The sequence below is a fragment of the Streptomyces sp. NPDC040405 genome (assembly GCF_055595765.1).
Window position 1 is genome coordinate 115,344 of the sequence record NZ_JBVIVI010000016.1, and the last position, 54,562, is coordinate 169,905.

Below are 54,562 nucleotides of genomic sequence, written 5' to 3' on the forward strand. Positions count from 1 at the left end.
GGCGAATTCGCTGATCAGCGCGCGCTGGTACGGACTGCCGGTGGTGGCGGGGGTGGCCCAGATCGCGATGGGCCCGCCACCGGCCGCCGCGGGCTTGATCGCGGGCACGGTTCCGATGACCGGCAGTCCGGGCTCCAGCTCGGCCCGCAGCGCGGGCAGGGCGTGCACGGAGGCGGTGTTGCAGGCGACGATCAGCGCGTCGGGCCGGTGCGCGGCGGCGGCGCGGGCGCAGGCCAGGGCGCGTTCGACGATGCCCTCGGACGTACGCGGCCCCCACGGCATGCCGTCGGGGTCGGAGGAGAGGATGAGATCGGCGTCGGGCCGAAGGCGGTGCATCGCGGCCGCGGTGGGCAGCAGGCCGAATCCGGAGTCCATTAGCGCGATCTTCACCCCGTCACTTTAGAGGATCGGCCCCGAGTCCCCGGCACCCGGGCGCCGGTTCGGGCAGACTGCGGCGGGTGAGCGCGCTGACGTGGATCGCGGGCGGGGCCCTGGTGGCATGGCTGTGGCTGCTGCTGGGCCAGGGGTTCTTCTGGCGTACGGACGTCCGGCTGCCCCGGGCCCCATCCGGTGGGCCCGGGACCGAGGCGGGTGGGCCCGGGACCGAGGCCGGTGGGCCCGGGACCCCGGCCGACGAGCAGCCCGGCGACTGGCCATCGGTGGCCATCGTGGTGCCCGCCCGGGACGAGGCCGCCGTCCTCCCGGCGAGCCTGCCGTCGCTGCTCGCCCAGGACTACCCGGGACCGGCCGAGGTCTTCCTGATCGACGACGGCAGCTCCGACGGCACCGGAAAGCTGGCCCGCGAACTCGCCGACACCTGCGGCGGGCTGCCGCTGACCGTCGGCTCGCCGGGCGAACCGGAGCCCGGCTGGACCGGGAAGCTGTGGGCCGTACGGCACGGGATGGCGCTCGCCAAGAGCACCGACGAGGCGGACTTCCTGCTGCTCACGGACGCCGACATCGCTCATGAACCGGACTCGCTGCGGGAGTTGGTACGGGCCGCCCGGGCCCACGGCCTGGACCTGGTGTCGCAGATGGCGCGGCTGCGGGTGGCGACGGGCTGGGAGCGGCTGATCGTCCCGGCGTTCGTGTACTTCTTCGCCCAGCTGTACCCGTTCCGCTGGGTCAACCGGCGCCGGGGGCGCTGGGCGGCCGCCGCGGGCGGCTGCGTGCTGCTGCGCCGGGAGGCGGCGGAGCGGGCCGGGGTTCCGGAGGCCGTCCGGCAGGCGGTCATCGACGATGTGGCGCTCGCCCGGGCGGTCAAGCGCTCCGGCGGGGCGATCTGGCTGGGCCTCGCCGACCGGGTGGACAGCGTACGGCCGTATCCGGGGCTCGGGGAGCTGTGGCGGATGGTCTCGCGCAGCGCGTACGCCCAACTGCGGCACAATCCGCTGCTGCTGGTGGCGACGGTCGCGGGGATCGCGGTGGTGTATCTCACGCCGCCGGTCGCGCTGTGCGCCGGCGCACTCACCGGGCGCCCGGCGCTGCTCGCGGCGGGCGGCACCGCGTGGGCGCTGATGGCCGCTACGTACGTCCCGATGCTGCGCTACTACCGGCAGACCCTGTGGCTGGCGCCGCTGCTGCCGCTGACGGCCCTTCTCTATCTGCTGATGACCGTCGACTCGGCGGTGCGGCACTGGCTGGGGCAGGGCGCGGCCTGGAAGGGGCGCACCTACGCCCGCCCCAGCGCCGCGCCCGGCGAATGAGCCTCACTTGCGGCCGGGTGTCCAGTTCATGCCCCAGCCGTAGGCGTGGTCGAGGGTGCGCTGCGGGCTGACGCCGCGGTCCGGCACCAGGTAGCGGGCCTCGCGCTGGACGACGAGGTCGCCGCCGTTGTTGGTGATGAGCGCGAGCGCGCAGACCGTGGACGGGACGGTGCACTCGTCGAGGGAGAAGTCGACCGGCGCGCCGAACTGTGGCTGAAGAGTGACGGTGGCGTGCAGGTTCGCGAAGCTGCGGGCACCTTCGTAGATGGTGACGAAGACGAGGATGCGGCGGAACGCGTCCTTGTGGTCGAGGCTGATGGTGAGGTTTTCGCCGGACGACCGGGCACCGGTGCGGTCGTCGGCGTCGAGGTGGATGAACGGCGGCTGGTGCAGCGAGCCGAACGAGTTGCCGAGCGCCTGCACCACGCCCTTGCTGCCGTCGGCGAGTTCGAACAGGCAGCCCAGGTCGAGGTCGAGGTCGCCGTGCATGGCCAGGGCCCTGCCGAGCTTCTGGCCCCACCCCTGGAACTGCTTGTGCACCTGCCAGTTGAGGTTGACCCGCAGGGAGCCGGAGGTGCCGCCCTGCTTGGTGAGCGAGACGGCGGGCGCCTCCTTGGTCAGCGTGACCTTGCTGAGGCTCACCGGAGCGCCCGCCCCCGAGGGCGGGGCAGCCGGGGCCGCGGGCGGCGGCGGGAAGGCGGCGGCCGGAGGCCCCGACGGCGGGGCCGGGGGCGCGGCGGGCGGTGCGGGAGGCGCGGCCGGGGGCGCGGGGACGGAGGCCGGGGCGGGCGCCTGCTGCGGTTCGTCGACGCTGATGCCGAAGTCCGTGGCCAGGCCCGCGAGCCCGCTGTCGTACCCCTGGCCGACCGCGCGGAACTTCCATCCGCCCTGCCTGCGGTACAGCTCACCGAGGACGAACGCGGTCTCCGCGGAGGCGTCCTCGCTGTCGAAGCGGGCGATCTCGGCGCCGCCGGACGCGTCGAGGACCCGGATGTGCAGACCGGGCACCCGGCCAAACGTTCCGCCATCCGAGGAGGCGGCGAGCACCACGGTCTCGATCTCGGGCTCCACGCGGCCCAGATCGACCGCGAGGGTGTCGGTCACGGTGTCACCGGCGGTCCGCTTGCCCTCGTGCCGTACGGCGCCCGAGGCGTGCACGGCCTGGTTGTAGAACACGAAGTCCGCGTCGGAGCGAACCTTTCCGGACATCAGCAGCAGCGCGGAAGCGTCCACGTCCGGCGCTCCGGGGCTGGAGCGCCAGCCGAGTTCGACTCGCACCGCCCCTGCCGTGACCTGGATGTTGCTGCCTTTGCGCATCGCCATGCGGTCCCCCTGTCTTTCTGTTCGCTTCATCTTCTGGACGGGCATGTGACCCTCTGAAAACGCGCCCTTTACAGGATCTCAACGTACCCTGACGACCGTTTTTCCCGGGTTCGGTCCGATTGGGGGTCCGCGACCGCTCCGAACACTGAAAACAACCCACCTACCGGGCTCCCCAATCAGCACATGGTGGGCTTAACTTATGGTCTATGACCTCCCCCCGCAGCACCTACGGCGGCGGCTACTACCCCTCGCCGTCCTTCCCGGACACTCCGATCTACGACAGCCTCGTCGCCGAGCGGGGAACGCCTCAGATCGCACCCATCCGGGTGCCTTCCGCGTATGACAGCGGAAGTCACCTCCCGGCACTGCCTTCGGCGCTTCCCGCGCTCCCGGCCGCCCCCTCTCAGCAGCAGGCCCCGCAGCAGGGCTATCAGCAGCAGGCGCCGCAGCAGGGCGGAATGCAGCCCGGCGGCATGCAGCCCGGAATGCAGCCGGGCGGGCTCCAGCAGGCGCCCTCCCCGTACATCCCGCCGCAGGGTGGCCCGCGCGGCTACCCGGGGGCGCAGCAGCCGCGTCAGGCGGCGCCGAACGGGTACGAGGCGATGCGCCCGGCGATGCCGCGTCCCCAGGCGCCCCGCCCGGCGGCTCCGGCCCAGTCCCCGTACGACGACCCGTACGGCCGTCAGCAGCAGTACCCCGGGCGTCCCCAGCAGCCGGGGGGCGGCTACTGACCCCGGCGCACGCTCCGCGCAGCCTTTCGCGGCACGGCCGGGGCCCGGTGTTCCGACGTTCGGACCTCCGGGACTCGGTTCGTGTTCACTCTGTGGCCCTCCGGCCTGTCGGACCCTGCTGGCAGGATGTTCGGCATGGTCAACCCAGTGCTGAGCGACCTCCACGTCTACCCCGTCAAGTCCGTCGCGGGGTTGGCGCCCGGAGCCGCGGTCGTGGAGCCGTGGGGGCTGGCCGGTGACCGCAGATGGATGGTCGTCGAGCCGGACGGGCGCTATGTGACCCAGCGCCAGCAGCCGAGGATGGCGCTCGCCTCGGCCGAGCTGCTGCCGGACGGTGGTGTCCGGCTCAGCGCCGAGGGCCATAAGCCGCTGCGTGTGACGGCACCCGGGCCGGGGGACCCGTCGGTGCCGTCACCCGCCGCCTTCCCCGTGAAGCTGGCGCGGACGGAGGTCGAGGTGGTGTCGGCGGGAGCCGACGCCGATGCCTGGTTCAGCGACTTCCTGGGAACCGAGGCGCGGCTGGTCCATCTCGACGACCCCGCGCGGCGGCCCCTGACCCCGGAGTACGCGCGCGGCGGGGAGACCGTGAGCCTCGCCGACGAGTTTCCACTGCTGCTCACCACCACCGCGTCGCTGCACGCGCTCAACTCGCTCATCGCACAGGGTGACCACCCCGATGAGGGCCCCTTGCCGATGAACCGCTTCCGGCCGAACGCCGTCATCGATGGCACCGCGCCATGGGCCGAGGACGGCTGGCGGCGGATAAGGATCGGCGAGGTCGTCTTCCGGGTGCCCAAGCCGTGCTCCCGCTGCGTCATCACCACGACCGACCAGAGCACCGGCGAGCGCGGCAAGGAGCCGCTGCGGACGCTGGCGCGGCACCGGCGGGTGGGGGACACCCTGCTCTTCGGGCAGAACATGGTGCCGGAGGGCACGGGCACGCTGCGGCTGGGCGACCCGGTGGAGATCCTGGAATAGCCGAGCAGCCGAGTAGCCGAGCAGCCCCACGGCGGCACGGCACGGGCGCCCGGCGCCACGGAGGCCCATGCGGCCCCGGGGCAGGGGCCGTTCGGCTCCCCGGCGGTGCGGGAAGCTCACCGCCTCACTGCCCCGTCTCGCGCTCCCTGATCCGCTCGGCGATCACCGCGGCCTGGATCCGGCGTCCGACGCCCAGCTTGGCGAGGATCGCGGAGATCCGGTTCTTGACGGTCTTCTCCGCGAGGAACAGCCGCTCCGCGATCTGCCGGTTGGTCAGCCCGTCCCCGATCAGCTCCAGGATCTCCCGTTCACGCGGCGACAGCCGCTCCAGCTCGTCGGGCGCGCTGGGCTGGGGTCCGCGGAGCCGGGCCATGACGCGGGCGGTCGCGCCCGGGTCGAGCATGGACCGGCCGCCCGCCACGGTGCGTACGGCGGACACCAGGTCGGAGCCGTTGATCTGCTTGAGCACATAGCCCGCGGCCCCCGCCATGATGGCGTCGAAGAGCGCCTCGTCGTCGTCGAACGACGTGAGCATCAGACAGGCCACCCCCGGCAGCCGGGCCCGCAACTCACGGCAGACCGCGATCCCTTCGTGGTCGGCGTTCTCCCCCGCCCCGCCCAGCCGTACGTCGAGCACCGCCACCCGGGGCCGTACGGCGGGGGCGCGGGCGATGGCCTCGCGGGCGGTCGCCGCCTCGCCGACGACCGTGAGATCGGGCTCCGCGTCCAGCAGGTCGCGCAGGCCCCGTCGCACCACCTCGTGGTCGTCGAGCAGGAAGACCCCGATGGGCTCGGCGGGAGGGTCGACTCCCGCGGCATCGGCGGTGTCGGCTTTCTCGGGCACTGCCCTCTCCTCCGTAGCGCATGGGGCGCCGGTCGTGATCCGGCTGCCCACTCTTACGTCCTGCCGCGGGAAGGGGTAAGGGGCCATTCGGCCCTCCGGCGCCGCCCCTCCGCGATCAGCGGTGTGGCCGACCCTACGCAGTCAGGGGGACATACCGCCCGCGTACGGCCCGTACAGATCCAGCAGCCGACCGCGGGCGGCCTGCAGCCGGCGACCGATCACCTGTGCGCAGGCCAGCGCGAGCGCGTAGCCCAGCTCCGCGTCCTCGTCGCACAGCTGGCGCACCGCCTCCGCGTCGAACTCGTACGCGCGCACCGGGCTGAGCGCCTCCGCGCCGAGGTGCCAGGTGTCCGGCGGGAACAGCCATGACCAGCCGATCAGCTCGCCGGGGCCCAGGGTCTCGATCACCGCGGCCCGGCGGCCCGGGACCCGCAGGTCGAGGGTGATCGCGCCGGTGCGGATGATCCAGAAGTGGTCGGCTTTCCGGCCCTCCTCGAAGATGCGGCCGCCCGAGGGGAAGGACACATCGCTGGCGAGCGCCATCAGCCGCTCGCGGTGCTCGGTCTTCAGTGCGCCCAGGAGTCCCTTCATGGCCTCACTCTGCCGTCTCCTCCCCCGCCCCGCCCCTCGGCGGTGACCGTGCGTGCGAGCGGCCACCGGTCCGAAGCGATACACCGATGAGCGCGTACCGACTCTCCTTCAGTCATTTCCAGTCGAGTTGCCGATATGACACGTCATTTATGGTCACGCCTCCCAATGGCACCCCACACCCCATACCCTCGGCTCCTTCATCGACCCTGATGTCGCTCGCCCTCGTCACACGGGAGGCCCTGGTGCCAGCCGACTCTCTCCGTCGGTCCGCCAACCGAGCCGGAGCACACCTGGAACATCTTCTGCACCGCCGCTTCACCGCCGGGGAGCTGCCGCGGCTGCGCGTACTCGTCGAGGAGTGCGCCGCCTGGGCTGGGCTCAGCGAGGCCCGCCGCGGTGACTTCGTCCTCGCCGTCGACGAGATCGCCAGCAACGCGATCGAACACGCGGGCGGGAAGGGCTCACTGCTGCTGCGCCGGGTGGGCGACGAGCTGGAGTGCCGGATCAGCGATTCCGGCCCCGGCTTCTCCGAGGACGTCATCCCGCAGATCCTGCCCGGGCTGGACGGCGCGACCAGCGGCCGCGGGCTGTGGCTGACCCGCCTGGTCACCGACCGGCTGGCGATCAGCGCCGGGGCCATGGGCGCCGTCGTGACGCTCGCCATGCGGCTGCGCTAGCCCGCGGGTACCCCCGCCCCGGCCCATGGGTCCCCCCGGTGCCCCGATACCGCGTCATGGCCGCCGCTTCGGCGGGACAATGAGCGGGAATACAGCCAGGTGCCGACAGGAGAGGCGGTGGGCCCGGTGGAACTTCCCGTGGTCGTCGGGGTCGACGGTTCGGACGCCGCCTCGGACGCGCTGGACTGGGCCGCCGAAATGGCGGCCCGGCGGCGGCTCCCGCTGCGCATCGTGCACGCCTCCCTGTGGGAGCGGTACGAGGGCTACGTCCCCGCCCCGGCCGCCGACCGCCCCACCGAGCGGCTGCACAGCGAGACCGTGCTCGCCACCGCGGCCGAGCGGGCCGGGCGGCGCGCACCGGCGCTGAAGGTGATGACCGACCTGGCGGCCGACGACGCGGTGACCGCCCTGCTGCGCGCCGGGCAGAGCGCGGAGGCGGTGGTCGTCGGGTCGCGCGGGCGCGGCGAGTTCGCGTCCCTGCTGCTGGGCTCCGTCGGGCTGGGCATCGCGGCCCGCGCGTCCTGCCCGGTGATCGTCGTCCGCGGCCGCCAGGAGGGCGTGCAGGGCCGGATGGGCCGCGTCGCGGTGGGCATCGCCGAGCGCGAGCGCCCGGGCGAGCACGACGGCACCCCGCCCTCCCCCGCCGTCGCCTTCGCGCTCCGGGAGGCCCGGCTGCGCGGCTGCGAGCTGGCGGCGGTGCACGCCTGGCGCTGCGCGGGAGCGGACGACCACGGGCCGCACGAGGACCACGCCCGGCACGCCGCCGAGCTGCTGGACGAGGCGCTGGGCGGGGTGACGGAGATGGCGCGGCCGCCGGTGCCGGTGGCGTACCGCGCGGTCGAGGGCCCGGCCCGCAAGACGCTGCTGGAGGCGTCGGAGCGGGCCGACCTGCTGGTGGTGGGCGCCCGGCGGCGGCAGGGGCACTTCGGGATGCAGCTGGGTCTGGTCAACCACGCCGTACTGCACCACGCCCGCTGCCCGGTGGCGGTGATCCCGCAGCCCTGACCGTCCCCTCGGCACCCTGGCCGTCCCGCCGCCTCGATACCCTGTGTTCCGGGGCGGCAACAAGGGGGGACCACGTGTCGGGCACTGCGGATCAGGGACGTCATCCCGCGCTGCCCCAACTCCGGCTGGATCAGCTTCTCGACGAGCTGCAGGCGCGGCTGGACGCCGCCCGGTCCACCCAGGGGCGGATGCACAGCCTGCTGGAGGCCGTGCTCAGCGTGGGCCGCGAGCTGGATCTGGAGCAGGTGCTGCGGCGGATCGTGGAGGCCGCGGTGGTGCTGGCGGACGCGCAGTACGGGGCGCTGGGCGTGGTCGACCGGAACCGGCTGTCGCAGTTCCTGCCGGTGGGCATATCGGAGGATCTCGCCCAACGGATCGGCCCGCTGCCGAGCGGCCACGGACTGCTGGGCGAGCTGATCCGCCATCCGCAGCCGCTGCGGCTGACCGATCTGTCCGAGCATCCGGCGAGCCATGGCTTCCCGGAAGACCATCCGCCGATGAACTCCTTCCTGGGGGTGCCGATCCGGGTCCGGGATCAGGTGTTCGGCAACCTGTACCTCACGGAGAAGCGCGGCGGCGCGCAGTTCGACCCCGATGACGAGGCGGTGCTGACCACCCTGTCGGTCGCCGCCGGGGTGGCCATCGACAACGCCCGGCTGTACCACGAGAGCCGCCGCCGCGAGCAGTGGCTGGAGGCGCTGGGTGTGATCACCCGCACGCTGCTGGCGGGCACTCCGGCGGCCGAGGTGCTGAGCCTGATCGCCCGGCTGGCCCTGCAGGTCTCGCTGGCCGATTCGGCGGCCATCCTGCTGCCCGCTCCGGGCACCGACAGCCTGATGGTGGAGGTCGCGGAGGGGCACGACGCGGAGCGCATCGGCGGTCTGGTGGTGCCCTCCGACGGCTCGCTGGCCGGTCTCGCGGTGCGCACCGGGCGGCCCGCGGTGGCGAGCGACGTACGGACCGACGCCCGGGCGCGGGCCTGGCCGCTGCCGGATCAGGAGAGCGAGTTCGGCCCGCTGGTGGCCGTACCGCTGGTCGCCCATGAGCGGTCCTCCGGGGCGCTGCGGCTGTGCCGGCTGGCGGGACGGCCCGCGTTCGACGACCACGAGGTGGAGCTGCTGTCGGGCTTCGCGGCGCAGGCGGCGCTCGCGCTCGAACTGGCCCGGCACCGTGCCGAGTCCGAGCATCTGGCGCTGCTTCACGACCGCGACCGGATCGCGCGTGACCTGCACGATCTGGCGATTCAGCGGCTGTTCGCGACGGGGCTGACGCTGCAGAGCGCGAGTCGGCTGATCGAACATCCGGAGGCCGGTGAGCGGGTCGGCCGGGCGGTGGACGACCTGGACGAGACGATCAAGATCATCCGCTCGACGATTTTCGCGCTGCGGGCGGTCGGCGACGAGAACGGCGAACCGGCCGGTTTGCGCAGGAGGCTGGTGAAGGCCGTACGGTCGGCATCGGAGATCCTCGGCTTCACGCCGTCGCTGCTGATGGACGGGCCCATCGACACCGACGTGCCGGACGAGACGGGCGATCAGGCGCTGGCGGTGCTCGCCGAGGCGCTGAGCAACACCGTCCGGCACGCACACGCCCAGCGGGTGGACGTACGGTTCACGGTCGGCGCCGATGTCGTCCTCATGGTCACCGACAATGGGGTGGGCGTCGGCGAAGCCGCCCCCAGCGGCGGGCTGGTCAACATGCGGGCACGCGCCGAGCTGCTGGGCGGCACTCTGAGCATCGAGGCCCCCGAGGCGGGCGGCACCCGGGTGGTGTGGCGCGTGCCACGAACGGTGGACGGTCCCGGCGGCCCCGCCCGCGCGGCGAAACGACTCAGCCCGTGATATGGCTCTCTCTTCACCGAATTCGCGCATATCCGGCCTCCCATGCGGTATCCACGAACGGGGAAGGGGATTGTCGAAAGACGTGCGGATGATGCGAATGATCAAGGGCTTGTGGCGTTGGCGACGAAACCCGTTGCGCCGTAAGACCGACCTGGCAGAGGCGTACGCGGCGCTTGTCGCCGCCGTGCTGATCGTGCTCGCCGCCCCGGCCGTGGGCTGGGCGGCGGGTTCTCTGGCGCATGGAGCGCTGGTCAGAACCGCGCAGGAACAGCGCGCGGAGCGCCATGTGGTGGCGGCGACGGTGGACAAGGTGCTGCCGCAGCCACCCATCGACTCGGATCCGGAGACGGCCTCGGCACGCGATGCCCACCGCCGGGTCCACGCTCACTGGAGGGGCCCGGACGGCAGCAGGCACGAAGGCACGCTCGGCGCTCACCCGGGCGCGGACCCGGGCGAGTCGTTCCGTATCTGGACGGACGACCACGGCGGTCTGAGGACCCCGCCGCTGGACTCGGCCACCACCGCCACCCACTCGGTGCTGGCGGGGATCGGCGCGGGCGCGGCGACGGCGGGGCTGATCGACGGCGCCCGGCGGCTGGTCGTATGGCGGCTCGTACGCAGGCGTTACGTCCAGTGGGACATCGCGTGGGAACGGGCCCGCCAGGATTGGGGCCGAGCCGACGCGGACAGCTGACGCGGACAGTAACGTGGAGCCGGGCCCCCACCCGGCTCGCGCCTCGTCACCGGGACACCCTGTGCGCCGGGCCTTCCGGGCAGGTCAACTCGGCGTGCCGCGCGCACGCTACGGTGGTGCCTTCACGTGAACAGCGGCACAGTCGCGCACATCCGGCATACGCACGAGGTGGGGGCACAGCAGCACCATGGCACAGGGCTCGGTCGTCCAGGTGACGCACAGCGGAACGTCGCGGTGGCGGCGCCGCACCGGAGAGTACGCCTCCCTCGCCGCGGCCCTGGAGGCCGCCGGTGACGGCGATGTGCTCTCCATCTCGCCCGGCACCTACCGCGAGAATCTGGTGGTGGGCCGGGCCGTCACGCTGCGCGGCCCCGAGGGCTCCTCGCGCGGCTCGGTGCGGATCGCCCCCGCTGACGGCGTCGCGCTGACGATACGTGCGTCCGCCGTGGTCCAGGATCTGCATGTGGAGGGCATGGACTCGGCGTCGCCCGCGCTGCTGGTCGAGGAGGGCACCCCGGAGCTGACGGACGTACGGGTCGCCACGCGGTCCGCCGTCGGCATCGAGGTGCGCGGCGGCGCCCGGCCGACCGTGCGGCGCTGCACCGTGGACAATCCGGCGGGCATCGGCCTGAGCGTGCTGGACGGCGCGGGCGGGGTGTTCGAGGACTGCGAGGTGATGGCGGCCGGGCAGTCCGGCGTCGCGGTGCGCGGCGGCGCCCGGCCGCGCCTGGAGCGGTGCCGCATCCACCACTCGTCGGGAGCCGGGGTCGCACTGTCCGGTGACGGCACCTCGCTGGAGGCCGTCGGCTGCGAGGTGTACGAGATCCGGGGCGCGGGGGTGACGGTCTCCTCGCGGGCGACCGGGCATCTGACCGACTGCCGGGTGCACCGCACGACGGGCGACGGCGTCAATCTGGACACCGATGCCGTGCTGACGCTCGCGGACTGCGAGATCCACGACGTCCCGGAGAACGCGGTCGACCTGCGGTCCCGTTCGGTGCTGACGCTGACCCGCTCGACGGTGCGCAAGTTCGGACGCAACGGCCTGTCGGTGTGGGATCCGGGTACCCGGGTGGACGCCAACCAGTGCGAGCTGCACGAGAGCACGGGCGACTATCCGGCGGTGTGGGTGAGCGACGGCGCCACGGCCGTGCTCGACTCGTGCCGGGTGCGCGACGTGCCCGACGCGCTGTTCGTCCTGGACCGCGGCTCGCGCGTGGACGTCGTCGACAGCGATCTGGCCCAGGTGCGCAACACGGCGGTGTCGGTGAGCGACGGGGCGACGGCGCAGCTGGACGACTGCCGCATCCGGGAGGCGGCCACCGGCGCCTGGTTCCGCGATCACGGCAGCGGCGGCACCCTCGCGAACTGCACCATCGACGGCGCCGCGACCGGGGTGATCGTCACCAAGGGTGCCGATCCGACGGTCGAGCGCACCACGATCTCCTCGCCGACGGAGGCCGGGTTCTATGTGTCCGCCGAGGGCCGCGGCACCTTCACCGGCTGCCGGGTGACGGGCAGCAGCGGCTACGGCTTCCACATCATCGACGGCTGCCGCACCACCCTGAGCCGGTGCCGCACCGAGCGGTGTGCGCGCGGCGGTTACGAGTTCTCCGAGGCGGGCCCGACCGTCGAGGACTGCACGAGCGACGAGAGCGCCACCAGCGCCGTCACCACCCCGGCGACCGCCCCCGCCCTCCCGGCACCCGCCGTGGAGACCGCCGCCTCGACGGGCGGGCTGCTGGGCAGCATCCCGGCGCAGCGCGCCACCCAGCCCCCGGCCGTGACCGCAGCGCCCGCCGCCGAACCGGTGTCGGTGCGGCCCTCCACCACGGTGCTGGGCGAACTGGACGCGCTGGTCGGGCTGGACAGCGTCAAGCTCGAGGTGCGCGCCCTCACCGACATGATCGAGGTCGGGCGGCGGCGTCAGGAGGCCGGGCTGAAGGCCGCCTCCGTCCGCCGCCATCTGGTCTTCACCGGCTCCCCCGGCACCGGCAAGACGACGGTCGCCCGGCTCTACGGCGAGATCCTGGCCTCCCTGGGGGTGCTGGAGCGCGGCCACTTGGTCGAGGTCTCCCGGGTGGACCTGGTCGGCGAGCACATCGGCTCGACGGCGATCCGCACCCAGGAGGCGTTCGACCGGGCGCGCGGCGGGGTGCTGTTCATCGACGAGGCGTACGCGCTCTCGCCCGAGGACTCCGGCCGGGACTTCGGGCGCGAGGCGATCGACACCCTGGTGAAGCTGATGGAGGACCACCGGGACTCGGTGGTGGTCATCGTCGCCGGATACACCGCGGAGATGGAGCGCTTCCTGTCCGTCAACCCCGGCGTGGCGTCCCGCTTCTCACGCACCATCACCTTCGGCGACTACGCGCCCGAGGAGCTGCTGCGGATCGTGGAGCAGCAGGCCGACGACCAGGAGTACCGGATCGGCGAGGGCGCCTCGGAGGCGCTGCTGAAGTACTTCACGGCGCTCCCGAAGGGCCCGGCGTTCGGCAACGGACGCACCGCCCGGCAGACGTTCGAGGCGATGGTGGAGCGGCACGCGGGCCGGGTCGCCCAGCTGGGCGACCCGACCACCGACGACCTCACCCTGCTCTACCCGGAGGATCTGCCCGAACTGCCCTGAGCCGGTTCCGGGTTGTCCCGCTCCGGTTCGCTCCGGGCCGGTTTCGGTACGGTCGCGGGGTCGGGGTCGCAGGGGGTTCGCTCGGGAAGGCGGGCCAGCAGCGCGGCCCGCTCCCGGTCGAAGGCCGGGTCCGCCTGGTACTCGGAGTGCCCCAGGATCGGTGCGGGCAGCGGGTGTTCGGCGGTACGGCCGTACGCGAGCGGGTCCTTGAAGGCGTCGCAGTCCACCTCGGGCCCGGTGCCGTCGGGCAGCCGGATCGGACCGCCGATGGGGTCGGTGTAGCGCCACAGGTTGCGCCAGCACCGCACCTCGCCGTGGAGCGAGCGCAGTTGCGCGGGGCCGAAGTAGGCGGGGAACCAGCGTCCGTACAGCCGCTCCAGCGGTGAGCCGTAGGTGAGCAGCGCGACCTGGGCGCGGGTGCGCGGGTCGACCTGCCAGACCGCGGCGGCGGCCAGCACGCTGCCCTGGGAGTGCCCGGAGATGACGAGGCGGCCGCCGTAGGTGCGGGTCCAGGTCTCCATCCGCCAGGTCAGGTCGGGGACGGCGCGCTCGGCGTAGCAGGGCGGGGCGAAGGGGTGCGCGGCGCGCGGCCAGAAGGTGCCGACGTCCCACAGGATGCCGATGGTGCGCCGGGCCGAGGGGCTGCGGTAGGCGCGGCGGGCCCAGGTGACCAGCATCAGGACCGCGAAGCCCATCATCCAGGACCCGAGCGCCTGTGCCGTCTGCGTGGCCGCGTCCACGATGCCCGGGGTGTCGTCGGCGGCCCGCCCCGGCACCTCTTTGGTGACCCAGGTCCCGGCGACCGCGAGTCCCCCGAGCAGCAGGGTGAACAGGGCGACGGGGCCGACGAGCCAGGGGGTGGAGTCGGTGAGCCCGGCGCGGGCGATGGTGGTGGCGATCCGGCGGGTGCGCACCGCGTCGGCGGGCTCGCCCGGATAGCTGTCCAGGACGTCGGGGATGAGCCGCTTCCGGATCCGCCAGGCCCGCAGGGCGAAGATCACGGCCAGCAGCAGGATCATCAGCAGCAGGACCGGTATGGCCGTGGCCCACCAGGACAGCAGGATGGGGGGCGCGATGGTGCCGCCCTCGCCCGGGGTGGCGCCGCCGTCCAGCCAGTCGGCGATGCGCTGGGCGACGCCCCCGGCGAGCACCGAGCCGAGCCCGCAGGCGAGCATGGCGACGGCGGGACCGGCCAGCCCGCGCAGCGGGGTGCGCACGGTGGGCGCCTCCCGGTACAGGACCAGGGCGCATACGGCGATGGCCACGATGAGCGCGCCCTGTACGAGCGCGATCACGGGGAAGGTCTGATCGCCGGGCAGCCTCCCGTGGGAGGTCCAGCCGGGGCGGGACCAGCCCGCGTACAGAATGGCGAGCGCGAGCAGGCCGAGCGCGGCGCCGGGCAGCGCGCTGATGGTGAGGCGGTCCAGGTGACTGTCGGCCTTGGTCTCGCTGCGGCCGCGGCGGCACACCACGTACACCACCAGGCAGCCGCCGGTCACCACGAGGGTGAGCAGCGTCCAGCCCACGGCTTCCAGCAGGGCGCCGCCGCCCGCTCCGCGGTCGTATCCGGCGGTGGCCGCGGTGACGGCCGCGGCGATCGTCAGAAACCCGGCGGCGGTGTGGGCGGCGCGCAGCCGGGCGACGATCCGGCGGCCGTACCAGAAGCCCGGCAGGCACAGCGCGGGGCTGTTGCCCGACTCGGGGCAGGTCTCGTCCACGGGCAGCTCCAGCGGGGGCTGCGACTCGTAGGCGCTCCAGGTGCGGTTGGACAGGTACCACAGCAGGCCATTGAGGGCCGCCGGTACGACGGCGGTGAGCGCGAGACGGCGGCCGGGCTGGCTCCACCAGCCGTCGTCCCCGGCGGACAGGAAGCCGAGCCAGGTGCCGTCGGAACACTCGGCCGCGCCCGCGCACTGCCAGGCGACCAGGTCGAGGGCCACCTCGCAGGCCCCGGCGATCAGCAGCACGGTCAGGCTGAGCGCGACCAGGCGCACCAGCAGGCCGTAGGTGCGCGCGGTGCGCTCGCGCCGGTCGGCGGCGGGACGCATCCAGTGGGCCAGGTTGACGACCATGAAGGGCAGCAGGAGCAGCCACAGAGCGCGGGCGCTGTTGCCGGAGGTGAGGTTGGACCAGACGTACGCCTCGCGGACCGGCGCGTCCCGGTAGTCCTCGGGCCGGGACTCGGCGTCGATGTCGTCGCTGCGCCGGTAGACCGCCGCGGTCTCGTCGCCGGTGACCGGGGTGGTGCGCGGGTCGCTCAGCATCTCCTGGGGCGTGGCGCCGCCGACGCCGTGGACCAGCAGCTCCAGATCGGGCGGCGGCTCACCGTTCCGGGGTGGAGGTGGCGCCCCCAGCGCCCGGCCCGCCCCCGCCGCCGATGCGCCCGTACCCGTGGTCGATGCCACCGTGTCCCCCGATCCCGGTGTCGTGCGGTCGTTCCGTTTCGGTGTCCGCTCCAGGATTGTGCCCAGCGGGGTGGGACAAGGACCATGACAGGCCGGGCGTGGCGAAATCGTAACCCCCCAGCGCTCCGGGGACCGGCTGTCCGCCTCACATGCGAAGATGGCCAGCGCGGGCGACGTGCGCCGACCGGGAAGGGAACGGGCAGGGTGAGCGACAACCAGAATCTCCTCGCCGAGCAGCGGCGCTCCCTGATTCTCGACGAGGTCAGGCGGCGCGGTGGAGTGCGGGTCAACGAGCTGACGCGCAAGCTCAATGTGTCCGACATGACGGTCCGTCGCGATCTGGACGCGCTGGCCCGGCTGGGCGTGGTGGAGAAGGTGCACGGCGGCGCGGTGCCGGTCGCCGAGGCGAGCACGTACGAGCCGGGGTTCGAGGCCAAGTCCGGTCTGGAGCTGACCGCGAAGGAGGACATCGCGAAGGCCGCCGCCGCGATGGCCACCCCGGGCACGGCGATCGGGCTGGCCGGGGGCACGACGGCGTTCGCGCTGGCCCAGCAGCTGCTGGAGGTGCCGGATCTGACCGTGGTGACCAACTCGGTCCGGGTGGCGGACGTGTTCTACAACGCGCAGCGGTCGGCGGCGCTCGGCGGGGCGGCACCGCGCCCCGGGGCGGCCACCGTGGTGCTCACGGGCGGGGTGCGCACCCCGTCGGACACGCTGGTGGGGCCGGTCGCGGACGCCGCGGTGCGCTCGCTCCACTTCGATGTGCTCTTCCTCGGGGTGCACGGCATATCGGTCGAGGCCGGGCTGTCCACGCCGAACCTGGCGGAGGCGGAGACCAATCGCCACTTCGTGCGGTCCGCGCGGCGGGTGGTGGTGGTCGCCGACCACACCAAGTGGGGCACGGTGGGCCTGAGTTCCTTCGCCTCGCTTGACCAGGTGGACGCGCTGGTGACGGACCCCGGGCTGCCCGCCGGGGCGCGCGCCGAGATCGCGGAGTATCTGCCGGAGCTGGTGGTGGCGGGCGAGCCGGCCGAGAGCGCGTCGGACATCTGACGGGGCGACAGCCGCGCGGCTATCGTGGCCCCATGGCATACCGGTTGCGTTCCGTGGGGCTGGACTACGCCGAAACCGCCCCGGTCCGACTCGCCTTCACCGCCGAGGCGTCGGCGCCGCCCGAGGAGGTGTTCGGGGCGCTGGCCGATGTCGAGGGCTGGCCCCGCTGGTTCCGCCAGGTGACCGACGCCCGCCCGACGGCCGACGGGACGGGGCGGGAGGTCCGCCTCCTGGGCGGCACCCGCTTCCGCGAGACGGTGGTGGCGGCGGATCCTTACGAGCGGTACGCGTACCGGATCGACGAGACGAACGTGCCGGGGCTGCGGGCGCTGCTGGAGGAGTGGCGGCTGGTGCCGTGGCACGACGGCACGGTCGTGCGCTACACGTTCGCGCTGGACGGCCCGGCGGTGACCCGGGCCTCGGCGCGGCTCCTCCGCCCGGGGCTGCGGCGGGCGTTCCACGACGCGGTCCGGTGCCTGGACCGGCGCCTGACGACGGCCTGAGGCCGCCGGACCGGCCTCAGGGCATGCGCTGGTCCGGCCAGTGGCCCGTCTCCAGGAAGGTTTCGATCGCCTTCGCGTGCGGCTCGATGTCCAGCCCCTGCTCCTCCAGCCAGGCGTCCGAGTAGTACTTGTCCAGATACCGTTCGCCCGGGTCGCACAGCAGCGTGACCACGCTCCCCGTGCGCCCCTGCGCCACCATCTCCGCGACGATCTTCAGCGCGCTCCACAGCCCGGTCCCCGTGGAGCCGCCCGCCTTGCGCCCGATCGCCCGCTCCAGCGCCCGTACGGCCGCGACGCTCGCCGCGTCCGGGACCTTCATCATCCGGTCGATCGCGCCGGGCACGAAGCTGGGCTCCATCCGCGGGCGGCCGATGCCCTCGATGCGCGAGCCGGACTCGCTGCACGCGTGGTCGTCGTGGTGCACCCAGCCGTCGAAGAAGCACGAGTTCTCCGGGTCGGCGACGCACACCCGGGTGTCGTACTGCATGTAGTGCACATAGCGCGCGAGGGTCGCGGAGGTGCCGCCGGTGCCCGCCGTGGCGACCACCCAGGCCGGTTCGGGGTAGCGCTCCAGTCGCAGCTGCTGGTAGATCGACTCGGCGATGTTGTTGTTGCCTCGCCAGTCGGTGGCCCTTTCGGCGTACGTGAACTGGTCCATGTAATGGCCCCCGGATTCCGCCGCGAGCGCGATGGACTCCTCGTACATCTTCCGCGGGTCGTCCACGAAATGGCACTGGCCGCCATGGAATTCGATCAGGCGGCACTTTTCCCGGCTCGTCGTGCGCGGCATCACCGCGATGAAGGGGACGCCGATCAGCTTCGCGAAGTACGCCTCGGACACGGCGGTGGAACCACTGGACGCCTCGATGACGGGTTTGCCGGGGCGGATCCAGCCATTGCACAGCCCGTAGAGAAACAGCGAGCGCGCGAGCCGGTGCTTGAGGCTCCCTGTGGGATGGGTGGACTCGTCCTTGAGGTAGAGGTCGATGCCCCACCGCTCCGGGAGCGGGAAGCTCAGCAGGTGGGTATCGGCGGAACGCTGCGCGTCGGCCTGTACTTTCCGGACGGCCTCCTTGAGCCAGTTCCGGTAGTCGTGGTCGCTGCGGTCCACGTCAACCGTGTCGACGACCGCCCGCGTTGTGCTGTCCACGCCGCTCCTCGTGCTTGTGCCCCGTGCCCGGTCCGAGTGGCATACTCGGTCCAATTCGATCCTAAATGGACCCCAGTGCGCCCTGGTGCCCCGGCCCGGTCACGGGCACACTGCGCAGCAGGGAGAATAGGCAGCAGCACGCTTGCCAGTCGGAAGCCACCGGGGAGGCGGTCGTGATGGCCGATACCGAGTTCAACGCCACGGGCGTACGCATCGAGCGATTTCTGCGCTCGGTCACCCGCGCCGGACGGGTCTCGATCAAGGACGGCAGGCTGGAGCTGCTGACCAGCTACGGGCGCGAGATCGACAGCGCCCCCGTGCAGTCGGTCCGGGCGAGCAAGCCATGGTTCGTGGACGGCGACCAGGCCATGGCGACCGTCAACGGCACCCGCTACCGCCTCACCCTCGGCCAGCAGGAGACCAAGCCCGCCGAGTCCGGTGCCGCCCGTCGCTTCCTCGACGCCGTCCGATCCGCCCGGGGGCACGCCCACAAGGGGTGAAGGCGGCCGAGTTGCGCATGCGCGCGGGGGGACCGACCCTGGACGAGCATCAGTATCACTGAGGGTCAACAAGCGGTGACGCTGAGAACCGGCCCACCGGTCGCGCACGGCAGCCACCACTGCTGCACGCGTTCGTCGCCCGCATCTGCATCAGGCTAGCCCCAACTTCTTCAGGGAGTCGCAGCCGTGATCAGTCGTCCTAGCAGGCATTGCACGGTGGAGCTGCAAGCCCTGCCGTCGCGGATCGGTCAGGTCCGCAGAATCGTGTCGGCGCAGTTGCGCTACTGGCATCTGGATCCGCTCATCGACCCGGCGGCACTCGGCGTCACCGAGCTGCTCACCAATGTGCACCGGCACGCCGAGCCGGACAAGCAGTGCACGGTGGAAATCGCCCTCCTGCTCGACCGCCTGACGGTCTCGGTCCGCGACCAGGATCCGCGGCTGCCCCGGCTCCGCGAATGCGACCCCGCGTCCACGCACGGCCGGGGGCTCGCGCTGGTGGCGGCGGTCAGCCAGACGTGGGGGATGGACGTACGGGACGACGGCAGCGGCAAGGTCGTCTGGTTCACCCTGGCCGTGCCGCAGCCCGCCACCGTAGGCGGCTCGCCCCGCGCGGCGTACGGAGCGGGCCGCACCGCGCCGTCGCATCGCGCGAGCGTCGCCCGCCCCGCGACGCCGCCCACCCCGGCCTCCGCACCGGCCCCGGTGTCCCCGGTCACGCCGGTGTCGCCGGTGGCTCCCGTGACTCCGGTCTCCGCACCGGCTCCCGTGACGGCCCCCGCCCCCGCACCGGCGGCGGCGTCCGCGCCGCCCGTACGGGAGCGGGCACCCGCCGCCCGATCGGCCGTATCCCACTGAACGGATCGGCACCGGGCGTTCGGGCCGCCCCGCCCCCACGACGGACGGGACGGCCCGAACGGCACGCCTAGGGCGTGCCCTTGGCGTGACGGCCGAACTGCTCGTCCAGGACGGACAGCCGACGCCAGTACTCGTCCTCGTCGATCTCACCGGCCGCGAAGCGGCGGCCGAGCACCACGATCGGCGACTGCTCGCCGAGCGCCGGGCGGCCCTGCTGCCAGGGGGCGCGGCCGCGCCACACCGTCCGCCGCAGCAGGAAGATCCCGCCGCCGACGACCAGCGCCCACATCAGGGGGAAGAAGAGAATCCACGGACCGGGTCCGGGTCCGTCGGCGAAGCCGTGCGCCAGGGTGTTCATGGTGATCGCGCTCCTCAATGGTTCCGCAGGGTCGCTTCCGAGCGTCCCGCCCGGCGGCGCCCGGGTCGTCGTACAGCCGAGGGCAGTTCGTCTAGTCCGCGGGGAGTACACGGGGAGAACCGGCCGCTTCTGTACCTACTGGTATGTACACTGGGCGCATGACCACCTCGGAACGGCTGATCGAGAGCGCTCAGGAACTGCTGTGGGAGCGCGGCTACGTGGGCACCAGCCCCAAGGCGATCCAGCAGCGCGCGGGGGCGGGCCAGGGCAGCATGTACCACCACTTCACGGGCAAACCCGATCTCGCGCTCGCGGCCATCCGCCGCACCGCCGAGCAGCTGCGGACCGCCGCCGAGGCGTCGCTGTCCGGCCCCGGGAATGCGTACGACCGCGTCCGCGGCTATCTGCTGCGCGAGCGCGACGTGCTGCGCGGCTGTCCGGTCGGGCGGCTGACGATGGACCCGGACGTGATCGCCGAACCCGCCCTGCGGCAGCCCGTGGACGAGACGCTGGACTGGCTGCGCGGACGGCTGGCGGACGTCCTCGCCGAGGGGCGGGAGCGCGGCGAGTTCACGGCCGGGCTGGACCCGGCGCGCACCGCCGCGGCGGTCGTCGCGACCGTACAGGGCGGCTATGTCCTGGCCCGCGCGGCGGAGTCGGCGGCGCCCTTCGACAGCGCCGTGGAGGGTCTGCTCGCCCTGCTGACCGCCTGCCGGGCGCCCGATTCCCCTTCCCGGTAAGGGATTTGCCGGAGAACCGGAGAAGGAGAGAGCCCGCTCATGCATGCGATGCAGTACCGGATCACGCTGCCCGCCGACTACGACATGGAGATCATCCGGCGCCGGGTGGAGTCCAAGGGGCCGCTTCTGGACGACTTCCCGGGGCTCGGCCTCAAGGCGTACGCCATCCGGCAGCGCGGGGTCGACGGCTCTCCGGTCAACGCTTACGCGCCGTTCTACCTCTGGTCCGCCCCGGACGCCATGAACCGCTTCCTGTGGGGCCCCGGATTCCGGGGCATCGTCCAGGACTTCGGCCGCCCCGTCGTCGAGCACTGGCAGGGGCTGGCCTTCCACCGCGGCCCGGCGGACGGCACCGCACCGCGCGCCGCCGTCCGCCACACCGAGCCGGTCCCGGCCGCCGCCGACCCCGCGACCGCCGTCGAAGGCGCGGTGGAGGAGCTGCGGCGGCGGGCGACCGCGGACGGCCTGCACACGGCGGCCCTCGGCATCGACCCGCGCGGCTGGGAGCTGGTGCGCTTCACGCTCTGGGCCGACTCCGCGCCGCCCGACGAGCCCGGCGACCGTTACCAGGTGCTCCATCTGTCCGCCCCCGGCCCGGCTGCGCTCCCCGAGGGGCGGCACTGGTGAGGTAGCCCATACGACCACGCCGCGCCACAGCCGGTACGGCTACGCCGCCGGTACGCCCACACCGTGCCGCAGCCGGCACGGCTACGCCGCGCCCAGCGCCGCCAGCGGGTCGTCCAGCACCGGCTGCCACGCCAGCTCCGCCGCGCCGACCAGGCTGCCGTGGTCCAGCGTGCACGCCAGGATCGGTACGCCCCCGCTCCGCCCCCACAAGCTGCGCTCGGCGACGACCGCCCGCAGCCGCTCCGGGTCGGCTTCCCACAGCTCCCGGTGGAGGCCGCCGAGGATGATGCGGTCGGGGTTGAGGATGTTGACGAGCCCGGCGAGCCCGAGGCCCAGACGGTCGATGAGCTGCTCGGCGGCGGCGCTCACCGACGGATCGGCGTAGTCGTCGCGGATCAGCTCGCGGGCCTGCTGGAGCAGGGACCCCTCGGGCCCGTGGTCGCGCCCGGCGGCGTTGAGGAAGGCGAGCGGGTCGGTCTCGATGTCCAGACAGCCGCGGCTGCCGCAGTGGCAGGGCGGCCCCTCGGGGTTGACGGTCAGATGGCCGACCTCCAGGGCGAGCCCCGCGCTGCCGGTGTGCAGCCGCCCGTCGAGGACCAGCGCACCGCCGACGCCGCGGTGTCCGGTGGCGACGCACAGCAGATGCTGGGCGCCGCGTCCGGCGCCGTGCCGGTGCTCGGCGAGGGCGGCGAGGTTGACATCGTTGCCCGCGTGGCCGGTGAGGGGTTCCCCGTCCGCGCCTTCGATCCCCGCCTCCGCCAGGCTCCGGGTGAACAGCTCGCGCACCGGCGCGCCCGCGGGCCAGGCGATGTGCAGCGGGTTCAGGGCGGTGCCCTCCGGTTCGGCGACCGCGGACGGCACCGCCAGCCCGGCGCCCACACAGCGGCGGCCGGTCTCGCGCAGCAGCTGGGCTCCGGCCTCGACGACCGCGTCGAGGACGTGCACCGGATCCGCGGGCACCGTCATGCGGCCGGGGGCGGTGGCGACGATGTTCCCGCCGAGCCCGACGAGCGCCGCCCGGAAGCCGTCGGCGTGCACCTGGGCGGCGAGCGCGACGGGGCCGCGCGGGGCGATCGCGAGCCGGTGCGACGGGCGGCCCTGCGCCCCGGCGGAGCCGAGCGGGCGCGCGTCGACCTCGATCAGACCGAGCGCCTCCAGCTCCGCGGCGACGGCCCCCGCGGTCGCGCGGGTCACTCCGAGTTCGGTCGTGAGTACCGCGCGAGTGGGGGCGCGGCCGGTATGTACGAGCGCCAGTGCCGGGCCAAGAGCGCCCCGGCCCCGCTCGAGCCTTGTCCGTGTCTGGGTCACGCCCCTATTCTCACTTTGTGCCGACACCAAACAAAACATGGACGGCCATTCCGGGGAAACGTGGCGCCGCCGCCCCGGAGCGCGCCCTTTCCCAACTCCGCGCCGCCCTCACCGTGTTCTTCGCCCTCGACGGCTTCGTATTCGCCGGGTGGGTGGCCCGCATTCCAGCGATCAAGGACCAGACGGGCGCCTCCGCGGGCGCCCTCGGACTCGCCCTGCTGTGCGTGTCGGTGGGCGCCACGGCCACCATGATGACCACCGGGTGGCTCTGCCGCCGCTTCGGCAGCCATGCCACGACGGTCGCCCTCGCCGTGCTGCTGTCCCTCAGCGTCACCCTGCCGCCGCTGACCCATTCCGCACTCGCCCTCGGCCTGGTGCTGCTGGTCTTCGGCACCGGCTTCGGCGGGCTCAACGTCGCCATGAACAGCGCGGCCGTCGATCTCATCGCCGCGCTGGGCAGGCCGGTCATGCCCAGCTTCCACGCGGCGTTCAGCCTCGGCGGCATGGCCGGGGCGGGACTCGGCGGACTGATCGCGGACCAGCTCTCCCCCACCCGTCATCTGGCGCTGCTGGCCGCTGTCGGGCTGGTGCTCGCGGCGGCCGCGGGCCGGACGCTGCTCGCCGTTCCGCCGCCGTCGCCGCCCGAAACCCGTACGAGCCCGGCGGCCGAGGCAGCCACCGGGGCGCGGCGGGGCGCCGCGCGCTGGCTGGTCGGCGTGTTCGGCCTGATCGCGCTGTGCACGGCGTACGGCGAGGGCGCGATGGCGGACTGGGCCGCGCTCCATCTGCACCAGGACCTCGACGCGTCCGCCGGGGTCGCCGCCGCCGGTTACTCCGTCTTCGCGCTGACGATGGCCATCGGGCGGCTGTCCGGCACGGCACTGCTCGAACGACTCGGCCAGACCGCGACGTTGACCGCGGGCGGCGCCACGGCGGCGGCCGGGATGCTGCTGGGCGCGCTCGCGCCGACGGTCTGGCTCACCCTGCTCGGCTTCGCGGTCACCGGGCTCGGCCTGGCCAACCTCTTCCCCGTGGCCATCGCCCGGGCAGGCGCGCTGACCGGCCCCAGCGGGGTCGCCGCGGCCTCCACGCTCGGCTACGGCGGCATGCTGCTGGGCCCGCCCATGATCGGCTTCCTCGCCGACTGGTTCTCGCTGCCCGCCGCGCTCACCACCGTGGCGGGGCTGGCGGCGGTCGCGGCCGTCGTCGCGTACGCCACACGCAACGCCGTACGTCCCGGGAGTAGTTGAATTCCGGCAGGTCACCCCGCATGTCGGTGGCGGCTGGCAGAATTCCGCCATGGAGATTGCCGAGCTGATCGACGTCCTCGACCGCGAGGGACAGTTGCTGGCCGACGCGGCGGCCAAGGCGGGCACGGACGCCCGGGTTCCCACCTGCCCCGAGTGGCAGGTCCGGGAGCTGCTGTCGCACATCGGGCGGGTGCACCGGTGGGCGACCCGCTATGTCGCCGAGGGCCATACGGGGCGGATTCAGCTGAGTGACGAGCCCGGGCTGGACGGCGCCGAGCTGGTGGCGTGGTACCGGGAGGGGCACCGCGCGCTGGTCAAAGCGCTGACCGACGCCGCGCCGGATCTGGAGTGCTTCACCTTCCTGCCCGCTCCCTCACCGCTGGCGTTCTGGGCCCGGCGGCAGGCCCATGAGACGGCGATCCACCGGGTCGACGCGGAATCGGCGCTGGGCGCTGACCACTCGCCGTTCGACCCGGCCTTCGCGGCGGACGGGATCGATGAGCTGCTGGTCCGCTTCCACGGGATGGAGCGCAGCCGGGTGCGGATGGACACCCCGCGCACCCTGCGGCTGCGGGCCACCGACACTGATGACGTCTGGACGGTGCGGCTCTCCGAAGACGTCCCGCGCACCACGCGCGGCGCCGAGGGGGACGCGGACTGCGAGCTGACCGGCCCGGCCGGCGAGCTGTATCTCGTGGCGTGGAACCGGCTGCCGTACAGCGCGCTGAGCGGCAAGGGCGATCTGTCGCTGGCGCAGGTGTGGCGGGAGCACTCCGGCGTGTGAGCGGACAGGAAACAGCGGACCGAGGACTGAGGACTGATGCCGGATGACCGGACCCCGTAGCCAGACCGACCGGGACGCGCTCACCGTGGAGATCGTGTTCGCCGTCGTCACGGGCGCACTGCTGGCGGCCGTCCTCTTCGTGGCCGTCGCGAGCCCCGCGCTCTTCGGCGAGCTGGGGCGGGCCCAGGAGACCGCGTGGCGGACGGCGGCCGCCACCGCGGCCACCGCCGGGTTCGCCTACCGCGTGGTGCGGGTGCTGTGGTGGCTGCCCCGTCAGCGGCTGCTCCGTCAGGGCCCGGCCGGTCGGAGCCCGCTCGGTCAGAGGCGCGGATGACCGGGGGCGTGCCGTGGCGGTGCCTGGGGCTGCGCTGGTCCCACGGCTCCGGTCCCGCGCTGGTCTGGTACCACCCGGCCCGCGGTGATCGGCCGTCCGGGCTGATGGCGGGCTGCGGGCTGGCGTTCACCACCGGGCCCGGGCGCCAGTGCACCGGGGTGCGCCGGGGCGCCCGGCACACCCCGTGCCCGGGCGCCGCCGAGGTGGCGGCGTCCGCGGTCTCGGCCCAGTGCGCGGACTGCGCCCGGCTCGACCGTTCGTACTCGGTCGCGGCCGACACCCGCACCGACGACCCCCGCCCGTACGACGTCTATCTCGCCTGGTTCGGACCGGGGCTGGTCAAGGTCGGCATCACGGCGGCCGAGCGGCAGGGCGTACGGCTGCTGGAGCAGGCCGCGCTGTCGTACGCGCTGCTCGGCCGCGGCCCGCTGATGGCCGCGCGCCGCGCGGAGGCCGTGCTGGGCGCCGCGCTCGGCGTCCCGGACCGCTTTCCGTACGCCGCCAAGCGCGCCGCGCGCGAGGCGCCGCCGCCCCGGGAGCGCCGCGCCGCCGAGCTCGCGGCGCTGCACGCGCGGGCGAGTGGGCTCGCCGGTCTGCCGGAGTCGCTGGCCCTCACCGCCTTCGCGCCGGTCCACCACGACGAGGCGTTCCATCTGGAGCGGCTGAGTCCGGTACAGGGGGTGGTGCGGCTCGCCGCCGATCGCACGGTGGCGGGGCGCATCGAGGGCGTGGCGGGCCCGGACATCCATCTCACCGCGGCGGACGGCCGCGCCCTGCTGCTGGACGCCCGTCTCCTGGCGGGCCGTCCGCTCGGCGCGGCCGCGGCGGACGCGGAGACGACGGCCCCGGTGGAGGCCCCGGCGCGGGAGGCGGCGAGCCCCGAGGCGCTGTTCTGACGCGGGGGCCCGGGGGCGTCAGCCCAGCCAGCCCGGGCGTACCAGCCCCGACTCATAGGCGAGGACGACGAGTTGGGCGCGGTCGCGTGCGCCCAGCTTGACCATTGTGCGGCTCACATGGGTCTTGGCGGTGAGCGGGCTGACGACCAGCCGCCGCGCGATCTCCTCGTTCGACAGGCCGATTCCGACCAGGGCCATCACCTCCCGTTCCCGCTCGGTCAGTTCGGCGAGGACCGAGGCGGGCGCGGGCTCCTTCGAGCGGGCGGCGAACTCGGCGATGAGGCGGCGGGTGACCCCGGGCGACAGCAGCGCGTCGCCGTCGACCACGGCCCGCACCGCGCGCAGCAGTTCCTCCGGCTCGGTGTCCTTGACCAGAAAGCCGGAGGCGCCGCCGCGGAGGGCCTCGAAGACGTATTCGTCCAGCTCGAAGGTGGTCAGCATGACCACCTTCACCGCTGCGAGGGCGGGGTCCTCGGTGATCCGGCGGGTCGCGGCGAGGCCGTCGAGGAGGGGCATACGGATATCCATCAGCACGACATCGGGGCGGAGCTCGCGCACCTCCCTCAGGGCCTGCTCCCCGTCGGCGGCCTCGGCGACCACGTCGATGTCCGGCTGGGCGGCCAGCAGCGCCCGGAAGCCCGCGCGGACCAGGAGCTGGTCATCGGCGAGCAGGACGCGGATCACTCGGCTGCTCATGATGTCTCCTCGGGCGGGTCGGATGTGGCGGACGCGGCGGCGAACGGGATGCGGGCGTGCACGCGGAAGCCGCCGTCGGGGCGCGGGCCCGCCTCCACCGTGCCGCCGAGGGCGGCGGCGCGCTCGCGCATGCCGACCAGGCCGTTGCCGCCGCCCGTCGCGCCGTCCGCCGTGTCGTCCGTGGTCGCCGGGCCGTCGTCGTCCACCCGCAGCGCCAACTCGCCCGGGGCGTACGACAATCGCACCCGCGCGGTCCGTGCGCCGGAGTGGCGGACGATGTTGGTCAGCGCCTCCTGGACGATACGGAACGCGGCCAGGTCCGTGCCCGGCGGCAGCGCGGCCCGTACGCCCTCCGTCTCCACCTCCACGGTCAGCCCCGCGCCCGCGGCCTGTTCGGTCAGCTCCGGCAGCCGGTCAAGACCGGGGGCGGGCTGGCGCGGGGCGGCGCCGGAGGCACGCAGGGTGTCCAGGACCTGGCGGACCTCGCCCAGCGCCTCCTTGCTGGCCGCCTTGATGGTGGTCAGCGCGGTGCGGGCCTGTTCGGGGTCCTGGTCGAGGAGGGCGAGGCCGACCCCCGCCTGCACGTTGATGACCGAGATGCTGTGGGCGAGGACGTCATGCAGTTCGCGGGCGATCCTCAGCCGCTCCTCGTCCGCCCGGCGCCGTACCGCCGCCGCCCGCTCCGCCCGCTCGCGGGCCCACTGCTCGCGCCGTACGCGGACGAGTTCGGCCGCGGCGAGCACCGCCGCCGCCCAGGCCGCGACCGCCACCTCCTGCCCCCATCCGGCGGCCCGGTCGCCCGGGGGCGGCAGCCAGCGGTAGAGCCAGTGCGCGATGAGCAGCCGCCCCGCCCACAGCGCGCCGACCGCGCACCAGGCCGCCACCCGCTCACCGGCGGCGATGGCGGCGACGCAGGCGACGACGACGCTGAGGAAGACCGGGCCGTTGGGGCCGCCCGCGGCGAGGTAGCCCAGGGTCACCGCCGCGACACCGAGGACGGTGAGCCGGGGGTGGCGGTGGCGCAGGAGCAGCAGCGCGGGCCCGGCCAGGAGCAGCGCGTAGAGACCGGGGCCGAGGTCCGCCCGGTCCGGCTGCCGGTGGGCGGCGAACCCGGTGCCCGTCATCTGGATGACGGCGACGGCGAGCGAGGAGCGCCAGGGCACGGCGGCGCCCGGCGGGCCGAACGGCCCCGCGCGCCACCACCACTCGCCCGGCCCGCGCCCCGGCCCCCACTCCCCCGCGAATTTGTGCATACGGGTAACGCTAAACCGGCCGGGCGCGACCGGCGTCCCCCGCACGTGGTGGCCCCCCGTACTCCCACCGGAGTAGACCCCGGCGGCCAGTCCTAGCCCAGACCCACTTGTCGACCCAGGGCGGTGGCCGTGTGCGTGAAGAACTCCTCCCGCGCCTCCACCACCCCCTCGAACTGGCCGAACAGCTCGAAGCTGATCTGCCCGAACAGCTGCGCCCACGCCGCGGCGATCGCCGCGAGCGCCGCGGCGGGCAGCTCGGTACCGAGGGTCTCGGCCAGGGCCGTCATGTCCGCCCGCACCCCCTCCGGCAGCTCCGCCTCCGCCGGTACGCGCAGGGCGCCCGCGGCGTGGGCGTCGCGGGCGACGGCGATGAGGGCGAGGGCGACCCGGGCGGCGGGGGCGATGGTGGCCTGGGGCGCGGAGTAGCCCGGCACCGGGGACCCGTAGATCAGCGCGTACTCGTGCGGGTGGGCGAGCGCCCAGCCCCGGGCCGCCCGGCAGACCGCGGTCCAGCGCGCCACGGGCTCGTCGCCGCCGCGCGTCGTGGCGAGCGCGCCCTCGGCGGCGGCGCCGATCGCGTCGTACGCGTCCACGATGAGCGCGGTCAGCAGCTCGTCGCGGCTCGGGTAGTAGCGGTAGAGGGCGGAGGAGACCATACCCAGCTCGCGGGCGACGGCCCGGAGCGACAGCTTGGCCGCGCCCTGGTCGGCCAGCTGGCGGCGCGCCTCTTCCTTGATGGCGGTGGTCACGTCGACGCGGGCCCGTTCCCTGGCCCCTCTGATCACGGTCATGCGGTCCAGTCTGCCACCGTTCGGAGCAGTGACCCCATACGAGAGCACTGCTCTTGCCATGGCGCGACGCACGGTGCACACTGCTCTTGAACGAGAGCACTGCTCTCATCGTGGCTCACGGCCGACGGAGGACGTCATGACACAGCACTACATCGAGCCCCGCCGCTTCGAGATGCCCGTCCACCGCGCCGTGGCCTGGCTGTCGCGCCACGGGCTCAGCCTCTTCGGCGCGGCGGAGCTGTCCGTGCCCGGCCGGTCCAGCGGGGAGCTGCGGCGCGTACCGGTCAATCCGCTGAGCCTGGACGGCGGGCGCTATCTCGTCTCGGCGCGCGGCAATGCCCAATGGGTGCGCAATCTGCGGGCGGCCGGGGGCGGACAGCTGCGCAGGGGCCGCGGAACGGGGCCGTTCACCGCCGCCGAACTGCCCGAGGGTGAGGAGAAGGCGGCGGTGCTGCGGGCCTATCTGGGGCGGTGGGGATGGGAGGTCGGCGCCTTCTTCGACGGCGTGACCGCCGCCTCCCCCGACGCCGAACTCGCCCGGATCGCCCCCATGCACCCGGTCTTCCGCATCAGCGCCACCGGCGCGTAGGCGTCCGCTACCCCTTGTCCATCGCCGCCAGGGCGCGCCGCGCCGCCGGGTGGGTGCGGACGAGGTCGGCCAGCGTCGTCGTACCCCGCGTGATCTTCGTGAACGCGCGCCAGGCCGGACGGAAGCCGGTGATCGCCGCGTGGAACATCCCGGGGCGGCGGGCGAACGCCGCGTACATCCGCCGTCCGACGCCCATCTCCACGCCGAGACCGGCCTTGATCGCGAAGGCGTAGTTGAGGGCCTGGCGCCGGGCGTCCACCGCGTCGTGCGCCTCGGCGATCCGTACCGCCCACTCCCCCGCGAGACGGCCCGAGCGCAGCGCGAAGGAGATCCCTTCCCGCGTCCACGGCTCCAGCAGCCCGGCCGCGTCCCCGCACACCAGCACCCGGCCGCGGGAGAGCGGCGAATCGTCGGTGCGGCAGCGGGTCAGATGGCCGGAGGAGACGCTCGGCTCGAATCCGGCGAGGCCGAGCCGGGCGATGAAGTCCTCGAGATAGCGCTTGGTCCCGGCACCCTCGCCGCGCGCGGAGATGACGCCGACGGTCAGCGTGTCGCCCTTGGGGAAGACCCAGCCGTAACTTCCGGGAATCGGGCCCCAGTCGATGAGCACCCGGCCCGCCCAGTCCTCCGCGACCGTCTCCGGAACCGGGATCTCCGCCTCCAGGCCGAGGTCGACCTGGTCGAGCTTCACCCCGACATGCGCGCCTATCCGGCTCGCGCTGCCGTCCGCGCCGACCACGGCCCGCGCCAGCACCGTCTCGCCGTCCGAGAGCACGACGGCCACGGTGCGGCGGTCCGGGACGGACGGTCCGTGCTGCTCGACGCGGGTGACGGCCACCCCGGTACGCACCTCGGCACCCGCGTCCTTGGCCGCCTCGACCAGACCGGCGTCGAACTCCGGCCGGTTGATGAGCCCGAACAGCACCTGCTTGGAGCGGCGGGTCCGGGACAGCTTGCCGTTCATCGAGAAGGTCACCGCGTGGACGCGCTCACGCAGCGGCAGTTCGAAACCGGGCGGCAGCGCCTCGCGCGACGGGCCGATGATGCCGCCGCCACACGTCTTGTAGCGCGGCAGTTCGGCCTTCTCCAACAGCAGCACCCGGCGGCCGGCGCACGCCGCGGCGTGGGCCGCGGAGGCACCCGCGGGCCCCGCGCCGACCACGACGACATCCCATACCGTCTCATTGTCCGGGGTTGCGTTGTCGCTGCTCACGTGTGCTTCCGCTCCCAATCGCCCGTCCTGCATGCGCCTACCGGGCATCCTACGGCTCACCTGTGCGCGAACCTGCTGTGGGATGATCGGGCCTCCGCGCAACCCGCACATCATCACCCAACGCCGCGTATCCCAGGAGCGTTCCCCCATGGAACAGGCCCTCGCCGCCACCGTCGCCGCCCTGCAGCCCCGCGCCCTGGCCGAGCTGGCCGAGCTGGTGGCCTTCCCGTCGGTGGCGGACCCGGCGCAGTTCCCGCGCAGCGGGTGCGAGGCCGCCGCGGAGTGGGTCGCGGCCGCGCTGCGTACCGAGGGCTTCCAGGACGTGGCGCTGCTGGACACCCCCGACGGCACCCAGTCCGTCTACGGCTTCCTGCCCGGCCCGGCCGACGCCCCGACGGTGCTGCTCTACGCGCACTACGACGTGCAGCCGCCGCTGGACGAGGACGCCTGGCTCAGCCCGCCCTTCGAGCTGACCGAGCGGCAGGGCCGCTGGTACGGGCGCGGCGCGGCGGACTGCAAGGGCGGCCTGATCATGCATCTCACCGCGCTGCGCGCGCTGAAGGAGCACGGCGGCGTCCCGGTCGGCGTCAAGGTGATCGTGGAGGGCTCGGAGGAGCAGGGTACGGGCGGCCTGGAGCGGTACGCCGAGGCGCATCCGGAACTGCTGGCCGCCGACGCGATCGTGATCGGCGACGCGGGCAACTTCCGGGTGGGGCTGCCGACCGTCACCTCGACGCTGCGCGGGATGACGCTGCTGCGCGTCTCGGTGGACACCCTTCAAGGGAATCTGCACTCCGGCCAGTTCGGCGGCGCCGCCCCCGACGCGCTCGCCGCGCTCATCCGGATGCTGGACTCGCTGCGCGCGGAGGACGGCTCGACCACGGTCGACGGCCTCGAACCGGACACCGCCTGGGACGGCCTCCAGTACCCGGAGGAGGACTTCCGCAAGGACGCCGGGGTGCTCGACGGGGTCGAGCTGATCGGCTCGGGCACGGTCGCCGACCGCATCTGGGCCCGCCCCTCGGTCACGGTGCTGGGCATCGACAGCCCGCCGGTCATCGGCGCGACCGCTTCCGTCCAGGCGAGCGCGCGGGCGCTGGTCAGCCTGCGGGTGCCGCCGGGCGTGGACGCGGCCGAGGCGAACCGGCTGCTGACCGCCCATCTGGAGGCGGCGGCGCCGTGGGGCGCGCGGGTCGCGGTGGAGCAGGTCGGCCAGGGCCAGCCGTTCCGCGCGGACACCGGGAGCCCTGCGTACGAGGCGATGCGCGAGGCCATGCGGGTGGCGTACGACGGCCAGGAGATGGCGACCGCGGGCCAGGGCGGTTCGATCCCGCTGTGCAACACGCTCGCCTCGCTGTACCCGGAGGCGGAGATCCTGCTGATCGGCCTGAGCGAGCCGGAGGCGCAGATCCACGCGGTCAACGAGAGCGTCTCGCCGGAGGAGCTGGAGAAGCTCGCCCTCACCGAGGCGCTGTTCCTGGGCGCGTACGCGACCGGCAAGAAGGGCTGACCCCCGGCCCCGCCCAGCCGGGCCCCGGAGGGCCCGGCGCACGGCCGTGGACAGTCGGTCAGCCCACCGGGACTCCGGCCTCCAGGTACAGCGGGCGGCCCTGTTCGCGGGCGCGCAGCGCCCAGCGGAGGCGGCTGAACCGGACCGGGGGCAGCAGGTCGGCGGCCTCGGTCTCGGTGACGAAGCGCCAGCCGCGCAGTTCGGCGCCGGGCAGCAGCATCTCCTGGGCCTCCCCGGTGGTGAGCCGACCGCCGTCGAACAGCAGCCGCAGGCCCCCGTAGCCGGGCGGCTGAGGCCGTTCCCAGTCGGCGACCAGCAGCCGCAGCGGCTCGTGGAGCCGTACGCCCAATTCCTCGGCCACCTCGCGGCGCCCGGCGCACATCGGCGGCTCGCCGCGCTCGACGACACCGCCGGGGAATTCCCAGCCGGGCTTGTACGTGGGGTCGACCAGCAGCACCCGGTCGGCCTCGTCGAAGAGCAGGACCCCCGCCGCCAGGGTTTCGGCCGTCGGTTCGGGCGTCTGCACGATGTCGCAGCTCCCGGCGCCCTCGCGAACGGCGTCGGCGACGCGCTCGGCGGTCTGGCGCGGGGTGAGCCCGGTGGTGTCGACCACATGGGCGTCGGTGGTCAGCCAGTCCAGGGCCGCGCGGTAGGGCGCGAGGTGGTCCAGACACCAGCGGCGCACGGACTCGCTGGCGTCCGGGTCGCGGGGTATCTCCTCGCGCTCGGCTATGCGCCTGCGAAGGATCGTTTCGTCGGTGTGCAGCAGGACATGCCGCACGGGGATCCGCCGGGCGGCGAAGCCGCCGAAGATCTCATCGCGGTACTCCTGCCTGAGGACCGTCATCGGGACCACGAGCGGGCCGCCGACCTCCGCGATCAGCGCCGCGCCGGTGTCCACGACCAGCCGCCGCCACGACGGCAGGTCCTGGTAGTCGGATACCTGCTCCAGACGCTTGCGCGGCAGCATCATGCGCAGTCCGTTGCCGACCAGTTCCGGGTCGTAGAACGTGCTGCCGGGCATGAAGTCCACCAACTCACGGGCCGCGGTGGTCTTCCCCGCGCCGAACGCACCGTTCAGCCAGACGATCACATTTCCCCCTAATCCATCGCCTCCTGACAGTTGCCCGCATCACCCTGCCACGGAAACGCCCGAATACGACTGAGTGAGAGATCGCCCGCATCCCAGGGGTCACTGTGGCCCCGTACACCACAGTGACCCCTCCCCCATCACCCCTTGTTGGCGCCGAGCGTGAGCCCGGCGATGAAGTGGCGCTGCAGCAGCAGGAAGACGAGCACCGTGGGCAGCGCCACCAGCACCGAGCCCGCCGCCAGCAGGTTGTAATCCGTGAAGAACTGCCCGCGCAGATTGTTGAGCGCGGAGGTGACGGGCAGCTTGTCGCCGTCGGAGATGAAGACCAGCGCCCACAGGAAGTCGTTGTACATCCAGGTGAATTGCAGCGTGGCGAGAGCGGCGAGAGCCGGCCGGCACAGCGGCAGCGTGATGCGCCAGTACTGCGTCCACACCCCCGCGCCGTCCACCACCGCCGCCTCGATGATCTCGATCGGCAGGGTGCGCATGAAATTCGCGAGAACGAAGACGCAGAAGCCGACCTGGAAGGCGACCTGAACGGCGATCACGGCCCAGTAGGAGTCGTACATCGTCATCGAGTCCGACATCCAGTAGGGCAGCTCTATCTTGGTGAACAGAACATAGAGCGGGGTGACGATGACCTGCTGCGGCAGCAGGTTCCCCGCCGTGAACACCATCAGCAGGACGAGCCCGCCCCGCATTTTCAGCCGGGTGACGGAGAAGGCCACGAAGGACGCGAGGAACAGCGTCAGCAGTACTCCGGGGACCGCGATGAGGATCGAGTTGAGGAAGTACTTGCCCATACCCGAGTCGTTGAACGCCTGGGCGTAGTAGTCGAACGACAGATGGCGCGGCAGCGAGAAATAGCCGTATTCGGCGGTCTCCTCGTACGGCCGCAGCGAGGCGTAGACGGCGAGCAGCAGCGGGGCGAGAAAGGCCAGCGAGACGGTCATCAGGAAGGCGTGCAGACCGAGCCGTCCGGGGCGGACCCGGCGCCGCCCCGGACCGGTCACGGGACGGACGGCCGGTGCGGGGGCCGGGCGGATGTCGGTGATCATCCCTTCTTCTCCCCTCGCAGCTCCTGGACCAGATACGTCACGATGAATCCCAGCGACACGGTGAGCAGGACGACGGCGATGGCGGAGCCGAATCCGATCCGGCTGGCCTCACCGATGATGTTGTCGGTGACCAGCACGGAGAGCAGTTCCAGCCCGTTGCGGCCGTGGTTGATGGCGTAGACGATGTCGAACGCGCGCAGCGCCTCGATGACCGTGATGACGCCGACGATCACATTGACCGGACGCAGCGTGGGCAGGACGACCCGGAAGAAGCTCTGGGTCTCGCTCGCACCGTCGATCGCGGCGGCCTCCTTGAGCGAGGGATCGACCGATTTGAGCCCCGCCAGATAGAGGATCATCACATACCCGGTGTGCCGCCATGCGGCCGCGAGCAGCACCATCCAGATATTGAGGTCGGGATCGCCGATCCAGTCCACCGGATGGCTCTTGTCACCGAGAATCGCGTTCAGCGCGCCCTGGTCGCGCGAGAAGACCAGCTGCGCGATGAAGCCGACGATGGCGAGCGAGAGCACCACCGGCATATAGAGGGTGGACTGATAGAAGCGGCTGAACCGGACGCCCTTGTCGAGTAGCACGGCCAGCAGCAGTCCGAAGGGCGTGGCGACGAGGCCGAGAAAGGCCACCCACAGCAGATTGTTGCGTACGGCGGGCCAGAACGGCGGATACTCCGTGAACAGGTTCCGGTAGTTGTCGAAGCCGATCCAGTGGAGGTCGCCGATCCCGTCCCAGCTGGTGAAGGACAGTCCGATGGAGGCGAGGGTCGGGCCCCAGACCAGGGCCAGGTCGAGCAGGACGGGTATGCCCAGCAGCACGCCGATGACGGCGAGGTCGCGGGAGGTGAACCTCCGCGGTCCCCGCCGTTTGGCACGCCGCGCGGTGGTGAGCGGCACGGCGCGATTCTCCTAGCCGTCGGCGAATATGGTCTTCTTCTGGGACTCGATGTCCTTGGTCAGGCCGTCGATGTCGTCCGGCTTGTTGATGAATTGCTGGATCGCCCGGATCATCACCTGCGACGCGAAGTCGGGGCGGGTGTCGCGGTCCATGAACTGCGATATCTGCTTGGCCCCTGAGACGAGTGCGACGGCCTTCTTCTGCAGGGCGTTGTAGGAGGAGGTGGCCGCCTTGTCGTTGCACGCGATGTTGTTGGGGTCGCGCTTCAGGTAGATCTCCTCGGCGGCGGGGGTGGCGAGGTACTTCAGCAGTTCCTTGCCCTCCTTCTGCCGCTTGGACTTCTTCGCCAGCAGGAAGCCGTCGATCGGCGCCTCGACCGCGTCCTGGCCGTAGGCGGAGTCGATTTCGGGGAACGGGAAGAAGTCCAGGTCATCGCGGTCGGCGGCGGGGAACTGCTGCCCGGGGTGGGGCAGTCCGAAGACCGCCATGCCGGACTTCTTCTGCGCCAGGCTCTGCGCGGCCTCCTGCCAGGTGCGCCCGTTGGCGCCCTGCTGGTGGTACGGCATGAGGCCGCGCCACAGGTCGAAGACGTGCTTGACCCTGGGATCGGTCCAGGACTCCTTGCCGCCCATCAGCGAGACATGGAAGTCGTAGCCGTTGGCCCGCATGTTGAGATAGTCGAAGGTCCCCATGGCGGGCCAGCCGTCCTTGTCGCCGAAGGCGAAGGCGTCGAGGCCGTCCTTGTCCATCCGCTTGGCGAGCGCCCGGAAGTCGTCGAACGTCTTGGGGATCTCGTAGCCGTGCTGCGCGAAGACGCTCTTCCGGTAGAAGACCGCCCACGGGTAGTAGTAATACGGCACGAAGTACTGTTTGCCGTCCTTGCCGCTGGACTGCTTCTTCAGCGCGTCGGAGAAGCCGTTGAAGCCCTTCCAGAGATCGCCGATCTCGGCGAGCTGCCCCTGCTCGGCGAAGAACTGCATGCGGTACCCGGCGAACCACATGAAGACATCGTCCGGGGTGCCCTTCAGATAGCGGTTGATGCCCTCCTGGAAGGCCTCGTGGTTGACGGTGTTGACCTTGACCTTCTTGTCGGACTTCTTCTCGTACGCCGCGAACACCTCGGCGAACGCCTTGCGGGGCACGGCGTCCGAGGCGTTGGAGCCCATCTTCACCTCGTTGCCGGGACCGCCACAGGCGGTGAGGAGCGCCGGGAGGGTGACCGCCCCTGCTCCGACCGCGGTGCCCCGGAGCAACGTCCGACGGGAGATCCGATGTCCTGACGATGACTGTGCCATGCGCCCTCCATAGAGGATCAATCAAACACAACCGAACGCGAGTGGCTGGATCACATCGGGCAAGAGGCGGCATAGTCAAGGGTTTGGACGAGATATCGAACAACTGTTATCGCATCTCTTCCAACAGACTCCAACACGGCCTACCGTAAACGCTCGCACGTGACGCGCCCACAACGCTGCGTCACCCGTTGAGAACGGAGGATCCGCATCATGCGCCACCGCTCTTTACGTACCGCGAGACAGAGAATCATCGGAGGACTGACCGCCGCACTGCTCGGCACGGCCGGTCTCACCCTCCCCGCCGCCGCCCAGTCGGCCGCGGCCGAGCCCACCCGCCCCGGGAAGGCCGCCCCGGCCGGGGAGACGGCCGGGGACGGGCTCGCGCTCACCCCGCCGATGGGCTTCAACAACTGGAACTCCACCCACTGCCGCGCGGAGTTCAACGAGGCGATGGTCAAGGGCATCGCTGACATCTTCGTGAACAAGGGGCTCAAGGAGGCCGGTTACACCTACGTCAACCTCGACGACTGCTGGGCGCTGCCGCAGCGCGACGCGAACGGCAAGCTCGTCCCGGACCCGGTGCGCTTCCCCAACGGCATCAAGGCCGTCGCCGACTACGTCCACTCCAAGGGCCTCAAGATCGGCATCTACACCAGCGCGGGCACCAAGACCTGCAACACCGCGGGCTTCCCCGGCGGGCTGGGCCATGAAAGGTCGGACGCCCAGCAGTTCGCCGACTGGGGAATCGACTACCTCAAGTACGACAACTGCAATAACCAGGGAGTAGACGCCAAGCAGCGCTACCGCACCATGCGGGACGCGCTGAAGGCCGCCTCCGAGACCACCGGGCGCCCGATCGTCTACAGCATCTGCGAATGGGGGCAGAACAAGCCCTGGGAATGGGCGGCGGATGTCGGCCAACTCTGGCGCACCACCGGTGACATCAGCGACAGCTGGGGCAGCATGCTGTCGATCGCCAAGAAGAACCTGCCGCTCGCCCCGTACGCCGGGCCCGGCCACTGGAACGACCCCGACATGCTGGAGGTCGGCAACGGCGGCATGACGGACACCGAGTACCGCAGCCACTTCTCGCTGTGGTCGGTCATGGCCGCACCGCTGCTGATCGGCACCGATCTGCGCAAGGCCGACGCCAAGGCGTTCGAGATCCTCGGCAACCGCGATGTCATCGCCGTCGACCAGGACCCGCTGGGCAAGCAGGGCACCGTGCTCTCCTCCGAGGGCGGTCGCTGGGTGATCGTCAAGGAGATGGCCGACGGCAGCCGCGCCGTCGCCCTCTTCAACGAGTCCGACCAGCCGCAGCGCATCGCCACCACCGCGGCCCGCCTCGGCCTGCCGCAGGCGGACGGCTACCGGCTGCGCGATCTGTGGCGGCACCAGGACCACAACACCGCGGGCTCCGTGGCGGCCACCGTCCCGGCCCATGGCACCGTGTTCTACCGCGTCTCCGCCGACCGGCGCTGGGCCTCCTACCCGCCCGCCGCCGAACTCGGCGTCGGCGCCGCCCCACTGACCGAGGCCGGGGCCACCGCACCCGTGGAGACGACGCTCCGCAACTTCGGCGGCACCCCGGCCCACCAGGCCCGGGTCCGGCTCACCGGCCCCGACGGCTGGCGCGTCAGGACCACCTGGCCGACCCGCGCCGCCACCCTGCCCACCGGCAGCAGGCTCGCTACCCGCTGGCAGGTCACCGCCCCGAAGGACGTCGAGCCCGGGGCGTACGAGCTGACCGTACGTGCCTCCTACCGCTCGGCGCGCGGCGACGAGGTCGGCACCGAACTGCCCGTGCCGGTCCATGTGGTGGTCGCGCCGCCCTCCGGTGCCACGTACGCGAGCGATCTGCCGTGGCTGAGCGCGGCCAACGGCTGGGGCCCGGTCGAGAAGGACACCAGCGTCGGCGAGAACGCGGCGGGCGACGGTCATCCGATCACCCTCGACGGCACCGTCCACGCCAAGGGCCTGGGCGTGCACGCGCCCAGTGAGGTCACGTACTACACCGGTGGCCACTGCACCGCGTTCAGCGCGAAGGTCGGCGTGGACGACGAGGAGGGCACCGCCGGAACGGTCGCCTTCGAGGTCTGGGCGGACGGCACCAAGGCGCTGTCGACCGGGACGCTGACCAACGCCGACCCGGCCAAGGCCATCACCGCCGACGTCGACGGCGCGACGACGGTCCGGCTCGTCGTCACCGACGGCGGGGACGACGTCACGAGCGACCACGGGGACTGGGCGGACGCGGCGTTCACCTGCTGACGTCCCGCCCCGGCGACCGGCCCGCTCCCCCTTGCCGCGGTCTCAGCAGACCGGCAGCCCGGGGAGGGGCTGGTCGTTGTCGCCGCCCCGGACGTACACATCGCTGACGTAGACGTCCTTGTTGCCGTTGTCGTCGTCCGTCTTCGCCCACCAGACGTTCGTCCACTTGCCGTACCGCTCGGGGCGGTTCAGATTCTCCTGGCAGTAGAAGTAGCTGACGCCCTGCTTCAGGGCGCCGACCGGTTCGCCGCCGTGGGTGTAGGACGTGGCGTCGCGCCACACCACGCAGTTGTACTTGCCGCCACCGATGTCACTGCAGGCCGGGGCGGCGCCGGGGCTCGCGCTCGGGGAGGCCGATCCGGTGGCCTTCCCGGTCTCTCCCTTGCCGTCGTCTGCGCCGGACGCCGGTGATCCGGTCCCCGTGGGCCCCGGCGAACCGGATCCCGTCGGCTCGGGCGATCCCGCTCCCGTGGCCTCCGGCGACCCGGATCCCGTCGGTCCCGGCGAGCGGCCCGCCGTCGTCCGGCCGCCCTCGCCGCCGAGCAGCGCGTACGTCACCCCGCCCCCGACGAGCACCACACCGGCGACCGCCGCCGCCACCAGCACGCGCGTCCGGCCGCGCCCCGGCCCCGGCGCACCGCCCGCCCCGGGACCGGCGGCCACCCGCGGCCGCGCGGCCGCGACATCCGGTGCGGTGGGGGTACGCGGGACCTGCCGAGCCGGTGGCGGGGGCGGCCGGAGCCGCGGCGGGCCGGGCTCCGGCGCGGCCCCGGCGGCGACGGCCTCCAGCAGCTGCCGCGCCTCGGCCGCCGTGGGACGCCCCTCCGGATCCTTGTCCATCAGCTCGCGCAGGACGGGCGTCAGCGGACCGGCCAGCCGGGGCTCCGGCAGCGGCTCGGTGACGATCGCGGTCAGCGTCGACCACACGGAGGTGCGGCGGAACGGCGACGAACCCTCCACCGCCGCGTACAGCGTCATGCCCAGCGCCCACACGTCCGAGGCCGGGCCCGGCTCCTGGCCCTGGGCGCGCTCCGGCGCCAGGTAGTCCAGCGAGCCGATCAGCTCGCCGCTGCGGGTCAGCTTGGTGGTGGCGCCGTCGTCGGGCGCCTCCATGCTCGCGATGCCGAAGTCGGTGAGCACCACCCGGCCGCCGCGGTCGAGCAGCACATTGCCCGGCTTCACATCGCGGTGCAGCACCCCGGCGTCATGGCCCGCGGCGAGCGCGTCGGCCACCCTCGCGCCGATCCGCGCGACCTCCAGGGGGTCGACGACGCCGCGCTCGTCGATCAGATCGTCGAGCGACGGGCCGTCGATCAGCTCCATGACGATGACCGGCAGCCCGTCCTCGTCCGCCACATCGTGCACGGTGATCACACCCGAATGGCGGATCCGGGCCGCGGCGCGCGCCTCCCGCTGCATCCGGGTGCGCAGATCGGCCAGCTCCGCGCCGGACGCGTCGGTGTAGGCACGCAGCACCTTGACCGCGACCTCCCGGCCGAGCAGCTCGTCCACCGCTCTGCAGACCACGCCCATGCCGCCGCGGCCGAGCTGCCCCGTCACCCGGTAGCGACCGCCCAGCAGTCTGCCGGACAGATCACCGCCCCTGTCCCCCGGTGCCACCATCGGCTCCCTCGCATCGCAAGCAGTGAGCGAACAGCTTAGGGGCAGGGGGTGACAGCGCGGCTCAACTCGGGCCGCCAGGCGCGCCCACCGGACCGAAACCCTCCAGCCGCTGTTCCTGTGCCGCCGCGGCGGCCGCGCCGACCAGCCCCGCGTCGGTGCCCATCTGCGCGGGCAGGACCTCCAGCCCCTGTACGTACGACAGGGTCGCGTAGTCGCGCAGGGCGCGCCGAAGGGGCGCGAAGAGCACGTCCCCGGCGCCCGCCACCCCGCCGCCGATCACCGCCACCTCGACCTCGACGAGTGCGGCGGTCGCGGCGATCCCGGCGGCCAGGGCCTGCGCCGCGCGGTCGAAGGAGGCGCGCGCGACCGGGTCCCCGGCGCGCGCGGCGAGGGCGACGGCGGCGGCGCTGGTGTCGCCGTCCGGGCCCGGCTGCCAGCCGCCGGACAGCGCCCGGCGGGCGATGTTGGGGCCGCTGGCGATGCGCTCGACGCAGCCGCGCCCGCCGCAGGGGCACAGATCGCCGTCGAGGTCGACGCTGATGTGGCCGATGTGCCCGGCGTTGCCCGTGGGGCCGGGGTGGAGCCGCCCGTTCAGCACCAGTCCGCCGCCGACTCCGGTGGACACCACCATGCACAGCGCGCCCGCGCGCCCGCGCGCCGCGCCCTGCCAGTGCTCGGCGGCGGTCATCGCCGGTCCGTCGCCGACGAGGGTGACCGGCAGCTCTCCGGTGGTCTCCCGGACCCCGGCGACCAGCGGGAAGTCGCGCCAGCCGGGGATGTTGACGGGGCTGACGGTGCCCACGGAGGCGTCCACGGGGCCCGCGCTGCCGATCCCGACGGCGGCCACCCGGGACCAGTGCGCGGTGGCCGCGAGTTCGGCCAGCACCGCGGAGACCTCCCGCATCACCGCCGCGCCGTCGCCCTGCGCGGGGGTCGCGCGCCGGGCCCGTACGACCAGCTTGCCGCCACCGTCCACCAGGGCGCCCGCGATCTTGGTGCCGCCGATGTCCAGCGCGGCGATGAGGTCACGTGCCATGGCTGTCGACTCTCCTGGTGGGCGTCGGTGTCATCAGTCGGTGTCATCAGTGTGGGGCCACAGTCTTTCCTGCCGCTGACAACGTTGTCCAGAGGCTATGCTCGACACCCCTTCCGCGCCTCTTCCGCACTCCCTCCGAGCCCCTTCCGACACGACGACCAGCGACGGGACGAGCACACCGTGACCGACACCGCCCGGGACATCGCCGACAGCGCCCCAGCACACCGCTACGGCTCCCGGCCCACGATGAAGGACGTCGCCGCCCGGGCCGGAGTCGGCCTCAAAACGGTCTCGCGCGTGGTCAACGGCGAGCCGGGCGTCACCCCCGACACCGAGCACCGCGTCCAGGAGGCGATCACCGCGCTCGGCTTCCGCCGCAACGACAGCGCCCGCATCCTCCGCAAGGGGCGCACGGCGAGCATCGGCCTCGTACTGGAAGACCTCGCCGACCCGTTCTACGGCCCGCTCAGCCGTGCCGTGGAAGAGGTCGCCCGGACCCATGGCGCGCTGCTGATCAACGGGTCCAGCGCCGAAGATCCGGTCCGCGAGCAGGAGTTGGTGCTCGCCTTGTGCGCGCGCCGGGTGGACGGCCTCGTCGTCATCCCGGCGGGCGACGACCACCGCTATCTGGCCCCCGAGATGGCGGCCGGTGTCGCCACCGTCTTCGTCGACCGACCGGCGGGCCTCATCGACGCCGACGCGGTGCTCTCCGACAGCTTCGGCGGCGCGCGGGACGCGGTCGCCCATCTGATCGCCCATGGCCACCGCCGGATCGGCTTCCTGGGCGACCAGCCGAGCATCCACACCGCCGCCGAGCGGCTGCGCGGCTACCGCGCCGCGATGGCCGCGGCCGGGCTGCCGGTCCACGACGGCTGGCTCTCCCTGGGCCCCACCGACCCGGAGCGGGTGCGCGGCGCGGCCACCGCCATGCTGGACGCCGCCGAGCCGGTCACCGCGCTCTTCGCGGGCAACAACCGGGTGACGGTCACGGTGGTGCGGGTCCTCGCCGAGCGCCCCGGCCCCGCCGCCCCCGTCGCCCTGATCGGCTTCGACGACTTCGAGCTGGCCGACCTCCTCTCCCCCGGCATCACCGTGGTCGCCCAGGACTCGGCCCAGCTCGGCCGCACCGCCGCGGATCTGCTCTTCCGCCGCCTCGACGGCGCGGGCGGCGATCCGCGGCGCGTCGTACTACCGACCCGGCTGATCGCCCGCGGCTCCGGAGAGCTGCCCCCGTCTCCGTCCCCGTCCCCGTATCGAGCGTGACGAATCGCCCGGAATGACGCTGAACGGAGCCCTGACCGGCCCCGCCCCGGTTGCCCCGGCGCCCGGCCCCCGGCACGGTGGGTGCGGAGGTCCGGGAGACCCCAGCCGACGGGACGGAGGAGCTGCGACGACCGGGCGCCGTACGCGAACGGTCCGCACGGCGAGCCCCATGGCCGTGCCGGTGCCGGTCGTCGCGAGCCGCTCACAGGAGGGCGGCACCCCGTCGGCCGCGGTGTCCCGGACCTCCGCCGCCCGCGCCTCGCCCTGACCGTCTCCTCAGGCGGCGAGCACCTTGGCCTTGGCGCGCTCGTACTCGTCGGCCGTGATGTCACCGTGGTTCTTCAGCTCCACGAGCCGTGACAGCTCCTCGGCATGGCCGGTCGCGGCGGTCTCCCGTACGTACTCCCGGAATCCCGCTTCCGCGTCCTCGACCCGCTTCATCTCGCGCCGGCCCATCCCGCTGCCCCGTGCCATCAGGTAGACGAAGACGCCGAGGAATGGCAGGACGATGACGAAGACGCACCAGCCCGCCTTCGCCCAGCCGTTCAGCGAGTCATCGCGGATGACATCCCCGATCACCCGGAAGAGCAGCATCAGCCACAGGACCCACAAGAAGATCCACATCGTGGTCCAGAACACATTGAGCAGTGGGTAATCCATCGTCTGCCTCCCGTCGGATGAGCCCGGCGGGACCTACGACGGCCGCCACCGGACCGACACCTCCAGCGTACGGCGGCGGGCACGGCGTGCGGAGACGCCCGCCGGGCGGCCCCGGTCGGCGCAGCACCGGGTGCGCGGCGGGCCGGGGCGCGGGCCAATGGAGGCAGGACGGACGGGGCCGGAAGGGCAGGCCATGGATCTTCAGATTCTCCCGCTTGCCGTCACGATGATGGCGGGGCCGCAGATCGTGGCGGCCGTGATCCTGGTGACCACCGCGCGGCCGGTGCGGGTGTCCTCGGCGTTCCTGCTCGGGGTGGCCATCGCGACGGCCGTGGGCGTCGCCATCACCCGGGGGATCTTCGCGCTGCTGGGCAACGCGGTCGCGCCGGGCGCCCCGTCGGACCAGGGAGCGGCCGCCACCATCGTGCAGCTGGTGCTGGTGGGGCTGCTGGTAGTGGTCGCGGTGAAGAACATGGTGCGCCGGGAGTCCGTCGAGCCGCCGAAGTGGCTGGGCTCGCTGATGGAGGCGGGCCCCTTGCGGGCCCTGAGGACCGGGCTGCTGATCATCCTGCTGATGCCGTCCGACATTGCGGTGATGCTGACGGTGGGGGCGCATCTGGAGCAGCACCGGTCGGCTCTGGCGGAGGCGCTGCCGTTCATCGGTGCCACCGTGCTGATCGCGGCGCTGCCGCTGCTGGTCTACCTCGTCTTCCGGCAGCGGGCGCGGCGCGCGATGCCCCGGCTGCGGGAATGGCTGAACACGCACAGCTGGGTGGTCAACGTCGCCGCGTGCCTGATCTTCATCGTGCTCCTCCTCACCCCCTGAAGCGGTCTCACCCCCTGAAGCGGTCCCGGCCCGTCGCGGCCAGCAGCGTGATCACCGCGAGGACCGCCAGCAGGACCAGCACCAGGAACAGCACGGTCAGCACGGTGGGGTGGTTCCACAGCGCGAAGACCGCGGCCGGGGCCAGCAGCGCCGCGACCGTCAGCTCGCGCCGGTGCTCCGCGGTCCAGACCCCGGCCCGTCCGGTGCGCATCCCCCGGGCCGCGCCCCAGTACGCGGCGGAGTCGGCGGTGCGCTCGGCGGCGGCCCGTAGGGCACGCGGCAGCCGTCCGGGTCCGGCCAGATAGCCGCCCGCCGCGACGACGGCGCCGAGCACCAGCACGGTGAGCACGGTGACCCGCAGGAAGCGCACCACGGTGTCGAAGAGGGACGAGGCGGCGGCCCGGGACAGCACACCGGGCGGCACATGGTCGAGGCAGTACCGGCGGGCCACGGTGAGCGCGAGGGCCAGCGCCAGCGAGGCGACGGCGGTCCCGAGGGCGGTGCCCACGAGCGCGCGGCGGCGGCCCCGGGCGAGCAGGACGCCGGTGGTGCCGAGCACGAGGGTGAGGGTGGGCAGCCAGTTCCCGGCCAGGTCGAGCAGGCGTACCCCGCGCTTGATGCGGTCGAGTTGATGGGAGTGGAAGAGGATCGTCCGCTGGTGGATGTCGGGGATGTCGTTCGCCGAGGGGAATCCGGCGTTCACGAGCTGGACCTTGACCTTCTCCACGGCGGCGCCGACGTTCAGGGTGACGGTGTCGCCGCGTACGCCGACCGGGCCGTGGCCCTCGCCGGTGAGGGCGTGCACGGCGGCGGCGTGGGCGGCGCGGTTGGCGCCGGTCCATACGGCGGCGAACTCCTCGGTGTGCACGATGTGCGTCGCGACCTTGCGTACGGCCTGGTCGAGCGCCGCGTCCAGCTGGGGGGCCAGGCCCTCGACGGCGTCGGCGGCCCGGGGCGGCAGGCCCTGGGCGCGCAGCCAGTCGGCGATGTCGGAGGTGACCTTCCGGCTGTTGTGGCGGAGGTCGACGGCATCGCTCACATGGTCCACGGCCGCCTCCTGGATCGCCGGATCGGTCGCCAGCGGGGCGACCGTGGCCACGTAGCGGTCGGTGTCGAGGACGATGCCGTGGACCCATACGGTCAGCACGGACACCGGTACGAGCAGGCAGCCGAGCAGGATCAGCAGGGCTGACACGGCACTTCTGACCATGCCACCATCTCCCGCCCTCCCCGGCTGCCCCGCATCCCGGGTGACACGGAGGGGTGAGCGGATGTGGCCAGCGGGTCAGTGCGCGGGCCGGTCCGCGCGGACTCAGCGCGGACCGGTTCGCGCCGGTTCAGCGCGGGCCGCGGCCCGCCAGGGCGTCGAGTTCGGCGCGGCTCAGTCCGGTCAGCTGTTCCACCTCGGCGGCGTCGACCGCCCCGCAGTCCAGACCGCGCAGCAGATGGCCGCTGAGCGCCTTGGCGGTGGCGGGCTCGTCCATGACGTCGCCGCCCGTGCGGTTCACATACGCCGCGAGCCGGGCGGACGCCGTCTCCAGGCCCTCGCGGTAGAAGGCGTAGACGGCGGCGTAGCGGGTGGGCAGATGGCCGGGGTGCATGTCCCAGCCCTGGTAGTACGCGCGGGCCAGGGACCGCCGGACGAGGCGGTGGTGGAGTCGCCAGGCGTCGTGGACGCGCTCGGTGGGGCCGACGGGCAGCACATTGGTCGAGCCGTCGGAGAGCCGTACGCCGGTGCCCGCGGCGGCGACCTGCATGACCGCCTTGGCGTGGTCGGCGACGGGGTGGTCCATGGACTGGTGGGCGGCGCTGACACCACAGGACGCGCTGTAGTCGAAGGTGCCGTAGTGCAGTCCGGTGGCGCGGCCCTCGGCCGCGTCGATCATCCGGGCGACGGTGGCGCGGCCGTCGGAGCCCAGGATGGACTGGGTGGTCTCGATCTGGATCTCGAAGCCGAGGCGGCCCTCGGCGAGCCCGCGGGCCTTCTCGAACTCCTCGCACAGCCGGACCATGGCGCTGACCTGCTCGGCGTACGTCACCTTGGGGAGGGTGAGCACGAGCCCGTCCGGCAGACCGCCGGAGTCCATCAGCCCGGTGAGGAAGATGTCGAGGGTGCGGATGCCGCGGTCGCGGACGGCGGCCTCCATGCACTTCATGCGGATGCCCACATAGGGCGGTGCGGTGCCCGCCGCGCTGGCCGCGGCGACCACGGCGGCGGCGTGGGCGGCCGCGGCGTCCTCCTCGGCGTCGGGGCGCGGCCCGTAGCCGTCCTCGAAGTCGATGCGCAGGTCCTCGACCGGCTCCCGCTCCAGCTTGGCGCGCACCCGGCGGTACACGGGCTCGGCCAGCTCGTCGGGGAGGCCGAGGACGGCGGCGAGGGCTCCGGCGTCGGGCGCGTGTGCGTCGAGGGCGGCGAGCGCCCGGTCGCCCCAGTCCCGCACGGTGTCCTCGGCGAAGGTGTCGGCGGGGACGTAGACGGTGTGCACGGGCTGGCGGGTGCCGGAGTCGCCCGGGTAGCGGCGGGCGAGGTCCGCGTCGACGGGGGCGAGGGACGCGCTGATCCCCTCCTGTACGCCGCGCGGCAGGCTCGTCCCCACCGTCTCGTGCTGAGTCATGCCCGCACCTCCGCCTTTCACCTTCGGACAACCGAGGAAGTTTCCGCTCTACGGATATTTCTTTCCGCAGAGCGAAGTTATACGGGCTCCGAGTGGAGGTCAACACCCCATTGACGCACGTGAGGCCCCGTACGCGCAGTGCGTACGGGGCCTCGGCGACACCTGCCGGGCGGTCAGCCCTTACGGGCCTTGACCTCCTCGGTGAGCTGCGGGACGACCTCGAAGAGGTCGCCGACCACGCCGTAGTCGACCAGGTCGAAGATCGGAGCCTCGGCGTCCTTGTTGACGGCCACGATGGTCTTCGAGGTCTGCATACCGGCCCGGTGCTGGATCGCGCCCGAGATACCGGCCGCGATGTACAGCTGCGGGGAGACGGTCTTGCCGGTCTGGCCCACCTGGTTGGTGTGCGGGTACCAGCCCGCGTCCACCGCGGCGCGCGAGGCACCGACCGCGGCACCGAGCGAGTCCGCGAGGGCCTCGACGACGGGGAAGTTCTCCGCGCCGCCGACGCCGCGGCCGCCGGAGACCACGATCGCGGCCTCGGTCAGGTCCGGACGCCCGGTCGACTCACGCGCGGCGCGGGAGACGACCTTGGTGCCGGTGGCCTGCGCGGAGAAGGAGACCTCCAGCGCCTCGGCCGCGCCCGCGGCCGGGGCCGCCTCCGGCGCGGCGGAGTTGGGCTTGACGGTGATGACCGGCGTGCCCTTGGTGATACGGGACTTGGTGGTGTACGCGGCCGCGAACACCGACTGCGTCGCCACCGGGCCGTCGGCACCGGCCTCCAAGTCGACGGCGTCGGTGATGATGCCCGAGCCGATACGGACCGCGAGCCGGGCCGCGATCTCCTTGCCCTCCGCGGAGGACGGGAACAGCACGGCGACCGGGTTCACGGCCTGGTACGCGGCCTGGAGCGCGTCCACCTTCGGTACGACGAGGTAGTCGGCGAACTCCGGGGCATCGGCGGTCAGCACCCGCACCGCGCCGTACTCGGCGACGGCGGCGGCGGTGTCCGCGGCACCGGCGCCCAGGGCGACGGCGACGGGCTCGCCGACGCGGCGGGCCAGCGTCAGCAGCTCCAGGGTGGGCTTGCGGACGGCACCGTCCACGTGGTCGACATAGACGAGGACTTCAGCCATGGGACTTCTTCTCTCCTGCGAATGCGAGCGGTCTGGGGGCGGCGGTGAGCGACGCGGCTCAGATGAACTTCTGACCCGCGAGGAACTCGGCCAGCTGCTTGCCGCCCTCGCCCTCGTCCTTGACGATCGTGCCCGCCGTGCGGGCCGGGCGCTCCTCGGCGCCGTCGACCTTCGTCCAGGCGCCCTCCAGACCCACGTCCCCGGCCTCGATGTCGAGGTCGGACAGGTCCCAGGAGGTCACCGGCTTCTTCTTGGCCGCCATGATGCCCTTGAAGGACGGGTAGCGGGCCTCGCCGGACTGGTCGGTCACCGACACGACCGCCGGAAGCGACGCCTGAAGGTGCTCGGTCGCGGTGTCGCCGTCCCGGCGGCCCTTGACGGTGCCGTCCTCGACCGAGACCTCCGACAGCAGCGTGACCTGCGGAACGCCCAGGCGCTCGGCCAGGATCGCCGGCAGCACGCCCATCGTGCCGTCGGTGGAGGCCATGCCGCAGACGACCAGGTCGTAACCGGTCTTCTCGACCGCCTTGGCCAGCACCAGCGAGGTGCCCAGCGCGTCGGTGCCGTGCAGATCGTCGTCCTCGACGTGCACGGCCTTGTCGGCGCCCATCGACAGCGCCTTGCGCAGCGCGTCCTTGGCGTCCTCCGGGCCCACGGTCAGCACCGTGATCTCCGCGTCGTCCGCCTCGTCGGCGATCTGGAGGGCCTGCTCGACCGCGTACTCGTCCAGCTCCGAGAGCAGGCCGTCCACATCGTCACGGTCCAGCGTCAGGTCCTCGGCGAAGTGCCGGTCGCCGGTGGCGTCGGGCACGTACTTCACACAGACAACGATCCTCAAGCTCACGCCGGCTCTCCTACTGCATCGTCTCTTCCGGGCTGCCTTTTGTTGGCAGCATAGGCGCCCTCGGGGGCTCTTCCCGGTCGGTTGGCGGCCGGGGGCTGCCCATGCACCGAACGAAATATTACTCGCCAGTACACCTAGGGTGTTCCCCGTACGCAACCCGCTTGAACTGTGACCTTGCCAACGGATGATCAGCGGGACGGATCAGTCGCGCAGCGCGTTGAAGCCTCCCTGGTGGTACAGCAGTGGCCGCCCGGCCCCCGCGGGGTCGCCCGCGACCACCTCGCCGATCACCACGCGATGGTCCCCGGCGGGTATGCGCGCCACCACCCGGCACACCAGCCACGCCAGCACCCCGTCCAGCACCGGCACCCCCTCGGGCCCGGTGTGCCAGCCGGTGCCGGGGCCGAAGCGGTCCGCGCCGCTGCGCGCGAAGGTCGCGGCCAGCTCCCGCTGGTGCTCGCCCAGGACGTGCACGCCGACGTGCTCGGCGTCGGCGATCACCGGCCAGCTGGAGGAGCCCTGGCCGACGCCGAAGGAGAGCAGCGGCGGCTCGGCGGCAACGGAGGCCAGGGAGGTCGCGGTGAAGCCGACGGGGTGCGACCCGTACGCGGTGATCACCGCGACGCCCGCCGCATGCCTGCGGAAGACGGAGCGGAAGAGTTCCGGGGCGCTGAGCCGGGGCGTGCCGAGGTCGGGTGAAGCCGTCATGAACCTGTCCTTCTGCGGTGGGGTACGAGCGGGGGGAGCTGTGCTGTCGTCGTCGCTCACCCGCCCGGACACTGCGCACTCGCGGTCCGCACGAGGTCCACGTGTACGCGTCCGTAGAGAAGAAGAAGTCCAGGCCGCATGACGTCACCCTGACGATGCCCGCAGCGCACCGTCAAGTGCGGACCGGTGGGCGGGATTCCGCCGCGGGGTCACCCACCGTGATCTCACGGCGGATCAGACCGCCTCGCCCAGAGCGGCGATGACGTCCGCGGTCCGCGGCTGTCCGGCCGCCCGGCGCACGACCCGGCCGTCCGTGTCGAGCACCAGCACGGTGGGCGTCCGCACGATGTCCAGCATCCGTACGAGTTCCAGATGCGCCTCGGCGTCGATCTCGACATGGGCCACGCCGTCGACCATGTGGGCCACCTCGGCCAGGACCCGCCGGGTGGCCCGGCAGGGCTGGCAGAAGGCACTGGAAAACTGGACAAGGGTGGCCCGGGCACCCAGTTCCGCCCCGAGCTGGGCGGCTTCGAGCCGTGCGCCCTTGTCCGCCTCACCCTGCCGCTGGTCGTCTCGCACGCTGTCCTCCGGTTCCGATGCCGTCATAGGGTGCAGCGACATGGGCCTTTAGGGGATTCCCCAGAGCACGACGTGATGAGGATCTCTCGGCCGGGCGGGGACCCGCGCTAGCACAGAGAGATGACATAGGGCACCATCTGCCAGAAGCCGGGAAACCTACGGCTGCGTAACTTCCGCCGGGAGAGCCCTCCCAGGGAAAACGATGAAGGGTCCCTCTATGGCAGAGCTCGTCTACCCGCCCGTGATCGGCGCGGCCCGCACCATGTTCAAGGCGCTGGACCTGCGTATCGACATGAAGGGCACCGAGAACGTCCCGGAGCGGGGTGGCGCGGTTCTGGTGAGCAACCACATCGGCTATCTCGACTTCGTGTTCGCCGGGCTCACCGCCCGACCGGCGAAGCGGCTGGTGCGGTTCATGGCGAAGGAGTCGGTCTTCCGGCACAAGGTCTCCGGGCCGCTGATGCGGGCCATGAAGCACATTCCGGTGGACCGGGCCGCGGGCATGGACGCGTACAAGCACGCCCTGAAGGCCCTTCGCTCCGGCGAGATCATCGGCGTCTTCCCCGAGGCGACCATCTCGCGCTCGTTCGCCCTCAAGAACTTCAAGTCGGGCGCGGCCCGGCTGGCCCAGGAGGCGGGCGTACCGGTACTGCCGATGGCGCTGTGGGGGACCCAGCGGCTGTGGACCAAGGGCCACAAGCGGAACCTGGGACGCAGCCACTTCCCGATCACCATGCGGGTGGGCGAGCCGATGGAGACCGACCCGACGGAGCCGGCCGACACGCTCACCGAGCGGGTGCGGACCCGGGTGCAGGAGCTGCTGGAGGCGGCGCAGCGGGCGTACCCGGTGCGGCCCAAGGGCCCGGACGACACCTGGTGGGTCCCGGCCCACCTGGGCGGTACGGCCCCCACCCCGGCCGAGGCCATCGCCCTGGACCGCGGGCGGTAACCCGATCGAAGCCGAAGCGGCCGTCCCTCCCGGCGGGGGGACGGCCGCTTCCGGTTCTCCGTCTTGCGGGTCTTCGGTATCGGCTCGTCGGCTAGCGCTTCATCTCCTCCCGGAGGGCCGCCACGAAGCCGTCGACGTCCTCTTCCCGGGTGTCGAAGGAGCACATCCACCGCACATCGCCCGCCGCCTCGTCCCAGAAGTAGAAGCGGTACCGCTTCTGGAGCCGTTCGCTCACCTCGTGCGGCAGCCGGGCGAAGACCGCGTTGGCCTGGACGGGGTGCAGGATCGTGACGCCGTCGACCCCGCGCACTCCCTCGGCGAGCCGCTGGGCCATCGCGTTGGCGTGGCGCGCGTTGCGCAGCCACAGGTCGCGGGCGAGCAGGGCCTCCAGCTGCGCGGAGACGAACCGCATCTTGGACGCCAGCTGCATGGACAGCTTGCGCAGATGCTTCATGGCGCGCACCGCGTCCGGATCGAGGACGACGACGGCCTCGCCGAAGAGCATGCCGTTCTTCGTGCCGCCGAAGGACAGCACATCCACGCCCGCCACATTGGTGAACGACCGCATCGGCACGTCCAGCGCCGCGGCCGCGTTGGCTATCCGGGCCCCGTCGAGGTGGACCTTCATGCCGCGCTCATGGGCGTGCTCGCAGATCGCGCGGATCTCGTCCACCGTGTAGACGGTGCCCAGCTCGGTGTTCTGGGCGATCGAGACGACCTGCGGCATCGCCCGGTGCTCGTCGTCCCAGCCGTACGCCTCGCGGTCGATGAGGTCGGGGGTGAGCTTGCCGTCCTCGGTGGGCACGGTGAGCAGCTTCAGCCCGCCGACCCGTTCGGGCGCACCGCATTCGTCGACGTTGATGTGCGCGGTGTCGGCGCAGATGACCGCGCCCCAGCGGTCGGTGAGCGCCTGGAGCGCGACGACGTTGGCGCCGGTGCCGTTGAAGACCGGGAACGCCTGCGCGTACGGGCCGAAGTGGCTGCGCATGACGTGCTGGAGATGCGCGGTGTAGTCGTCCTCGCCGTAGGCGACCTGATGGCCGCCGTTGGCGAGGGCGAGCGCGGCGAGGACCTCCGGGTGGCCGCCCGCGTAGTTGTCACTGGCGAAGCCGCGTACCTCGGGGTCGTGATGACGGCGTGCGTCGGTCCTCACGGCTTGGGGGTCAGCCACTGGCGGGTTCCGTTCACTTCCCTGGCGGGCCGCTCCCAGACTCCGGTGATGGCCTCGGCCAGCTCCGTGACGTCGGTGAAGCCCGCGAACTTCGCGTTGGGGCGCTCCGCGCGCATGGCGTCGTGCACCAGCGCCTTGATCACCAGGATGACAGCCGCGGCCGCGGGACCGCTCTCGCCCCCCAGCTTGCCGAACGAGTCGCCGAGCGCGAGCGTCCACGCCTCGGCGGCGGCCTTGGCGGCGGCGTACGCGGCGTTGCCCGCGGTGGGCTGGGACGCGCCCGCCGCGCTGATCAGCACATAGCGGCCGTTGCCGGTGCGCCGCAGGGCGTCGTGGAAGGCGAGCGAGGTGTGCTGGGCGGTGCGGATCAGCAGATTGTGCAGGGTGTCCCAGTCGGCGAGCGGGGCGTCGGCGAAGGTCTTGCTGCCGCGCCAGCCGCCGACGAGGTGGACCAGGCCGTCGACCCGTCCGAACTCCTTCTCGATGCGGTCGGCCCAGGCGCGGGTGGCGTCCAGGTCGAGCAGGTCGATCGTCTCCCCGGTGACGCGGGCGCCGCCGTGGGCGTAGCGCGCCGCGTCGACGGCCTCGGCCAGCCGCGCCGGGTCGGCGTCGGAGGCGACGACGGTGGCACCGGCCTCGGCGAGGCGGAGCAGCGTGGCGCGGCCCGCCGGGCCCGCCGCACCGGCCACCGCCACCACGGCGCCGTCCAGCGGCGTCCGGCCGCCCGGTTCGTTCGGGCTCGGGCTCGACGTCGGTGTCGTCATGCTCGCTGTCTCCTCGTCGTCCGGTGCCGCGGGGCTCACGCCGCCGCTCGTATGCCGTCGTCGCTGTCGTCGTCGCCCGCCGTGATGCCCTTGGTGGAGGCGACCACGTCCCGCAGCTTCTTGGCGAGCGCCTCGTAGAACATGCTCAGCGGAAACTCGTCGGGGAGCACGTCGTCGACGAGCTTGCGCGGCGGCTGGGTCAGGTCCAGCGCGTCGGGGCCCTTGGCCCAGACGGAGCCGGGGTGCGGGGCGAGATAGGTCGACACCAGCTCGTACGCCTTGAACCAGTGGACGAGCTTGGGCCGGTCTATACCGTCCCGGTACAGCTTCTCGATCTCGCCGCACAGCTGGTTGGTGACCTGCGAGGCGCGCGACCAGTCGATGTGCAGGGTGTTGTCCGTCCAGCGTACGACGTCGTGCTGATGGAGATAGGCGAAGAGCAACTGGCCGCCGAGCCCATCGTAGTTGCGGACCCGTTCGCCGGTGACCGGGAAGCGGAACATCCGGTCGAAGATCACGGCGTACTGGACGTCACGGGCCTGGGCGAGCCCCTCCGCGTCGAGCTTCACGGCCTCCCTGAAGGCGGTGAGGTCGCAGCGCAGCTCCTCCAGGCCGTACATCCAGAACGGCTGGCGCTGCTTGATCATGAAGGGGTCGAACGGCAGGTCACCATGACTGTGGGTGCGGTCGTGGACCATGTCCCACAGGGCGAACGCCTCCTGGCAGCGCCGCTGGTCGGCGAGCATGTCCCGGATGTCGTCGGGGAGTTCGATGCCCAGCGCCCGGACGGCGGCGTCGCTGACCCGGCGGAAGCGGGCGGCCTCGCGGTCGCAGAAGATGCCGCCCCAGGAGAAGCGCTCGGGGGCCTCGCGCACGGCGATGGTCTCCGGGAAGAGCACCGCCGAGTTGGTGTCGTAGCCGGAGGTGAAGTCCTCGAAGGCGAGGCCGAGGTAGAGCGGGTTGTCGTAGCGGGTGCGCTCCAGCTCGGCCAGCCAGTCGGGCCAGACCATGCGCAGGACGACCGCCTCGAGGTTGCGGTTCGGGTTGCCGTTCTGCGTGTACATGGGGAAGACGACGAGGTGCTGGAGGCCGTCGGCGCGCGCCTGCGCGGGCTGGAAGGCGAGCAGCGAGTCGAGGAAGTCGGGGACGCCGAAGCCGTCGTCGGCCCAGCGGCGCAGATCGGCGACGAGCGCCTGGTGGTACGCGGCGTTGTGCGGGAGCAGCGGGGCCAGCTCCTCGATGGCCGCGATCACCCTTTCGAGCGCATCGCGGGCACGGTGGCGCGGTGGCGCCCCCTCGGCGTCGAAGTCGATGGAACCGTCCTTGGACTGCCAGGGGCGAATCGTTTCTACAGCACCTTTGAGGGATGGCCAGGACGGGTGTTCGATCACACGCTCCGCAGGCAGAATGCCACCGTCCGCTATCACGGACGAAAGAATTTCCGTCATGTCGACTCCTTCACCGGAGAACCTTCCGTGTAGACACCGTATCCGTGGATGACCTCACCGCTCAAGGGCAGACAACGGAAATCGTCCTGCGTCACCTCCGCCCCACCGCCGTTTTTCCTGCCCCATCCGCCCCGGACCATGCCACGGCCGCGCTTGAGCGGTCCTGCCGGAGTCGGCCGTTAGGCTGAGCGCCGGTCCGGCGAGCCCGTGCCTCCACACAGCCGAAAAGCCGACAAAAGCCCGACAGAAGAGCGAGATCACGTTGACCTTTCTCACCATCGGACACCGCGGAGTGATGGGCGTCGAGCCGGAGAACACCCTGCGCTCCTTCGTCCGGGCCGAGCACGAGGGCCTGGACGTCATCGAACTGGACCTGCACCTCAGCAAGGACGGCGCCCTCGTCGTCATGCACGACGCCGAGGTCGACCGCACGACCGACGGCAAGGGCCCCATCAGCGACTTCACCCTCGCCGA

The 54,562-nt window shown here is 72.6% G+C and carries 54 protein-coding genes (2 of these 54 only partly in view); 25 read left to right on the top strand and 29 right to left on the bottom strand.

Features of this window, described 5'->3' with window-relative positions; all coding sequences use genetic code 11:
- A protein-coding gene (locus ACZ59A_RS39735; RefSeq protein WP_470969333.1) for a glutamate racemase crosses the window boundary here: on the bottom strand, window positions 1–390 show its start. Its footprint begins 414 nt before the window's first position; the window shows 390 of its 804 coding nt (coding positions 1–390); the start codon lies at window positions 388–390; the stop codon falls past the left edge of the window.
- Between the two features lie 77 nt (window positions 391–467).
- Between ACZ59A_RS39735 and ACZ59A_RS39740 the strand changes: the two genes are divergently transcribed.
- Window positions 468–1,706, top strand: coding sequence for a glycosyltransferase (locus ACZ59A_RS39740; protein WP_470969483.1), 1,239 nt, complete (start codon window positions 468–470; stop codon window positions 1,704–1,706).
- A gap of 3 nt (window positions 1,707–1,709) precedes the next feature.
- Here the strand turns inward: ACZ59A_RS39740 and ACZ59A_RS39745 are convergent, their stop codons facing one another.
- Window positions 1,710–3,023 (bottom strand): TerD family protein, encoded by a 1,314-nt coding sequence (locus ACZ59A_RS39745; RefSeq protein ID WP_470969485.1) that lies wholly within the window; start codon window positions 3,021–3,023, stop codon window positions 1,710–1,712.
- Between the two features lie 212 nt (window positions 3,024–3,235).
- Between ACZ59A_RS39745 and ACZ59A_RS39750 the strand changes: the two genes are divergently transcribed.
- Together ACZ59A_RS39750 and ACZ59A_RS39755 are read left to right on the top strand one after the other, a co-directional pair.
- Window positions 3,236–3,760, top strand: coding sequence for a DUF6643 family protein (locus ACZ59A_RS39750; protein WP_468053398.1), 525 nt, complete (start codon window positions 3,236–3,238; stop codon window positions 3,758–3,760).
- 135 nt (window positions 3,761–3,895) lie between these two features.
- Window positions 3,896–4,738, top strand: coding sequence for an MOSC domain-containing protein (locus ACZ59A_RS39755; RefSeq protein WP_470969336.1), 843 nt, complete (start codon window positions 3,896–3,898; stop codon window positions 4,736–4,738).
- Between the two features lie 124 nt (window positions 4,739–4,862).
- Here ACZ59A_RS39755 and ACZ59A_RS39760 read toward each other — a convergent pair whose 3' ends face one another.
- Window positions 4,863–5,582, bottom strand: a complete 720-nt coding sequence (locus ACZ59A_RS39760) for a response regulator (protein ID WP_470969338.1) — start codon at window positions 5,580–5,582, stop codon at window positions 4,863–4,865.
- Window positions 5,583–5,723: 141 nt separating this feature from the next.
- Window positions 5,724–6,173 carry a Crp/Fnr family transcriptional regulator gene (locus tag ACZ59A_RS39765; protein WP_470969340.1) on the bottom strand — a complete coding sequence of 150 codons (450 nt, stop codon included), beginning with the start codon at window positions 6,171–6,173 and terminating at the stop codon, window positions 5,724–5,726.
- Between the two features lie 209 nt (window positions 6,174–6,382).
- Here ACZ59A_RS39765 and ACZ59A_RS39770 point away from each other — a divergent pair, with 209 nt between their 5' ends.
- The 5 genes from ACZ59A_RS39770 to ACZ59A_RS39790 all read left to right on the top strand — a co-directional run bounded on the left by ACZ59A_RS39770 (window position 6,383) and on the right by ACZ59A_RS39790 (window position 13,019).
- On the top strand, window positions 6,383–6,850 hold the full coding sequence (locus ACZ59A_RS39770; RefSeq protein ID WP_468053405.1) for an ATP-binding protein: 468 nt from the start codon (window positions 6,383–6,385) through the stop codon (window positions 6,848–6,850).
- Between the two features lie 117 nt (window positions 6,851–6,967).
- A complete protein-coding gene (locus ACZ59A_RS39775) occupies window positions 6,968–7,855 on the top strand; it encodes a universal stress protein (RefSeq protein ID WP_470969342.1) in 888 nt (295 codons plus the stop codon).
- A 74-nt stretch (window positions 7,856–7,929) separates the two neighbouring features.
- Window positions 7,930–9,696 carry a sensor histidine kinase gene (locus ACZ59A_RS39780; protein ID WP_470969344.1) on the top strand — a complete coding sequence of 589 codons (1,767 nt, stop codon included), beginning with the start codon at window positions 7,930–7,932 and terminating at the stop codon, window positions 9,694–9,696.
- 91 nt (window positions 9,697–9,787) lie between these two features.
- Entirely contained in the window at window positions 9,788–10,390 is a 603-nt protein-coding gene (locus tag ACZ59A_RS39785; protein WP_468053547.1) for an Rv1733c family protein, read from the top strand.
- Between the two features lie 187 nt (window positions 10,391–10,577).
- Window positions 10,578–13,019, top strand: coding sequence for a right-handed parallel beta-helix repeat-containing protein (locus ACZ59A_RS39790; protein WP_470969347.1), 2,442 nt, complete (start codon window positions 10,578–10,580; stop codon window positions 13,017–13,019).
- On the opposite strand, the gene ACZ59A_RS39795 is transcribed toward ACZ59A_RS39790, so the two are convergent.
- Window positions 12,989–15,091 carry a hypothetical protein gene (locus tag ACZ59A_RS39795; protein WP_470969487.1) on the bottom strand — a complete coding sequence of 701 codons (2,103 nt, stop codon included), beginning with the start codon at window positions 15,089–15,091 and terminating at the stop codon, window positions 12,989–12,991. The genes ACZ59A_RS39790 and ACZ59A_RS39795 overlap by 31 nt on opposite strands.
- A 537-nt stretch (window positions 15,092–15,628) precedes the next feature.
- On the opposite strand from ACZ59A_RS39795, the gene ACZ59A_RS39800 reads away from it, so the two are divergent.
- Entirely contained in the window at window positions 15,629–16,477 is an 849-nt protein-coding gene (locus tag ACZ59A_RS39800) for a DeoR/GlpR family DNA-binding transcription regulator (protein ID WP_470969349.1), read from the top strand.
- A 32-nt stretch (window positions 16,478–16,509) separates the two neighbouring features.
- The gene (locus ACZ59A_RS39805; RefSeq protein ID WP_470969351.1) at window positions 16,510–16,980 is read left to right on the top strand and encodes an SRPBCC family protein; all 471 of its coding nucleotides are present in this window, start codon (window positions 16,510–16,512) and stop codon (window positions 16,978–16,980) included.
- Between the two features lie 16 nt (window positions 16,981–16,996).
- Here ACZ59A_RS39805 and ACZ59A_RS39810 read toward each other — a convergent pair whose 3' ends face one another.
- Complete coding sequence (locus ACZ59A_RS39810; RefSeq protein WP_470969354.1) at window positions 16,997–18,130, bottom strand: PLP-dependent cysteine synthase family protein; 1,134 nt, start codon at window positions 18,128–18,130, stop codon at window positions 16,997–16,999.
- A gap of 176 nt (window positions 18,131–18,306) precedes the next feature.
- Here ACZ59A_RS39810 and ACZ59A_RS39815 point away from each other — a divergent pair, with 176 nt between their 5' ends.
- Window positions 18,307–18,630, top strand: a complete 324-nt coding sequence (locus tag ACZ59A_RS39815) for a hypothetical protein (protein WP_468053417.1) — start codon at window positions 18,307–18,309, stop codon at window positions 18,628–18,630.
- Window positions 18,631–18,816: 186 nt separating this feature from the next.
- Window positions 18,817–19,488, top strand: coding sequence for an ATP-binding protein (locus ACZ59A_RS39820; RefSeq protein WP_470969356.1), 672 nt, complete (start codon window positions 18,817–18,819; stop codon window positions 19,486–19,488).
- Window positions 19,489–19,555: 67 nt separating this feature from the next.
- On the opposite strand, the gene ACZ59A_RS39825 is transcribed toward ACZ59A_RS39820, so the two are convergent.
- Window positions 19,556–19,846 carry an SHOCT domain-containing protein gene (locus ACZ59A_RS39825; protein WP_470969358.1) on the bottom strand — a complete coding sequence of 97 codons (291 nt, stop codon included), beginning with the start codon at window positions 19,844–19,846 and terminating at the stop codon, window positions 19,556–19,558.
- Window positions 19,847–20,004: 158 nt separating this feature from the next.
- Here ACZ59A_RS39825 and ACZ59A_RS39830 point away from each other — a divergent pair, with 158 nt between their 5' ends.
- Window positions 20,005–20,586 carry a TetR/AcrR family transcriptional regulator gene (locus tag ACZ59A_RS39830; RefSeq protein WP_470969360.1) on the top strand — a complete coding sequence of 194 codons (582 nt, stop codon included), beginning with the start codon at window positions 20,005–20,007 and terminating at the stop codon, window positions 20,584–20,586.
- A 39-nt stretch (window positions 20,587–20,625) separates the two neighbouring features.
- A complete protein-coding gene (locus ACZ59A_RS39835) occupies window positions 20,626–21,213 on the top strand; it encodes a DUF4865 family protein (protein ID WP_470969362.1) in 588 nt (195 codons plus the stop codon).
- Window positions 21,214–21,294: 81 nt separating this feature from the next.
- On the opposite strand, the gene ACZ59A_RS39840 is transcribed toward ACZ59A_RS39835, so the two are convergent.
- On the bottom strand, window positions 21,295–22,521 hold the full coding sequence (locus tag ACZ59A_RS39840) for an ROK family protein (RefSeq protein ID WP_470969365.1): 1,227 nt from the start codon (window positions 22,519–22,521) through the stop codon (window positions 21,295–21,297).
- A 17-nt stretch (window positions 22,522–22,538) separates the two neighbouring features.
- Here ACZ59A_RS39840 and ACZ59A_RS39845 point away from each other — a divergent pair, with 17 nt between their 5' ends.
- The 4 genes from ACZ59A_RS39845 to ACZ59A_RS39860 are packed head-to-tail and all read left to right on the top strand — an operon-like array spanning window position 22,539 to window position 25,785.
- Window positions 22,539–23,771, top strand: a complete 1,233-nt coding sequence (locus tag ACZ59A_RS39845) for an MFS transporter (RefSeq protein ID WP_470969367.1) — start codon at window positions 22,539–22,541, stop codon at window positions 23,769–23,771.
- 49 nt (window positions 23,772–23,820) lie between these two features.
- Window positions 23,821–24,555 carry a maleylpyruvate isomerase family mycothiol-dependent enzyme gene (locus tag ACZ59A_RS39850; protein ID WP_470969369.1) on the top strand — a complete coding sequence of 245 codons (735 nt, stop codon included), beginning with the start codon at window positions 23,821–23,823 and terminating at the stop codon, window positions 24,553–24,555.
- Between the two features lie 43 nt (window positions 24,556–24,598).
- Window positions 24,599–24,889 (top strand): DUF6332 family protein, encoded by a 291-nt coding sequence (locus ACZ59A_RS39855; protein ID WP_470969372.1) that lies wholly within the window; start codon window positions 24,599–24,601, stop codon window positions 24,887–24,889.
- Window positions 24,886–25,785 carry a DUF2797 domain-containing protein gene (locus ACZ59A_RS39860; RefSeq protein ID WP_470969374.1) on the top strand — a complete coding sequence of 300 codons (900 nt, stop codon included), beginning with the start codon at window positions 24,886–24,888 and terminating at the stop codon, window positions 25,783–25,785. Before ACZ59A_RS39855 ends, ACZ59A_RS39860 begins: the two co-directional genes overlap by 4 nt.
- A gap of 18 nt (window positions 25,786–25,803) precedes the next feature.
- On the opposite strand, the gene ACZ59A_RS39865 is transcribed toward ACZ59A_RS39860, so the two are convergent.
- From ACZ59A_RS39865 to ACZ59A_RS39875, 3 genes are all read right to left on the bottom strand, one after another.
- On the bottom strand, window positions 25,804–26,469 hold the full coding sequence (locus tag ACZ59A_RS39865; protein ID WP_470969489.1) for a response regulator: 666 nt from the start codon (window positions 26,467–26,469) through the stop codon (window positions 25,804–25,806).
- 8 nt (window positions 26,470–26,477) lie between these two features.
- Window positions 26,478–27,734 carry a sensor histidine kinase gene (locus ACZ59A_RS39870; RefSeq protein WP_470969376.1) on the bottom strand — a complete coding sequence of 419 codons (1,257 nt, stop codon included), beginning with the start codon at window positions 27,732–27,734 and terminating at the stop codon, window positions 26,478–26,480.
- A 92-nt stretch (window positions 27,735–27,826) separates the two neighbouring features.
- A complete protein-coding gene (locus ACZ59A_RS39875) occupies window positions 27,827–28,525 on the bottom strand; it encodes a TetR/AcrR family transcriptional regulator (protein WP_470969379.1) in 699 nt (232 codons plus the stop codon).
- Window positions 28,526–28,661: 136 nt separating this feature from the next.
- Here ACZ59A_RS39875 and ACZ59A_RS39880 point away from each other — a divergent pair, with 136 nt between their 5' ends.
- Window positions 28,662–29,114: a nitroreductase family deazaflavin-dependent oxidoreductase gene (locus tag ACZ59A_RS39880; RefSeq protein WP_470969381.1), complete on the top strand. Its 453-nt coding sequence runs from the start codon at window positions 28,662–28,664 to the stop codon at window positions 29,112–29,114.
- A 7-nt stretch (window positions 29,115–29,121) separates the two neighbouring features.
- Here ACZ59A_RS39880 and ACZ59A_RS39885 read toward each other — a convergent pair whose 3' ends face one another.
- Entirely contained in the window at window positions 29,122–30,327 is a 1,206-nt protein-coding gene (locus tag ACZ59A_RS39885; protein WP_470969383.1) for a geranylgeranyl reductase family protein, read from the bottom strand.
- A 148-nt stretch (window positions 30,328–30,475) separates the two neighbouring features.
- Between ACZ59A_RS39885 and ACZ59A_RS39890 the strand changes: the two genes are divergently transcribed.
- Window positions 30,476–31,837, top strand: coding sequence for a M20/M25/M40 family metallo-hydrolase (locus tag ACZ59A_RS39890; RefSeq protein WP_470969386.1), 1,362 nt, complete (start codon window positions 30,476–30,478; stop codon window positions 31,835–31,837).
- A gap of 58 nt (window positions 31,838–31,895) precedes the next feature.
- On the opposite strand, the gene ACZ59A_RS39895 is transcribed toward ACZ59A_RS39890, so the two are convergent.
- The 4 genes from ACZ59A_RS39895 to ACZ59A_RS39910 all read right to left on the bottom strand — a co-directional run bounded on the left by ACZ59A_RS39895 (window position 31,896) and on the right by ACZ59A_RS39910 (window position 36,195).
- Window positions 31,896–32,930, bottom strand: a complete 1,035-nt coding sequence (locus ACZ59A_RS39895) for an NUDIX hydrolase (RefSeq protein WP_470969389.1) — start codon at window positions 32,928–32,930, stop codon at window positions 31,896–31,898.
- A 137-nt stretch (window positions 32,931–33,067) separates the two neighbouring features.
- Window positions 33,068–33,988 carry a carbohydrate ABC transporter permease gene (locus ACZ59A_RS39900; RefSeq protein WP_470969392.1) on the bottom strand — a complete coding sequence of 307 codons (921 nt, stop codon included), beginning with the start codon at window positions 33,986–33,988 and terminating at the stop codon, window positions 33,068–33,070.
- A complete protein-coding gene (locus ACZ59A_RS39905) occupies window positions 33,985–34,899 on the bottom strand; it encodes a carbohydrate ABC transporter permease (RefSeq protein WP_470969394.1) in 915 nt (304 codons plus the stop codon). The genes ACZ59A_RS39900 and ACZ59A_RS39905 overlap by 4 nt, the downstream gene beginning before the upstream one ends.
- Before the next feature lie 12 nt (window positions 34,900–34,911).
- Window positions 34,912–36,195 carry an ABC transporter substrate-binding protein gene (locus tag ACZ59A_RS39910; protein WP_470969397.1) on the bottom strand — a complete coding sequence of 428 codons (1,284 nt, stop codon included), beginning with the start codon at window positions 36,193–36,195 and terminating at the stop codon, window positions 34,912–34,914.
- A 210-nt stretch (window positions 36,196–36,405) separates the two neighbouring features.
- Here ACZ59A_RS39910 and ACZ59A_RS39915 point away from each other — a divergent pair, with 210 nt between their 5' ends.
- Window positions 36,406–38,466 carry an NPCBM/NEW2 domain-containing protein gene (locus ACZ59A_RS39915; protein ID WP_470969399.1) on the top strand — a complete coding sequence of 687 codons (2,061 nt, stop codon included), beginning with the start codon at window positions 36,406–36,408 and terminating at the stop codon, window positions 38,464–38,466.
- A 42-nt stretch (window positions 38,467–38,508) separates the two neighbouring features.
- Here ACZ59A_RS39915 and ACZ59A_RS39920 read toward each other — a convergent pair whose 3' ends face one another.
- Window positions 38,509–40,089 (bottom strand): serine/threonine-protein kinase, encoded by a 1,581-nt coding sequence (locus tag ACZ59A_RS39920; protein WP_470969401.1) that lies wholly within the window; start codon window positions 40,087–40,089, stop codon window positions 38,509–38,511.
- A gap of 61 nt (window positions 40,090–40,150) precedes the next feature.
- Complete coding sequence (locus ACZ59A_RS39925; RefSeq protein ID WP_470969404.1) at window positions 40,151–41,125, bottom strand: ROK family protein; 975 nt, start codon at window positions 41,123–41,125, stop codon at window positions 40,151–40,153.
- 180 nt (window positions 41,126–41,305) lie between these two features.
- Between ACZ59A_RS39925 and ACZ59A_RS39930 the strand changes: the two genes are divergently transcribed.
- The gene (locus tag ACZ59A_RS39930) at window positions 41,306–42,388 is read left to right on the top strand and encodes a LacI family DNA-binding transcriptional regulator (protein ID WP_470969406.1); all 1,083 of its coding nucleotides are present in this window, start codon (window positions 41,306–41,308) and stop codon (window positions 42,386–42,388) included.
- 276 nt (window positions 42,389–42,664) lie between these two features.
- Here the strand turns inward: ACZ59A_RS39930 and ACZ59A_RS39935 are convergent, their stop codons facing one another.
- On the bottom strand, window positions 42,665–43,048 hold the full coding sequence (locus tag ACZ59A_RS39935) for an SHOCT domain-containing protein (protein WP_470969409.1): 384 nt from the start codon (window positions 43,046–43,048) through the stop codon (window positions 42,665–42,667).
- 193 nt (window positions 43,049–43,241) lie between these two features.
- Between ACZ59A_RS39935 and ACZ59A_RS39940 the strand changes: the two genes are divergently transcribed.
- A complete protein-coding gene (locus ACZ59A_RS39940; protein WP_470969412.1) occupies window positions 43,242–43,874 on the top strand; it encodes a GAP family protein in 633 nt (210 codons plus the stop codon).
- Window positions 43,875–43,881: 7 nt separating this feature from the next.
- On the opposite strand, the gene ACZ59A_RS39945 is transcribed toward ACZ59A_RS39940, so the two are convergent.
- From ACZ59A_RS39945 to ACZ59A_RS39975, 7 genes are all read right to left on the bottom strand, one after another.
- The gene (locus tag ACZ59A_RS39945; protein ID WP_470969415.1) at window positions 43,882–45,084 is read right to left on the bottom strand and encodes a hypothetical protein; all 1,203 of its coding nucleotides are present in this window, start codon (window positions 45,082–45,084) and stop codon (window positions 43,882–43,884) included.
- A 127-nt stretch (window positions 45,085–45,211) separates the two neighbouring features.
- Entirely contained in the window at window positions 45,212–46,489 is a 1,278-nt protein-coding gene (locus ACZ59A_RS39950) for a DUF6986 family protein (RefSeq protein WP_470969417.1), read from the bottom strand.
- A 173-nt stretch (window positions 46,490–46,662) separates the two neighbouring features.
- A complete protein-coding gene (locus tag ACZ59A_RS39955) occupies window positions 46,663–47,625 on the bottom strand; it encodes an electron transfer flavoprotein subunit alpha/FixB family protein (RefSeq protein WP_470969420.1) in 963 nt (320 codons plus the stop codon).
- Window positions 47,626–47,683: 58 nt separating this feature from the next.
- Window positions 47,684–48,469, bottom strand: coding sequence for an electron transfer flavoprotein subunit beta/FixA family protein (locus tag ACZ59A_RS39960; RefSeq protein ID WP_470969423.1), 786 nt, complete (start codon window positions 48,467–48,469; stop codon window positions 47,684–47,686).
- A 201-nt stretch (window positions 48,470–48,670) separates the two neighbouring features.
- Window positions 48,671–49,177 (bottom strand): flavin reductase family protein, encoded by a 507-nt coding sequence (locus tag ACZ59A_RS39965; RefSeq protein WP_468053474.1) that lies wholly within the window; start codon window positions 49,175–49,177, stop codon window positions 48,671–48,673.
- A gap of 56 nt (window positions 49,178–49,233) precedes the next feature.
- Window positions 49,234–49,317 carry a putative leader peptide gene (locus tag ACZ59A_RS39970; RefSeq protein WP_470969491.1) on the bottom strand — a complete coding sequence of 28 codons (84 nt, stop codon included), beginning with the start codon at window positions 49,315–49,317 and terminating at the stop codon, window positions 49,234–49,236.
- Between the two features lie 94 nt (window positions 49,318–49,411).
- Entirely contained in the window at window positions 49,412–49,783 is a 372-nt protein-coding gene (locus tag ACZ59A_RS39975; RefSeq protein WP_470969426.1) for a thioredoxin family protein, read from the bottom strand.
- Between the two features lie 190 nt (window positions 49,784–49,973).
- On the opposite strand from ACZ59A_RS39975, the gene ACZ59A_RS39980 reads away from it, so the two are divergent.
- Entirely contained in the window at window positions 49,974–50,705 is a 732-nt protein-coding gene (locus ACZ59A_RS39980) for a lysophospholipid acyltransferase family protein (RefSeq protein WP_470969428.1), read from the top strand.
- A 91-nt stretch (window positions 50,706–50,796) separates the two neighbouring features.
- Here the strand turns inward: ACZ59A_RS39980 and ACZ59A_RS39985 are convergent, their stop codons facing one another.
- From ACZ59A_RS39985 to ACZ59A_RS39995, 3 genes are read right to left on the bottom strand one after another with little or no spacing between them, the layout of a single operon-like run.
- On the bottom strand, window positions 50,797–51,858 hold the full coding sequence (locus tag ACZ59A_RS39985) for a threonine aldolase family protein (protein ID WP_468053480.1): 1,062 nt from the start codon (window positions 51,856–51,858) through the stop codon (window positions 50,797–50,799).
- A complete protein-coding gene (locus tag ACZ59A_RS39990) occupies window positions 51,855–52,640 on the bottom strand; it encodes an SDR family NAD(P)-dependent oxidoreductase (protein WP_470969431.1) in 786 nt (261 codons plus the stop codon). Before ACZ59A_RS39990 ends, ACZ59A_RS39985 begins: the two co-directional genes overlap by 4 nt.
- 35 nt (window positions 52,641–52,675) lie before the next feature.
- Window positions 52,676–54,088: a DUF6421 family protein gene (locus ACZ59A_RS39995; protein ID WP_470969434.1), complete on the bottom strand. Its 1,413-nt coding sequence runs from the start codon at window positions 54,086–54,088 to the stop codon at window positions 52,676–52,678.
- A gap of 262 nt (window positions 54,089–54,350) precedes the next feature.
- Here ACZ59A_RS39995 and ACZ59A_RS40000 point away from each other — a divergent pair, with 262 nt between their 5' ends.
- Window positions 54,351–54,562 carry the beginning of a glycerophosphodiester phosphodiesterase gene (locus tag ACZ59A_RS40000; protein WP_468053486.1) on the top strand. 472 nt of this gene lie beyond the right edge of the window, so only the first 212 of its 684 coding nucleotides appear in the window; the start codon lies at window positions 54,351–54,353; its stop codon lies beyond the right edge, outside the window.

Bases quoted from the DNA above. Each gene is read 5' to 3' on its own strand.
- ACZ59A_RS39745 (WP_470969485.1), bottom strand. From the start codon at position 3,023: ATGCGCAAAGGCAGCAACATCCAGGTCACGGCAGGGGCGGTGCGAGTC.
- ACZ59A_RS39750 (WP_468053398.1), top strand. From the start codon at position 3,236: ATGACCTCCCCCCGCAGCACCTACGGCGGCGGCTACTACCCCTCGCCG.
- ACZ59A_RS39755 (WP_470969336.1), top strand. From the start codon at position 3,896: ATGGTCAACCCAGTGCTGAGCGACCTCCACGTCTACCCCGTCAAGTCC.
- ACZ59A_RS39765 (WP_470969340.1), bottom strand. From the start codon at position 6,173: ATGAAGGGACTCCTGGGCGCACTGAAGACCGAGCACCGCGAGCGGCTG.
- ACZ59A_RS39770 (WP_468053405.1), top strand. From the start codon at position 6,383: ATGTCGCTCGCCCTCGTCACACGGGAGGCCCTGGTGCCAGCCGACTCT.
- ACZ59A_RS39785 (WP_468053547.1), top strand. From the start codon at position 9,788: ATGCGAATGATCAAGGGCTTGTGGCGTTGGCGACGAAACCCGTTGCGC.
- ACZ59A_RS39790 (WP_470969347.1), top strand. From the start codon at position 10,578: ATGGCACAGGGCTCGGTCGTCCAGGTGACGCACAGCGGAACGTCGCGG.
- ACZ59A_RS39795 (WP_470969487.1), bottom strand. From the start codon at position 15,091: ATGGTCGTCAACCTGGCCCACTGGATGCGTCCCGCCGCCGACCGGCGC.
- ACZ59A_RS39805 (WP_470969351.1), top strand. From the start codon at position 16,510: ATGGCATACCGGTTGCGTTCCGTGGGGCTGGACTACGCCGAAACCGCC.
- ACZ59A_RS39815 (WP_468053417.1), top strand. From the start codon at position 18,307: ATGGCCGATACCGAGTTCAACGCCACGGGCGTACGCATCGAGCGATTT.
- ACZ59A_RS39825 (WP_470969358.1), bottom strand. From the start codon at position 19,846: ATGAACACCCTGGCGCACGGCTTCGCCGACGGACCCGGACCCGGTCCG.
- ACZ59A_RS39830 (WP_470969360.1), top strand. From the start codon at position 20,005: ATGACCACCTCGGAACGGCTGATCGAGAGCGCTCAGGAACTGCTGTGG.
- ACZ59A_RS39835 (WP_470969362.1), top strand. From the start codon at position 20,626: ATGCATGCGATGCAGTACCGGATCACGCTGCCCGCCGACTACGACATG.
- ACZ59A_RS39850 (WP_470969369.1), top strand. From the start codon at position 23,821: ATGGAGATTGCCGAGCTGATCGACGTCCTCGACCGCGAGGGACAGTTG.
- ACZ59A_RS39855 (WP_470969372.1), top strand. From the start codon at position 24,599: ATGACCGGACCCCGTAGCCAGACCGACCGGGACGCGCTCACCGTGGAG.
- ACZ59A_RS39860 (WP_470969374.1), top strand. From the start codon at position 24,886: ATGACCGGGGGCGTGCCGTGGCGGTGCCTGGGGCTGCGCTGGTCCCAC.
- ACZ59A_RS39870 (WP_470969376.1), bottom strand. From the start codon at position 27,734: ATGCACAAATTCGCGGGGGAGTGGGGGCCGGGGCGCGGGCCGGGCGAG.
- ACZ59A_RS39875 (WP_470969379.1), bottom strand. From the start codon at position 28,525: ATGACCGTGATCAGAGGGGCCAGGGAACGGGCCCGCGTCGACGTGACC.
- ACZ59A_RS39880 (WP_470969381.1), top strand. From the start codon at position 28,662: ATGACACAGCACTACATCGAGCCCCGCCGCTTCGAGATGCCCGTCCAC.
- ACZ59A_RS39890 (WP_470969386.1), top strand. From the start codon at position 30,476: ATGGAACAGGCCCTCGCCGCCACCGTCGCCGCCCTGCAGCCCCGCGCC.
- ACZ59A_RS39900 (WP_470969392.1), bottom strand. From the start codon at position 33,988: ATGATCACCGACATCCGCCCGGCCCCCGCACCGGCCGTCCGTCCCGTG.
- ACZ59A_RS39910 (WP_470969397.1), bottom strand. From the start codon at position 36,195: ATGGCACAGTCATCGTCAGGACATCGGATCTCCCGTCGGACGTTGCTC.
- ACZ59A_RS39915 (WP_470969399.1), top strand. From the start codon at position 36,406: ATGCGCCACCGCTCTTTACGTACCGCGAGACAGAGAATCATCGGAGGA.
- ACZ59A_RS39920 (WP_470969401.1), bottom strand. From the start codon at position 40,089: ATGGTGGCACCGGGGGACAGGGGCGGTGATCTGTCCGGCAGACTGCTG.
- ACZ59A_RS39925 (WP_470969404.1), bottom strand. From the start codon at position 41,125: ATGGCACGTGACCTCATCGCCGCGCTGGACATCGGCGGCACCAAGATC.
- ACZ59A_RS39935 (WP_470969409.1), bottom strand. From the start codon at position 43,048: ATGGATTACCCACTGCTCAATGTGTTCTGGACCACGATGTGGATCTTC.
- ACZ59A_RS39940 (WP_470969412.1), top strand. From the start codon at position 43,242: ATGGATCTTCAGATTCTCCCGCTTGCCGTCACGATGATGGCGGGGCCG.
- ACZ59A_RS39945 (WP_470969415.1), bottom strand. From the start codon at position 45,084: ATGGTCAGAAGTGCCGTGTCAGCCCTGCTGATCCTGCTCGGCTGCCTG.
- ACZ59A_RS39950 (WP_470969417.1), bottom strand. From the start codon at position 46,489: ATGACTCAGCACGAGACGGTGGGGACGAGCCTGCCGCGCGGCGTACAG.
- ACZ59A_RS39955 (WP_470969420.1), bottom strand. From the start codon at position 47,625: ATGGCTGAAGTCCTCGTCTATGTCGACCACGTGGACGGTGCCGTCCGC.
- ACZ59A_RS39965 (WP_468053474.1), bottom strand. From the start codon at position 49,177: ATGACGGCTTCACCCGACCTCGGCACGCCCCGGCTCAGCGCCCCGGAA.
- ACZ59A_RS39970 (WP_470969491.1), bottom strand. From the start codon at position 49,317: ATGCGGCCTGGACTTCTTCTTCTCTACGGACGCGTACACGTGGACCTC.
- ACZ59A_RS39975 (WP_470969426.1), bottom strand. From the start codon at position 49,783: ATGACGGCATCGGAACCGGAGGACAGCGTGCGAGACGACCAGCGGCAG.
- ACZ59A_RS39980 (WP_470969428.1), top strand. From the start codon at position 49,974: ATGGCAGAGCTCGTCTACCCGCCCGTGATCGGCGCGGCCCGCACCATG.
- ACZ59A_RS39990 (WP_470969431.1), bottom strand. From the start codon at position 52,640: ATGACGACACCGACGTCGAGCCCGAGCCCGAACGAACCGGGCGGCCGG.
- ACZ59A_RS39995 (WP_470969434.1), bottom strand. From the start codon at position 54,088: ATGACGGAAATTCTTTCGTCCGTGATAGCGGACGGTGGCATTCTGCCT.